The organism is Massilia sp. ZL223, from assembly GCF_018119395.1.
In the GTDB taxonomy this organism is placed as follows: Bacteria; Pseudomonadota; Gammaproteobacteria; order Burkholderiales; family Burkholderiaceae_D; genus Telluria.
The window spans coordinates 1-54,962 of the sequence record NZ_JAGPWD010000039.1 but is presented as its reverse complement, the minus strand read 5'-3'; the positions used below and the strand labels follow the sequence as shown (position 1 = coordinate 54,962).

At 66.1% G+C, this 54,962-nt stretch carries 42 protein-coding genes; 24 read left to right on the top strand and 18 right to left on the bottom strand.

Annotated elements, in window-relative coordinates; translation table 11 throughout:
* Nucleotides 1-146: 146 nt before the first annotated feature.
* Both KBW95_RS20325 and KBW95_RS20320 read left to right on the top strand, forming a co-directional pair.
* Complete coding sequence (locus KBW95_RS20325) at nucleotides 147-2,618, top strand: family 20 glycosylhydrolase (RefSeq protein WP_211529193.1); 2,472 nt, start codon at nucleotides 147-149, stop codon at nucleotides 2,616-2,618.
* Complete coding sequence (locus tag KBW95_RS20320; RefSeq protein WP_211524928.1) at nucleotides 2,615-3,934, top strand: MFS transporter; 1,320 nt, start codon at nucleotides 2,615-2,617, stop codon at nucleotides 3,932-3,934. The genes KBW95_RS20325 and KBW95_RS20320 overlap by 4 nt, the downstream gene beginning before the upstream one ends.
* 62 nt (nucleotides 3,935-3,996) lie before the next feature.
* On the opposite strand, the gene KBW95_RS20315 is transcribed toward KBW95_RS20320, so the two are convergent.
* From KBW95_RS20315 to KBW95_RS20295, 5 genes are all read right to left on the bottom strand, one after another.
* The gene (locus tag KBW95_RS20315) at nucleotides 3,997-4,236 is read right to left on the bottom strand and encodes a hypothetical protein (RefSeq protein WP_211529192.1); all 240 of its coding nucleotides are present in this window, start codon (nucleotides 4,234-4,236) and stop codon (nucleotides 3,997-3,999) included.
* 57 nt (nucleotides 4,237-4,293) lie between these two features.
* Nucleotides 4,294-4,617: a hypothetical protein gene (locus KBW95_RS20310; protein ID WP_211524930.1), complete on the bottom strand. Its 324-nt coding sequence runs from the start codon at nucleotides 4,615-4,617 to the stop codon at nucleotides 4,294-4,296.
* A gap of 80 nt (nucleotides 4,618-4,697) precedes the next feature.
* Entirely contained in the window at nucleotides 4,698-7,469 is a 2,772-nt protein-coding gene (locus KBW95_RS20305) for an MASE4 domain-containing protein (RefSeq protein WP_211529191.1), read from the bottom strand.
* A 192-nt stretch (nucleotides 7,470-7,661) separates the two neighbouring features.
* Nucleotides 7,662-8,576: a helix-turn-helix domain-containing protein gene (locus KBW95_RS20300; RefSeq protein WP_211529190.1), complete on the bottom strand. Its 915-nt coding sequence runs from the start codon at nucleotides 8,574-8,576 to the stop codon at nucleotides 7,662-7,664.
* Between the two features lie 168 nt (nucleotides 8,577-8,744).
* The gene (locus KBW95_RS20295; RefSeq protein ID WP_211524932.1) at nucleotides 8,745-9,233 is read right to left on the bottom strand and encodes a helix-turn-helix domain-containing protein; all 489 of its coding nucleotides are present in this window, start codon (nucleotides 9,231-9,233) and stop codon (nucleotides 8,745-8,747) included.
* A 203-nt stretch (nucleotides 9,234-9,436) separates the two neighbouring features.
* Between KBW95_RS20295 and KBW95_RS20290 the strand changes: the two genes are divergently transcribed.
* From KBW95_RS20290 to KBW95_RS20285, 3 genes are read left to right on the top strand one after another with little or no spacing between them, the layout of a single operon-like run.
* On the top strand, nucleotides 9,437-10,057 hold the full coding sequence (locus KBW95_RS20290) for a TetR/AcrR family transcriptional regulator (protein ID WP_211529189.1): 621 nt from the start codon (nucleotides 9,437-9,439) through the stop codon (nucleotides 10,055-10,057).
* Between the two features lie 36 nt (nucleotides 10,058-10,093).
* Nucleotides 10,094-10,216, top strand: a complete 123-nt coding sequence (locus KBW95_RS24765) for a hypothetical protein (RefSeq protein WP_267875487.1) — start codon at nucleotides 10,094-10,096, stop codon at nucleotides 10,214-10,216.
* Nucleotides 10,217-10,275: 59 nt separating this feature from the next.
* Nucleotides 10,276-10,992, top strand: a complete 717-nt coding sequence (locus KBW95_RS20285) for a LuxR family transcriptional regulator (protein ID WP_211524934.1) — start codon at nucleotides 10,276-10,278, stop codon at nucleotides 10,990-10,992.
* Between the two features lie 9 nt (nucleotides 10,993-11,001).
* Here the strand turns inward: KBW95_RS20285 and KBW95_RS20280 are convergent, their stop codons facing one another.
* The 10 genes from KBW95_RS20280 to KBW95_RS20235 are packed head-to-tail and all read right to left on the bottom strand — an operon-like array spanning nucleotide 11,002 to nucleotide 20,797.
* Nucleotides 11,002-11,832, bottom strand: a complete 831-nt coding sequence (locus KBW95_RS20280; RefSeq protein ID WP_211524935.1) for a metal-dependent hydrolase — start codon at nucleotides 11,830-11,832, stop codon at nucleotides 11,002-11,004.
* The gene (locus tag KBW95_RS20275) at nucleotides 11,829-12,893 is read right to left on the bottom strand and encodes an alkane 1-monooxygenase (protein ID WP_211524936.1); all 1,065 of its coding nucleotides are present in this window, start codon (nucleotides 12,891-12,893) and stop codon (nucleotides 11,829-11,831) included. The genes KBW95_RS20280 and KBW95_RS20275 overlap by 4 nt, the downstream gene beginning before the upstream one ends.
* A gap of 17 nt (nucleotides 12,894-12,910) precedes the next feature.
* Nucleotides 12,911-13,840 carry a ferritin-like domain-containing protein gene (locus KBW95_RS20270; RefSeq protein WP_211524937.1) on the bottom strand — a complete coding sequence of 310 codons (930 nt, stop codon included), beginning with the start codon at nucleotides 13,838-13,840 and terminating at the stop codon, nucleotides 12,911-12,913.
* Nucleotides 13,837-15,126: an APC family permease gene (locus KBW95_RS20265; protein ID WP_211529188.1), complete on the bottom strand. Its 1,290-nt coding sequence runs from the start codon at nucleotides 15,124-15,126 to the stop codon at nucleotides 13,837-13,839. The genes KBW95_RS20270 and KBW95_RS20265 overlap by 4 nt, the downstream gene beginning before the upstream one ends.
* A gap of 1 nt (nucleotide 15,127) precedes the next feature.
* Nucleotides 15,128-15,475: a hypothetical protein gene (locus KBW95_RS20260; RefSeq protein WP_211524939.1), complete on the bottom strand. Its 348-nt coding sequence runs from the start codon at nucleotides 15,473-15,475 to the stop codon at nucleotides 15,128-15,130.
* Nucleotides 15,476-15,486: 11 nt separating this feature from the next.
* On the bottom strand, nucleotides 15,487-16,227 hold the full coding sequence (locus KBW95_RS20255) for a hypothetical protein (RefSeq protein WP_211524940.1): 741 nt from the start codon (nucleotides 16,225-16,227) through the stop codon (nucleotides 15,487-15,489).
* A complete protein-coding gene (locus tag KBW95_RS20250) occupies nucleotides 16,224-18,902 on the bottom strand; it encodes an aminotransferase class III-fold pyridoxal phosphate-dependent enzyme (RefSeq protein ID WP_211529187.1) in 2,679 nt (892 codons plus the stop codon). Before KBW95_RS20250 ends, KBW95_RS20255 begins: the two co-directional genes overlap by 4 nt.
* Nucleotides 18,899-19,351 (bottom strand): hypothetical protein, encoded by a 453-nt coding sequence (locus KBW95_RS20245; protein WP_211524942.1) that lies wholly within the window; start codon nucleotides 19,349-19,351, stop codon nucleotides 18,899-18,901. Before KBW95_RS20245 ends, KBW95_RS20250 begins: the two co-directional genes overlap by 4 nt.
* 10 nt (nucleotides 19,352-19,361) lie before the next feature.
* A complete protein-coding gene (moeB, locus tag KBW95_RS20240; protein ID WP_211524943.1) occupies nucleotides 19,362-20,513 on the bottom strand; it encodes a molybdopterin-synthase adenylyltransferase MoeB in 1,152 nt (383 codons plus the stop codon).
* Nucleotides 20,514-20,515: 2 nt separating this feature from the next.
* Nucleotides 20,516-20,797 (bottom strand): MoaD/ThiS family protein, encoded by a 282-nt coding sequence (locus KBW95_RS20235; protein WP_211524944.1) that lies wholly within the window; start codon nucleotides 20,795-20,797, stop codon nucleotides 20,516-20,518.
* 314 nt (nucleotides 20,798-21,111) lie between these two features.
* On the opposite strand from KBW95_RS20235, the gene KBW95_RS20230 reads away from it, so the two are divergent.
* The 7 genes from KBW95_RS20230 (at nucleotide 21,112) to KBW95_RS20200 (ending at nucleotide 31,175) form a co-directional block, all read left to right on the top strand.
* Entirely contained in the window at nucleotides 21,112-22,143 is a 1,032-nt protein-coding gene (locus tag KBW95_RS20230; RefSeq protein ID WP_211524945.1) for a 2Fe-2S iron-sulfur cluster binding domain-containing protein, read from the top strand.
* A 17-nt stretch (nucleotides 22,144-22,160) separates the two neighbouring features.
* Nucleotides 22,161-23,351, top strand: a complete 1,191-nt coding sequence (locus KBW95_RS20225) for an alkane 1-monooxygenase (protein WP_211524946.1) — start codon at nucleotides 22,161-22,163, stop codon at nucleotides 23,349-23,351.
* Entirely contained in the window at nucleotides 23,333-26,497 is a 3,165-nt protein-coding gene (locus tag KBW95_RS20220) for an outer membrane lipoprotein-sorting protein (RefSeq protein ID WP_211529186.1), read from the top strand. Before KBW95_RS20225 ends, KBW95_RS20220 begins: the two co-directional genes overlap by 19 nt.
* Before the next feature lie 61 nt (nucleotides 26,498-26,558).
* On the top strand, nucleotides 26,559-27,722 hold the full coding sequence (locus KBW95_RS20215) for a hypothetical protein (RefSeq protein ID WP_211524948.1): 1,164 nt from the start codon (nucleotides 26,559-26,561) through the stop codon (nucleotides 27,720-27,722).
* Between the two features lie 9 nt (nucleotides 27,723-27,731).
* The gene (locus tag KBW95_RS20210; protein WP_211524949.1) at nucleotides 27,732-28,601 is read left to right on the top strand and encodes a hypothetical protein; all 870 of its coding nucleotides are present in this window, start codon (nucleotides 27,732-27,734) and stop codon (nucleotides 28,599-28,601) included.
* Between the two features lie 151 nt (nucleotides 28,602-28,752).
* Nucleotides 28,753-30,063, top strand: a complete 1,311-nt coding sequence (locus KBW95_RS20205; protein ID WP_211529185.1) for a GGDEF domain-containing protein — start codon at nucleotides 28,753-28,755, stop codon at nucleotides 30,061-30,063.
* Nucleotides 30,064-30,095: 32 nt separating this feature from the next.
* Nucleotides 30,096-31,175 (top strand): hypothetical protein, encoded by a 1,080-nt coding sequence (locus KBW95_RS20200; protein ID WP_211524951.1) that lies wholly within the window; start codon nucleotides 30,096-30,098, stop codon nucleotides 31,173-31,175.
* Between the two features lie 18 nt (nucleotides 31,176-31,193).
* Here KBW95_RS20200 and KBW95_RS20195 read toward each other — a convergent pair whose 3' ends face one another.
* Nucleotides 31,194-32,933: a methyl-accepting chemotaxis protein gene (locus KBW95_RS20195; protein WP_211529184.1), complete on the bottom strand. Its 1,740-nt coding sequence runs from the start codon at nucleotides 32,931-32,933 to the stop codon at nucleotides 31,194-31,196.
* A gap of 222 nt (nucleotides 32,934-33,155) precedes the next feature.
* Between KBW95_RS20195 and KBW95_RS20190 the strand changes: the two genes are divergently transcribed.
* The 5 genes from KBW95_RS20190 to KBW95_RS20170 all read left to right on the top strand — a co-directional run bounded on the left by KBW95_RS20190 (nucleotide 33,156) and on the right by KBW95_RS20170 (nucleotide 38,822).
* The gene (locus tag KBW95_RS20190) at nucleotides 33,156-34,058 is read left to right on the top strand and encodes a class I SAM-dependent methyltransferase (protein WP_211524953.1); all 903 of its coding nucleotides are present in this window, start codon (nucleotides 33,156-33,158) and stop codon (nucleotides 34,056-34,058) included.
* A 103-nt stretch (nucleotides 34,059-34,161) separates the two neighbouring features.
* Complete coding sequence (locus KBW95_RS20185) at nucleotides 34,162-34,371, top strand: DUF2945 domain-containing protein (protein WP_211524954.1); 210 nt, start codon at nucleotides 34,162-34,164, stop codon at nucleotides 34,369-34,371.
* Between the two features lie 44 nt (nucleotides 34,372-34,415).
* Entirely contained in the window at nucleotides 34,416-35,561 is a 1,146-nt protein-coding gene (locus tag KBW95_RS20180; protein ID WP_373888834.1) for a branched-chain amino acid ABC transporter substrate-binding protein, read from the top strand.
* Between the two features lie 155 nt (nucleotides 35,562-35,716).
* Nucleotides 35,717-37,801 (top strand): M13 family metallopeptidase, encoded by a 2,085-nt coding sequence (locus KBW95_RS20175; RefSeq protein WP_211529183.1) that lies wholly within the window; start codon nucleotides 35,717-35,719, stop codon nucleotides 37,799-37,801.
* 241 nt (nucleotides 37,802-38,042) lie between these two features.
* The gene (locus tag KBW95_RS20170) at nucleotides 38,043-38,822 is read left to right on the top strand and encodes a PEP-CTERM sorting domain-containing protein (RefSeq protein ID WP_211529182.1); all 780 of its coding nucleotides are present in this window, start codon (nucleotides 38,043-38,045) and stop codon (nucleotides 38,820-38,822) included.
* Nucleotides 38,823-38,891: 69 nt separating this feature from the next.
* On the opposite strand, the gene KBW95_RS20165 is transcribed toward KBW95_RS20170, so the two are convergent.
* Entirely contained in the window at nucleotides 38,892-39,341 is a 450-nt protein-coding gene (locus tag KBW95_RS20165; RefSeq protein ID WP_211529181.1) for a nuclear transport factor 2 family protein, read from the bottom strand.
* Between the two features lie 128 nt (nucleotides 39,342-39,469).
* Here KBW95_RS20165 and KBW95_RS20160 point away from each other — a divergent pair, with 128 nt between their 5' ends.
* From KBW95_RS20160 to KBW95_RS20135, 6 genes are all read left to right on the top strand, one after another.
* On the top strand, nucleotides 39,470-41,122 hold the full coding sequence (locus KBW95_RS20160) for a M28 family metallopeptidase (protein WP_307727671.1): 1,653 nt from the start codon (nucleotides 39,470-39,472) through the stop codon (nucleotides 41,120-41,122).
* A gap of 373 nt (nucleotides 41,123-41,495) precedes the next feature.
* The gene (locus KBW95_RS20155) at nucleotides 41,496-45,935 is read left to right on the top strand and encodes an EAL domain-containing protein (protein ID WP_211529179.1); all 4,440 of its coding nucleotides are present in this window, start codon (nucleotides 41,496-41,498) and stop codon (nucleotides 45,933-45,935) included.
* Nucleotides 45,936-45,973: 38 nt separating this feature from the next.
* Nucleotides 45,974-48,277 carry a diguanylate cyclase domain-containing protein gene (locus tag KBW95_RS20150; RefSeq protein ID WP_211524961.1) on the top strand — a complete coding sequence of 768 codons (2,304 nt, stop codon included), beginning with the start codon at nucleotides 45,974-45,976 and terminating at the stop codon, nucleotides 48,275-48,277.
* 313 nt (nucleotides 48,278-48,590) lie between these two features.
* Complete coding sequence (locus KBW95_RS20145; protein WP_211524962.1) at nucleotides 48,591-49,217, top strand: IS607 family transposase; 627 nt, start codon at nucleotides 48,591-48,593, stop codon at nucleotides 49,215-49,217.
* Nucleotides 49,208-50,416, top strand: coding sequence for a transposase (locus KBW95_RS20140; protein WP_229429904.1), 1,209 nt, complete (start codon nucleotides 49,208-49,210; stop codon nucleotides 50,414-50,416). Before KBW95_RS20145 ends, KBW95_RS20140 begins: the two co-directional genes overlap by 10 nt.
* Nucleotides 50,417-50,515: 99 nt before the next feature.
* Nucleotides 50,516-50,968, top strand: a complete 453-nt coding sequence (locus tag KBW95_RS20135) for a hypothetical protein (protein ID WP_211529178.1) — start codon at nucleotides 50,516-50,518, stop codon at nucleotides 50,966-50,968.
* A gap of 21 nt (nucleotides 50,969-50,989) precedes the next feature.
* Here KBW95_RS20135 and KBW95_RS20130 read toward each other — a convergent pair whose 3' ends face one another.
* Nucleotides 50,990-51,439, bottom strand: a complete 450-nt coding sequence (locus KBW95_RS20130; protein ID WP_211529177.1) for a nuclear transport factor 2 family protein — start codon at nucleotides 51,437-51,439, stop codon at nucleotides 50,990-50,992.
* Between the two features lie 136 nt (nucleotides 51,440-51,575).
* On the opposite strand from KBW95_RS20130, the gene KBW95_RS20125 reads away from it, so the two are divergent.
* Entirely contained in the window at nucleotides 51,576-54,563 is a 2,988-nt protein-coding gene (locus KBW95_RS20125; protein WP_211529176.1) for a TonB-dependent receptor, read from the top strand.
* Nucleotides 54,564-54,962 lie beyond the last annotated feature (399 nt).

Below are 54,962 nucleotides of genomic sequence, written 5' to 3'. Positions count from 1 at the left end.
CCCCCCCCCCGCCCCCGCCCCCCCCCCCCGCCGCCGGGCCCCCCCCCCCCCCCCCCCCCCCCCCCCCCCCCCGCCGGGCCCCCCCGCCCCCCCCCCCCCCCCCCGGGGGCCCCCCCCCCCCCCCCGCACCTGAATCATTGACGCCGATGCCGACTCTTCCCCCGACGCCAGGCGCGGTGCCGGTGGCTGTGTCCTGGGAATGCCTGACCAATACCGCGCGCGACGAGATCTTCCGTTCGCGCCTGGTGCTGGCCAACGTCTCCGCACAGTCCATCGCACCCGGCTGGGCGCTGTACTTCAACACCTGCCGCAAGGCGCTGGCCGCCAGCGTCAGCCCCGGCTTCGCCATCGAACACATCAACGGCGACCTGTTTCGGCTGAGCATGACCGTCGCCGAACCCTGGCTGCCGCAGCAGCGCTACCGCATCGACTACGATTCGCTGCACTGGGCGATCAGCATCACCGATGCGCCGCTGGGCTTCTACCTGGTGACTGCCGACGGCAGGGCGATCGACCTGGGCGACCCACGGATCGCGCCTTTCGTCCGCGAAGAACAGCGCCGCCGCGCCGGCTTCGACCTGCTGCCGACCGAGGACGCAGCCCGGCGCTACCTGCGCAATGCGGGCCTGCGGGAGCTGCCGGAATCCGAGACCGGGCGCATCACGCCGCAGCCGCGCTTCGTCCGCTTCGGCGGCGGCTGCTGCCGCCTGGCGCCCGGCGCGCCCATCGTGCACGGGCCGCTGCTGGCCAACGAGGCGGCCCTGCTGTCGGCGATGCTGGCCGCGCTGCCGGACGGTCCGCCGGGCGAGGCCGGCGTGGAGCTGCAGGTGGGCAGGGTGACGCTCGAGGGGGAGAGCGAGGAAGCCTACGAGCTCGAGATCACGGCGCGCAAGGTGCGCGTGTGCGGACGCAGCGCGCACGGCGTCTTCAACGGCCTGCAAAGCCTGGCGCAGCTGCTGGAAGCCGACGGCAGCCTGCCGCTCGGCACGGTACTGGACGCGCCGCGCTTTTCCTACCGCGGCATGATGCTCGACGTGGCGCGCCATTTCGCGCCCGTCGGCACGGTGCTGCGCCTGCTCGACTGCATGGCCGCCTATAAGCTCAACCGCTTTCACTTCCACCTGACCGACGACGAGGGCTGGCGCCTGGACATCGCCGCGCTGCCCGAACTGACCGATATCGGTGCGCGGCGCGGCGTGGCGGCCGATGGCGCGCCCTGCCTGCCGCCGTCCTTCGGTTCCGGGGCGTCGGTCGAGGCTTCGGCGGGCACGGGTTATTACAGCGCCCACGATTTCATCGCCATCCTGCGCTACGCCCATGCGCGCCACATCGAAGTCATCCCAGAATTCAACATGCCGGGCCATGCGCGCGCGGCGGTAGTGGCGATGCGGGCGCGCTACGAGCGCCTGCGCGCCGCCGGCGACCTGCGGGGCGCGCTGGAATACCTGCTCAGCGATCCGGACGACCGCTCCGAGTACGAGTCGGTCCAGCTGTGGCAGGACAACGTGATCTGCATCGCGCTGCCGTCGGTGGACCGCTTCATCGACACCGTCGTGGAGGAAGTCTGCTCCCTGTATCGCGAAGCGGGCGTGCCCCTGCGCGCGATCCATACCGGCGGCGACGAGGTGCCGGCCGGCGCCTGGCTCGGGTCGCTCGCCTGCTCCGCGAAGATGCACGAACAGGGCTGGACCCGGGTCGCGCAGCTGCACGGCGACTTCGTGGCGCGCTGCCGCGCCATCCTGGCGCGCCACGGCGTCGAATTCGCGGGCTGGGAAGAAACCGCGCTGGTGGAAATGGAGGGGGAGGGCATGCGTCCGAATCCCCGCTTCGCTGGCAAGGACTTCCACGCCTATGTGTGGAACAACGCCTGGGGCTCCGGCCAGGAAGACTGCGCCTACCGGCTGGCCAATGCCGGCTACCGCGTGGTGCTGGCCAACGCCGCCAACCTGTATTTCGACCTGGCCTACGCCAAGCACCCCGAGGAGCCGGGCTATTACTGGGCCGGCTTCGTCGAGACCCGCCACGCCTTTTCCTTCTGCCCGCTGGACGCGCTGGCCAGCGCCGACCTGGATCCCATGGGCCGCCCACTCGATCCGGGACTGCGCGCCGCCATGCAGCCGCTCGACGCCGCCGGGCGGGAGCGCGTCGCCGGCCTGCAGGGACAGCTGTGGGGCGAGAATGCGCGCGACGCCGCCCGCATCGACTACCTGGCCCTGCCGCGCATGATCGCGCTGGCCGAGCGGGCCTGGTCGCCCGATCCCGGCTGGCAGCGCATCGTGGACAAGGACGCGCGCACTGCCGCCATCGAAGCCGACTGGAACGAATTCGCCAACCGCCTGGCGCGGCGCGAGCTGCCGCGCCTGGACCGCGCGCCCACGCCCTACGGCTACCGCCTGCCGCCGCCCGGCGTCTGCCTGCATGACGGCGCGGCGCATGCGAATGTCGCCCTGCCGGGCCTGGCCCTGCATTACACTGTCGACGGCTCGGAGCCGCTGGCCGGCGGTCCGCGCTATGTGGCGCCGGTGCCGCTCGCGCGCGGCGCGGTGTTTCGCATCGCCAGCTTCGATACCCGCGGCCGCCGCAGCCGCATCGTCAGCCTGACCCTGGACCCGCCATGACCGTTATGCACGACCTCCCCGCGATCACCGCAGCGCCCGGCGCGCGCCGCCATCCGCTGGCCTGGGTCCCGACCCTCTACCTGGCCCAGGGCCTGCCTTTCTATGCGGTGGCCCTGGTGGCGGGCCAGATGCTCAAGAGCATGGGCGTGCCGAACGACCAGATCATGCACTGGACCGGCGCCATCGGCCTGGCCTGGGCCTTCAAGGCGCTGTGGAGCCCATTCCTGGAACTCGCGCCCAGCAAGCGCCTGGCGGTGGTGGCCTTCCAGCTGCTGGGCGGCGCGGCCCTGGGCCTGGTCGCATTGGCGCTCCAGCTGCCCGGCTGGTTCGCGCTGTGCATCGCGCTGCTGGCGGTGGTGGCGCTGGCGTCGAGCAGCCACGACATCGTCGCCGACGGCATCTACATCGCCAACCTGTCGACACGCGAGCAGGCCGCCTATGCCGGCTACCAGGGGGCCTTCTTCAATGCCGCCAAGTTCCTCTCGCTGGGCGGCCTGCTGGTCCTGGCCGGCAACCTGGAAAAGCACATGGGCACCGAATCCGCCTGGACCATCGTGTTCGCGCTGCTGGGCGGCCTGCTGGTGGCGCTCGGCCTGTACCACCTGCGCGCGCTCCCGCGCGGCGCGCAGGACAAGCCGGCCGGCGGCAAGGCCAGGGACGCCGCCGCCACCCTGGTCGACGTGATCCGCAGCTTCTTCGCCAAGCCCGGCATCTGGGTGGCGATCCTGTTCATCGTCCTGTTCCGCGCTGCCGAAGGGCAGATCCAGAGCATCGGCCCGCTGTTCCTGCGCGATGCGCGCGCGGTCGGGGGGCTGGGCTTGAGCACCGCCGAAGTGGGGTTCGCCTACGGCACCGTCGGCACCGCGGCCTTCCTGGCGGGCAGCGTGGCGGGCGGCTACTTCACCGCCTGGCTGGGACTGCGGCGCGCCATGCTGTGGCTGATCCTGGCGGTGAACCTGCCGAACGCGGTGTTCTGCTACCTGAGCGAAGTCCAGCCGGCGTCGCTCGCCGTGATCACCGGGGCGCTGGGCGTGGAGATGTTCGGCTACGGTTTCGGATTCGTCGGCGTGATCCTGTTCATCATGCAGGTGGTGGCCAGCGGCCGCTACCAGACCGCGCATTACGCCCTCGGCACCGGCTTCATGCAGCTGGGCTTCGTGCTGTTCAAGATGATCAGCGGCGATATCCAGCAGGCGCTGGGCTACCGCGATTTTTTCCTGTGGGTGCTGGCGTCGGCGCTGCCGGTGCTGGTGCTGAGCCGCTTCATGAAGCTTGAGGCCGATGCCGCCGGCGGCAGGGATGCGGGCGAAGCGTGATCAAAGAAGTCCCGGGACGGCAGGTCTCGACCCGAAGCGAAGGGGCCTGCTTTCTTTGACGATCAAGTCAATGAATCTGCGCGTTGACGATCTTGTGCTTCGCGAATCAAACGCCCGGCGATACGATCGGCGACGGCAGGCCGCATTTTTATCATCCATTTCTGGAACGACGAGGCCCTTACCCCGATCTCGTAGAGTGCACATGCCGCGCGTGGCGCAGGCAGGAGGAGTTCGAAAAAATATCTTCCTTCGTCGTCCTCCACCAGGGTGTACACGAAGTTTTGCCTGCGGATTTCTCTCATTCGGCCTCATTGTAGACATGTCGGCGGTCGGCCACATACTGCGACGTAACGAGTCCTTTACTCAAACGGGCCTTGGGAGAAAGTTACCTCACCGGCCCTGTACTCCCTGACCCAGACATCCCGTAACTCTTCTCCCCGTCCCTGCAGGCCGAATACTGCATCAGGCTGCAAGCGCGAAGCCAGATGAAAGATTTCATCGATCATTGGCGTGTATAGCTTGAACGTTGCCTCGTGGGCCGCCAGCAGCTCTTCGACATCCTTCAGGACGGCTTGATGAATGCCGCTGTCGTCGAGATGAACCCTCAGAGGTTCTTTTAACAACGCGAAATCGAGCTCGATATCATCCATGTACTGCAAATTCACCCAATTGTAATAGCTCATCAATTCTCCGCGCGGTGCCTGATCAGGCGTTTTCAGGTCTGCTTCCTGCTCATTGCTGCCGTCCAGTGTACGGAGGCCGGCTAACGCCGGAGCGGCGCCGCCGCCTGTTCCGGAGCCGGCATGCTCATCGACAGCAGCACGTCCAGCTCCGTGTGATTGACCGGCTTGGTCAGGTGGAAGTCGAATCCGGCCTCGCGTGTCAGCCGGCGGTCGCTTTCCTGGCCCCAGCCGGTGACGGCGATGATGCGCGGCGCCGGCTGCGCCGTGCGTCCCCGCAGTTCGCGCGCCACGTCGAAACCCGACATGCCCGGCATGCCCAGGTCGAGCAGGACCACCTCCGGCTCGAAATCGAACGCGAGCGCGAGCCCGGTTTGCCCGTCGTGGGCTTCGCGCACCTCGTGGCCCGCGGCCTGCAGCAGGGCCACCATGCTGTTGGCGGCATCGCGGTTGTCATCGATGACCAGGACGCGGCGTGGGTGATGCCTTGCTTCACGCCCGGCATCGCGACCGGCATCGTGGCTGGCGGGAGGCGCGTCGGCCGGCCGCTCGAGCAGCGGCAGGCATACCGTGAAGGTGCTGCCGCAGCCGGGGCCTTCGCTCGCCGCCTCGACACTGCCGCCATGCAGCTCGACGAAGCCCTTCACCAGCGACAGCCCGATCCCGAGGCCGCCCTGGCTGCGCTCGATCGCGGGGGTGACTTGCGAGAACAGGCCGAAGATATCCTTGAGGTGTTCCGGCGGGATGCCGATGCCGCTGTCGGAGACCGCGATCCTCGCCTGTCCCGGCAGCCGCTCGGCCGTCACGCTGATCACGCCGCCGCGCGGGGTGAACTTGATCGCATTGTTCAGCAGGTTGAGGAAGCACTGGACCATGCGGGTGGCGTCCGCGGACGCAAGCAGGGGAACGTCGGTCAGGTGCACCAGGACCTCATGCCCGGCGGCCTTGAGCGTGCTTTCCACTGCGTGCAGCGCATCGGACAGGCAGTCGATCAGCGACACCTCCGACTTGCGCAGGGAGACCTTGCCCTGGGTGATACGCGACACCTCCAGCAGGTCGTCGACCAGCCGCGCGAGGTGCCGCGACTGGCGGTCGATGACGGCCAGCGCCCGTTCGACGTTGGCCGGCAGGCCGGGCATGCGGGTCAGCAGGACGGCGGCATTGCGGATCGGCGCCAGCGGATTGCGCAGTTCGTGGGCGAGGGTGGCCAGGAATTCGTCCTTGCGCTGGTCCGCCAGCTTGAGCGCCTGTTCCGCCTCGGTCTGCATGGTGATGTCGGCATTGACCCCGAACCAGTGGATGATCTGCCCGTCGTTGTTGCGCAGCGCCACGGCGCGGCTCAGGAACTGCCGCCAGCGGCCATCCGTGCCCTTCAAGGGCACCACCATCTCGTAGGGCTCGCCGGTTTCGACCGAATGGCGCCACTTGGCGACGATGGTCGGCACCAGCGCCGGGTCGTTCACCTGGCGCCATCCCCAGCCCTCGGCCTCGCGCTGCGACAGCCCGGTGTACTCGTGCCAGCGCCGGTTGAACCAGTAGATCCAGCCATCCGGCCGCGCCATCCAGGCGATCTCCGGCAATTCGTCCGCCATGGTGCGGAAATGCACCTCCATCTCGGCCGCCGCCGCCTCGCCGCGCTTGCGCTCCGTGATATCGCCGATGACGCCGAACACCACCGTTGCCTTGCCGCTGTCGTCGTAGCCGGCTTTCCCGCGCGCGAACGCCCAGCGCAGGTTCCCCTGCGCGTCGCACAGGCGGAACTCGACGTCGCACTCGCGCCTGTTGCCGATACAGTCGCGCGCCTGGGCCTGCACCCGCTCGCGGTCCTCGGCGAGCACGAAGGGCATCAGCGCGTCCGGCACCAGGGCCAGTTCCCCGGGGCGCAGCCCGAGGATGTCGTGCTCCACTTCCAGGCTCCACCATGCGCGCTGGTTGACGAGGTCCCAGCTGAACACGCCCATTTTTCCCGCTGCTAAGGCCAGGCGCAGCACTTGCTGCGCTTCCTGAAGCCTGGCGGCAGTGCGGACACTGGCCTGGGCTTCGGCCAGGTCGCGGTGCATGCGCCCATGCTCGGTCAGCAGCATGATGAGCACGAAGCTCGAGGAGACCAGTCCGTATATCCTGCCGGCGTAGAAGCCGACGTCCCAGCGGCCGGCGTTGAATACGCTGACGAGCCCGATCTCGAAGAACCATGCGGACAGCACCACCACCAGCCACATGTCCAGGGTCGAGGCCGAGCGGCGGGTGAACAGGATCGCCAGGGCCAGCCCGGTGACGAACCACTGGCCGTAGCGGCCGATGTTGAATACGGACGAGTAGCGGTTGTCCTTCAGCATCTCTGGCAGCCAGTCGCCCCCCACCGTCGCCAGCAATCCCAGCACGGCGGTGCAAGCGAGCGTCGCCAGCACCGCCTTGGCCGTCGCCGCCCCCGGCCTGTCTGCGGTCCGGTCGGCTTGCTTGAGGAAGGAATAGGCGATCACCGCAACGGGAAAGCCGAGGTGCCAGAAGACGTGCAGGTAGCCGGTGGTCTGCGGGCCGGCGCCGAGCAGCCCGGCAGGCGCGAATACGCCCGGGAAGGACAGCAAGTGCACCGTGGCCATGACGGCCGAGTACAGGTAGCCGCAGGCCAGGATGAGGATGCAGTGCTTGCGGACGAGGCGGAAATAGCCGAGCAGCAGGGTCGTCGTGATCAGGTCGTTGATCACGAGAACCGGCTGGTGCAGGGGGATGAACCAGGGAAGGGCAGCCAGCGGCGTGCTCGCGAACGGGATAAGCGTGATAAACATCCCTAGCGATACCGCGACGATGACCAGCGCCAGGCGCACCGAAGCCGGACCGGCCTCGTATTCGAACAAGGTTCTTGCCGCCTGGCTGTCAGCGGAAGGCGTGCGATCGCGCGGAATGCCTGACAACTCCGATGTGTAGTTCATGCGCAATGGGCGTCATCCAGGTTTTCGCGGCACCCCATCGTATGTCAGGTGGAAAGGAAACGGAGCACGGTACAGGGTCGCGAACTGGGAGCGCCGCCCGGCGACATGCGCCCAAGCTCAGCGCTTCTTGACCGGCAAGGCCAGCCAGCCCTGCCACTGTCCATCGCCCGGGCGCTCCACCTTCTGGATGTGGGGCCGGGTACTGTCCAGGCGCCAGACCGCCTGGCGTTCCAGCCAGTCCTCGTACATGGTGCGAAAGCGCGGCCAGTCGTGGCGGAATTCCAGCACCGCGTAATACCCGGCCGGCAGCACGCGCATGCCGAGCTGGCGGTCTTCGATGTCGGCCTGCGCGGCGGCGTCGAAGCCGAAGTCGTAGCAGTATTCGCGCTCGCCGGTGAAGCCCGGATCCTCGTCGAACACGCCGTACCACGGGCTGCCGGGCGGCAAGCCCTGGCGTTCGCGCTCGCAGATGAAGCTGTTGCAGGCGATCGACAGCGCCGCCCCCGACTGGCCGAAGAAGCGCTGGTAGCGCAGGTTCACGGCAGGCAGCAGGCGCACGGCGATGCGCGCCGCGATGCTGCCCGGCTCGGGCGGGCAATAGGGCGCCAGGATCGCTTCCAGGTTGCTGGGCTCCGCCACGAAGAAGCTGACGTCGCTCTCGCGGCCCACTTGCGCATCCATGTAGGCGCGCCAGCCGCCGTCGCGCCAGCGCCTGGCGGACATCCCGAACTGCTGCTTGAAGGCCTTGGCGAAGGCGGCGTTGCAGGGAAAGCCGCAATCCTGGGCGATGCGTCCGACCGCGACGTCAGGCTCGTGGCGCAGCAGGTGGGCGGCGCGGCGCAGGCGCCGCTTGCGCTGGTATTCGACGGCCGAAAAGCCGGTCAGCTCGCGGAAGATGCGGTCGAAGTGGAAGCTCGAATAGCTGGCCGAGGCGGCCAGGCCGTCCAGGCTGAGCGGGTCGCCGACCGAATCGAGCATCAGGTCCATGACCTCGTACAGCCGGGAAACGCGCGTCGGCACCCGTGCGGTCATGACACCGACCCCTTCCCGGTCGGGGTCAGGGAAAGGGCGGCGGGGCGGGACTGGTCGGGATGACGGGACATCGCAGCATGGATTGACTAAACATTATCAATTATGCGGTAAAGACAATGTCCTGGCGCAATCCGTGAGGCGCCCGCGCAACAGAAAATGCAGGAAGCATCAAGCGATGCCGGGCAGCTCCGCGTCGAGCTCGCGCTGTTCCAGGCGCGCGGTCTTGATCGTGATCGGGCCGCCGCACTCGGAACACACCTGGCCGGCGCGGGTGAGCTTGCCGCAGGTGCTGTGGCGCAGCTGCAGCGGCGAGCACAGTTCCGAAGGCATCCATTCCTCGGCATAGCGCATCAGCTCGAGCGCGATCGGCAGCAGGGCCAGTCCCGGCTTGGTGAGGCGGTAGGTGTAGCGGGGAGGACGTTCCTGGTACATCACCTTGACCACGATGCCGGTGGCGATCATGCGCCCCAGCCGGTTGGACAGGATATTGGTGGCGGCGCCGGTCTTCTTCTGCAGTTCGTCGAACTTTTGCGGGCCTTGGAACAGCTCGCGCAGCAGCAGCATGATCCATTCGTCGCCGATCAAATGGGCGGCGCGGCCGATCGGGCAGGCGGATGCGGAACGGGTATCTGAACGGTTGTCTGAACGAGTATCCATAATCTTTATTTTACACACTTGCAAAATGAAAGTCTATCGCTTAACATTTAACTCACTTGCAAAACGAAACCCAGTGGCGTGTCACAAAATCGTGTCACAAATGTCTGTACAACTCCCCCACCAAAGGGGGAAAAGTTGTTAAGAAACCGCAACTGGCATGTATAAGAGTTGTCTTCCAGAAATTTTTTCGGAACAATACTGCGATGAAAACAATATCGACCAAAGCGGATGAAACCCTGGCAGAGATCGTTGTGACGGCGCTCGACATCGCCATGGCGGAAGGCATCGCCCAGGTGTCGTTCGGCAAAGTGGCAAAGCGCCTGGGCATGAGCAAGAGCGGGGTATTCTGCCGCGCCGGCTCGCTCAACAGCCTGCAGCGTGCGGTGCTGGACGAATACGACCGCCGCTTCCTGAGCGACGTGGTGGCGCCGACCCGCGCCGCGCCGCGCGGCCTGCCGGCGCTGGAAGAACATGTGCGCAAGCTGGCTTTGCGCGCGAGCGGGGCGGCGATGGGCGCGAGCTGCCTGTACATCGCCGGCGCCTTCGACGGCGCCGCGCTGGATGCGGCCCTGCACCAGCGCCTGCAGCAAGGCCTGGCGCGCTGGCGCACCCTGCTGGTCCAGCTGGTCCAGGACGCGGTCGAGCTGGGCCAGCTGCCGCCGGACACGAATGTCGAACAGCTGACCTTCGAGATTCACAGCCTGGTCGTCGGCATGGCCCACGACGCCCGTTTCCTGCGCGACGAGAGCATCGGCCAGCGCATGGTGTTGGCCTGCCGGCGCCTGCTGGCGTCCTACACGCAGGCGCCGGTCACGCTGCAATAGGCGAATCCCGTTTCCAACCACAGAAAGAGACCCATCATGCTGAGCTATTTCCTGCTTTTGTCCGTGGCCGCCGGTATCGTCACGATGGTTTACGCGGCCCGTCTTACCCACGCAATCCCGAACCGCAACGAGGATTTTGGACTCCCGATGCTCGGCTAGGACCGGCATGCCCCCTGCATTATCGTTTTTCCGAATAATCATAACTTCGCAGGACCAAAATGAACGATGTGACTGTGCTTAGCGCGATCGAACACCTGACGCAAGTCGGGACGAGACAACAACTGGCGGAATGGGCCGACGCCCACCTGATCGACAACAGCGGCGCGAGCAGCGTCCTGATCGGCTACGGGCGCATGCAGCCGGAATTCTCGATGACGCCGTATTTCGTGTCGTCCTCGTTTCCGGGCGCCCTGATCAAGACTTTCGATATCCAGGACCGCTACCTCACCATGCCGCTGCTGCAGGAATCGCGGGCCGCGCGTTCGCCGGTGATGCAGGACCTGTGCCCGGATGGCGGCGGCGAAGCCCTGTGGCAGGCGATGTTCCGCCAGAAGGGTTTCTCGCGGGTGGCGGTGGCGGCCAACACCGAGATGCGCGACGGTTCCACCACCTACCTGTGCATGACCGATCCCAAGGCCGAAGCCCAGGAAGGCGAAGCCCTGCGCCGCAACCTGTCGATCATGACGCCGATCCTGCACAGCGTGCTGTCGCGCCTGGCCTTCGAGGAAAGCCAGAGGGACAAGGACGATCCGGCCGCCGTGCTGACCCCGCGCGAGCGCGAGATCCTCGACTGGATCCGGATGGGCAAGACCAATTCCGAGATTTCCTGCATCCTGGGCGTCGCGGTCTCGACCATCAAGAACCACGTGCAGCGCATCCTCATCAAGCTCCAGGTCAACAACCGGACCCAGGCCATCGCAAAGTGTCTGCACTGAGTTCATGACTTACTCGACGCGTGCCTGCCAGGCGCGGATCAGGGGCAGGGAATCCACGTCCCAGGGACGGTAGCGTGGATTGAAGTAGTGCAGGAAATCGAGGGCGGTACGCGTGAGCACGCCGCGCCGCCCGAACAGATACGCGGCGAAACCGAAGTGGGCGCGCGGCTTGAACAGCAGGCCATCCTTCCAGTACAGGTAAGTCATGCGCAGGGCGATCCCCGGCAGCATGACCGCCGCAAGCAGCAGTCCCATCCCCGCCACCTGGGCCAGATAGCGCCCGCCAAGATAGCGGAACACGTCGTAGCAGACGGCCTTGTGCGCCAGCTCCTCGACGGCGTGCCATTCCCACAGCTTGAACATGGCCGGATCGCAGTTCTCGAACCAGGCGTCCGGCTCCTCCAGCCCGTATTGCGAGAAGGCGGCGGTCCAGTGCTCGACCGCCACGAACAGCGCCAGGAACAGGCTGCGCGGCAGGCGCCGCGCGAAGAAGGTGAACAGGCCGCGTTCCCAGGCTTCGATCTTCGCCAGGCCCGGATAGTCGCGGTGCAGGCGCTCGACATTGAAGTGCGAGTGCGCGGTGCCGTGGGCCGCTTCCTGGTCGCAGAACTGGCGCACCTCGCGCGCCAGCTTGGGATCGTGGATCTGGGCCACCAGCGGCATCAGGCTGCGGATCGCGCAGAACTCGATGTTGGGCAGGAGGCTCGACATCGTGTTCCAGAAATGGCTGCGCGGGGCCGAGCCGCCGTTCCAGGCCGCCGGATCGCAGTGGCTGAAATCGAAGCGCGGGACCGGGAAGGCCAGTTCCACCGGGGTGCTGCTGTGGTGTGCCTGCATCATGCCGCCTCCCTGTGCGCGCCGCCGGTGCGGTAGGCGTCCAGGCGCGGATGGATCACGCGCCGCCACAGGAAGGGCACCAGGGTCAGCAGGAACAGCAGCGGGTAGGACAGCGGCAGGCGCGGGCTGTGCGGCGTGCAGCGCAGTTCCCCGTAGGGCTTGTTCGGATTGATGTGGTGGTCGGAATGCTTCTGCACCGAGATCAGGACCAGGTTGCTGAAGGGGAGGTCGCAGTCCCAGGCATGGCGCTCGGATACCGGCTCCATGCGGCCCGCCGCGTCGACGCGGCGCTCCAGGCCGTAGTGGCCGATGTAGTTCATCATCTCCAGCACCAGGATGCCGATCGCCGACTGCAGCAGGAAGAACACCAGCGCCCCGGGGCCGAACAGCAGGGCGATGGCGGCGGCCCAGCCCACGCTCATGCCGTAGCCGAGCAGGTTCTCGAGCACGATCTTGCGCCGGAACAGGGAGGCCTTCGCCACCTTGCCGCCCTTCGGTCCCCACCAGCCGAACAGGTTGACCGCCACCGCGCCCGGCAGGAAGGCGTACAGCGACTGCCCGTACTTGGCCGAGGTCGGATCGCGGTGGGTGGCCACCAGCAGGTGGTGGCTGTGCACGTGGGCCAGCTTGGCGCCGGAATAGATACTGGTCGAGAACAGCATGGTGCCGATCACGCGCTCGAAGCGGCTGCCGTGGTGGATCAGCTCATGCGCCGGGTTCTGGGCGTACAGGGCCGACAGGATGCCGGCGATGAACAGCACCGTACCCGCTTCCCACCAGGCCAGCTCGTGGGTGCCCACATACCAGGCGAAGAAGAAGATGTTGAAGACCTGGAGCGGGAGGCTGAGCAGGACGATCAGGGTCTCGCTCACCGGGCGCTCGGGCGACGGGTCCGGACGGGGGCGGCGCCGGCGCGCCGCCACGTAGTCCGCCAGCGGCACCACGGCGAAGATGAAGGCGATCGCCGCCCAGGCGAAGGCTAGACCACCGTGCTCGCGCGACCACAGGAACCAGGTCGCGTAGAGCACCAGCGCCGGCAGGAAAAAGACGATGTAAGGCGACATGGTTCGTGCTTCCGTCCTTACAGGCCGATGCGCTGCATCCTGGTCGCGTGCTCCTGCTGGATCTGCTCCATCAGGATATAGGCCTGGTCCTTCTCGGACACGTCGCGCATCTTGCGGCCCTGGAAGATCTCGATATCGCCCACTTCGTCCATGTACTGGTCGGTCACCAGCTGGTACAGGTGGATGTAGTGCGAGATCGAGGACTCGAACACCGCCGTCATCAGCTTGTGGAACTCGTCGGCCAGCTTGATCATGCGGTTGCGCGAGGTGTCGCCCAGGCGGGTGTAGCGGCTGATGATGGCTTCGCCGAAGCGCACGTGGTGCACCTCGTCGGCGAAGGCGCCGCGGATCAGCTGGGTCAGGCTCGGGTCGAACACCGACCAGTAGGCCGACTCGTAGCGGTAGATCGGGTAGGCCATGCCTTCCAGGACGATGTTGTGGGCCATCATGGCGGCCGCGAAGTCGCCCTTGTCCACCTGTTCGCAGATCAGGTCGTAGAAGGTGCGCAGCTCTTTCGTCGTCATGTCTTCCATCAGCTGGTCGCGCTGTTCCGGCGAGACGCCGAACTGGGCCAGGCGCTGGCAGAACACTTCGTAGTGGCGCGACTCGTCCACCACCTGGGTGGCCAGGAAAATCTGCGAGGCTTCGTCCGGCGCATGCTGCATCAGCTTGGCGATGCCGGTGTAGGACACGCGCTCCGCGGTCAGGAAGGTGGCGATGTCGAGCTTGTAGATCTGGTTGACCAGGCGGTCCTCGTGCACCGCGCGGTGGGTCAGGCCTACGCCCGGGCTGATGCCGTAGCTGGTGTCCTTCAGGGTGCGCCATGCCGCGCGGCCCAGCCAGTGCTGGACGTCGAAGCGGGAGGCATCCCAATCGTCGGCACAGAACTTCTGCTGGGGTTCGATGGCGGTGGCGGCGGCCAGCGCCGGAGCGGTCATGTCGTTCATTGTGGTTTTCCTTGGGTTTTTACCGAAGTGATGCGGAACAGGTAGGCGCTGATAGCGCCGATGGCCAGGCATTCGCCCAGCAGGATGAAACGTGCGTTGGCGGCTTGCGGGTCGGCCATGACGCCGACGGCGGTCACCGCCAGGAAGGCCATCACGGCCCACACGGCGAAGGCCGGCACCGGCTGGCGGATGCCGCGGCCATCCGGCAGCTTGCGCATGCGGGTCCAGGCCAGCAGCACGCAGACGTAGACGGCGGCCAAGTGGAAGCTGAACAGCATGCTGAGCGATTCGGCCAGGGCCGGCAGCGACATCAGGGGCGCCATCAGGAGCACGCCGCAGGACACGAACAGCATGGCGTTGCGCGGCGCCAGGCGCTCGCCGCTCAGGCGGGCGAACCAGGCCGGCAGCTCGCGCTCGCGCGCCAGGCTGTAGAGGATGCGGGCGGCGCCCGACAGGCCGACGTTGAAGGAGCTGAGCACCGCCAGCAGGCCGACGATGGTGGCCAGCCACAGCGCGATCCGGGAATCCAGGGCGCGCGCCAGCTCCAGGTGCGGCAGGGCCAGGCTGCCCAGCGCACCCGGTGCGAAGCGGCCTTGCAGGGCCGCGCCGAACAGGCCGTAGAGCAGGGCGATCAGGGCTACCGCGCTCACCAGGGCCAGCGGCAGGGTGCGGCGGAAGGATTCGTGGCGCGCCACGTACAGGATCGCCCACTCGACGCCGATGAACAGGAACAGGGCGCGCGGTACCGCATCCATCAATTGCGCCGGCGTGGTCACTGGCGCGGAGACAGGGCCCGGCAGGGCCAGCGCCGCCAGGGCGACCATGGTGGCCGCCACCGCGGCCGTCATCGCCACCTGCAGCTGCAGCGAGAGCTCGAAGCCGCGCAGGTTGACGAACAGGACGGAGGACAGCAGCACGGCCAGCACGCCCGCCGCCAGCAACGGCGGCAGCACCTGCACCAGCATCAGGTGGCACAGGTACACCTCCAGGCCGCCGATCAGCAGCACCATGGCCACGTAGAACAGGGTGGCGGCCAGCGAGAAGCGGTTGCCGAAGGCGGCCTTGGTGAAGGCGCGGATGCCGATCGCGCCGGGAAAGCGCGAGGACAGCTCGGCGAAGCACAGCACCACCACGCCCATGCACAGGCCGGCGATGCCGAGCGCCGCGAACAGGCTGGCGCCGCCGGCGTACGGAAAGAGCGAGATCAGCACCGTGTTGCAGCTGATCGTGATCGCCATCCCGGCCGCGACCGCGACCAGCATGACGGCTTCGCGCAGGCTGCTCACTTCAGATGCCCCACAGGATCAGGGCGATGGCGTCCAGCTTGACCTGGTCGCCCATCGGGCCGTAGATCTCGATCAGGCCGTCGTTGTTGGCGCGGATGCCGTTGATGCGGCCTTCGAACACGGCGCGGATGGTGTCGGCCTCGCCGACGATGCGCATCGGGCAGTCGTCGTTGGCGGCCGGGTTGCTCCGCTCGACTGCTTGAATAATGCCTTCCTTGACGCGCAGGCGCCAGGAAGTGGCGGTGTCGCGCTCTTCCAGGGCGACGTCGGTGTTCCAGCCCTTGACGATGCGCTGGATCTGGGCGTTGCCGTTCACCTGGTTCTTGAAGTTGTCGAGTACGTCGAGCATCGTGGTTCCTGTCATTGGGTGGCTTGGCGGCGTTCCAGCTGCCAGATCGCCGATTCGTCTTCGTTCCAGTCGCTGGCGCCGCGGTAGTGGCGGCGCGCATGCAGCAGGCGTTCGTCGTGGGCTTCCAGGCCCGCCGTCGGCGGGTTCTTGCTGCGCGGGGCGTCGTGGACCCGGCCGCCGGTGCGGCACAGCACGTCGAACAGCACGGCCGGCGGGGTGATCGTGAACCAGCGCATCTCGTTCCAGTGGTGGTGGCCCATGTGCTGGCGCCGGATGTAGCGCATCACAGGGCCCGGCTCGTAGGGCGAGTGCACGATCAGGTGCCACCATTCGAACAGCAGATAGCCCAGCATCAGGCCGGTGGACAGCGCCGCGGTTTGCCAGACGTCGCCCGTCACCGCATGGAACACGGCCACGTTCAGCACCAGCGCCGGCAGGGTGTACCAGGTCGGGGTGAACAGCAGGTCCAGGCGGCGCGGCTTGTCGTGGTGGCCCAGGTGCAGGCGGTACAGCAGGCGGTACAGGAAGCGGCTCTGCGGAATCTTCCCGTGGAATACCCAGACGTGGCTGAAGTATTCCTCGGGCAGGTAGACCGCCCAGCCGATGGCGCCGTACAGCAGCGCCTCCCAGGCTTCCAGGTGCAGGAAGGAGGCGATGCCGCAGCCGACCGCTAGCACGCCGTAGAACAGCACGCTGTGGTCGGAGAAGTAGGCGCGCCGCAGCGCGCCCAGGTAGATGGCTTGTGCGCTCATGGGTTCAGATTGGCGATGCTTTTTTCGGCAAAACCGGCGGTCTGCAGGTCCAGTTCACCTTCCACCGTGGCGATGCAGTCCGAGAAGCCATGCGACAGCGCCAGCTTGTAGATCCGCAGCGACTGGTCGTAGGGGATCCGGTTGCCCAGGCTGTAGGACTGCTTGGCCCCGCTCATCGCCAGCGCCACCGTCTCGGACAGGCAGGCCAGGTTCAGGGTCGGGTCGAAGCCGAGGATGTTGGCGCGGCCGAACTTGTAGGGCTCGACGAAGCGCACCACGCCGCCTTCGAACACCAGCACGTCCGGACGCTCCTCGCGCACATTCGCCTTCAGGTCCGGCGGACGGGCCGCGTCGCACACGACGGCCGCGTCGCGCAGCCAGGCCGGCTCGATGAAGCTGCGGCCGACGCTGGTGGCGGACAGCACGCCGTGGGCGTTGCGGATCACCTGTTCGATGTCGACCGACACCTCGATCGGCGCCGGCGAAGGCAGGTTCTCTTCGACGATGCGGCGCACCGCGCGGTAGTCGGGCGTCCCGTCGCGCAGCACGATCTGGTTGACCCGCGCCACCACGTTCAGCGGTTCCACGAGGTGGCTGCGCAGGTACTGGGCCAGGCCGATGCCGGAACCGCGCTGCATCTGCATCAGCGCCTGGGCATAGATCTCGCCGGCGATCTCGCCGAGCTGGTCGATCGCCTGGGCGTTGGCCGAGTTGCCGACCAGGATCAGGGACGCGTAATAGGTCGACAGGTGGATCGCCGCCAGCCGGCCCACCGAGCCGGAGGCGCCGATCACCGCCACGCGGGAATCGAAACGGCTCTGGCCGGTCGCCACCAGGGCCTTGTGCAGGCTCTCGGCGCTGGCGATCGCGGTGAAGCTGTTGCCGGTCGTGATGGGGATGCCGGCATCGGCGATGTCCATGCCGCCGCGCGAGATGATCGAGGTGAAGGCGCCCAGGCCGACGATGTCGGCGCCGACCGACTTGGCCGCCTCGACATACTGCTCCAGCAGGCGCATGCGATGGGCCTTGGGCAGGCGCATCATGCGTTCCGGCGGCAGCGGGCAGGCGATCAGCCAGCCTTCGACATAGCCGCCCAGTTTCGATTCGATGCGCGGCGCGTGGAACACCGGGGCCGGCTCGTAGCGGCGCGAGAACCAGCTCGCCATCCAGTCCTCGAACTCCTTCTTGTGCGGTCCGTCCAGGTCGATGATCGAGCGCGGCATGATGTTCAGCAGGTCTTCGCTCGAGGTCGGGTGGATCAGGAAGGCGAAGCTGCCCAGGCGTTCCGGCATCTTGCCCGCTTCCTGGCCGCCGTTCGGCACCAGGGCGATGTCGGCCGTGGCCTTGCCCGAATAGCTCAGCTCTTCCGGCTGGCGGCCGACCAGGTAGGACAGCAGGCTGGAAAATTGCTTGCAGCGGATCAGGTGGGCGCACTCGTCCAGGGCCGAGAGCAGGCGGTCGATGTGCTCGCGCTCGATGATCAGGGGCGGCTCGATGCGCAGCAGGTCCGGGCGGTTGAACAGCGGCGCCACCACGATCTTCGAGACGTTCACCAGGTAGCCGCAGATCAGCGGCACGATATAGCCCTGCACGCTGGCGTGGGCCAGGAAGTAGCTCTCGTGGCCGTTGAAGGGCTTGATGCGCAGGCTGTGCATCAGGCCCTTGCCCTGGTGCTGGCTGAACACATCCGGGTATTTTTCGACCAGGACGTCCAGGCCGGCGTCGAGGTGGGCGGCCATCGCGTCGACGTGGCGCAGCAGGGCGCCGTCGCCGTCGCGCAGCTGGGCCAGGGTGGACAGGGCCACGCGGCAGCCGACCTGGTTGTTCGCGAAAGTCGAGCTGTGGTAGTAGCCGAAGGCTTCGCTCCAGGCGGCCTTGGTACAGAGGACCGCGCCGATCGGCACCAGGCCGCCGCTCAGGGCCTTGGACAGGCACACGATGTCGGGGCGCACGCCGGGCACGCGTTTGACCGAGAAGTATTCGCCCAGGCGGCCCATGCCGGTCTGGATCTCATCCACGATCAGCATCGCCCCGTGCTGCCTGCACAGGGCGGCCACGCGCTGGATGTAGGCGTCGGAAAGCGGCTGCATGCCGCCTTCGCCCAGCACGGTCTCGAGGATGAAGCCGGCGATCTCGTGTCCGGCGAAGGCGAATTCGAGGGCGTCGATGTCTTCCGGCTCGACCTTGATGCTCTGGGCGGTGCTGACCAGGAAGGGCTCGCTGTAGACCGGGTTGCCGGTCACGGCCAGCGCGCCCGCGGTCTTGCCGTGGAAGCCCAGGTGCAGGCTGACGATTTTCTCGCGCCCCGTCGTGGAACGCGCCATCTTGAGCGCCGCTTCGACCGCCTCGGCGCCGCTGTTGGTGAACACGGCGTGGGCGAAGTTGAATTCCGGCTCGAGCTGGATCAGCTCGCGCGCCAGCTGCTTGGCGGCCGGCGTGTAGAAGGGCTGGACCATCGAGGGCTCGCCGCGGCCGGCGCACAGCGCGTCCCACGACTGGGCCGGATTGTGGCCGAAGGGCACGGCGCCGTATTGGGCCAGGAAGTCCAGGTACTGGTTGCCGTCCTCGTCGAACAGGTAGACGCCGTCGCCGCGGACCATGGTCTTGTCGAACTGGATGTGCCTGAGCAGGAAGTCCCGGTCCGGATTCAGGTGACTGGTTGCGCTTGGTTTCATGGGTTGAACTGCTTTCCGAGATAGGTGAGGACGATGGCGACGGTGCCGGCGCCGGCGCTGAAGAACATCGAGACGCGGTAGGCGAAGAAGATCGCCGCCTTTTCCGAGTCGAGCGCGAAGAAGGCGCGCGGCCACAGCACCAGGCTGCCGTACAGGTGGCAGGCCAGCATCAGGACCAGGCAGCCGGTCTTGGCCAGGGCCAGCGGCGAGGTCGGCGCGATGGGACCCAGCAGCGACAGCGCGATGCCGGAGCCGAAGGTCAGGAAGATCAGCAGGTAGAGCAGGGGCGCGGCGCGCGTGCCCTGGGCCTGCATCAGCTCTCCATAGCGCACCGCTCCTTGCGCCTTGTACATCGGGAACAACAGGGTCAGGTTGAAGTACATCGCCCCGATCCACGACAGCATCGCAATGACGTGGACCAGGACCAGCAGGTCATAAACTGTGATCATCGCCACCCCGTCAGACCGCGCAGACGTAGCTCATCGGCTCGATGCGGATGTCGTCCTTGTGGTGCGTGCACAGGCAGCCATCCGCCTTGTCGACGCCGAGCAGCGAGAATTCGTTGTGCAGGGCGTCGATGCGCAGCATCTTGCCCGCCAGGTTCTCGCCGATGCCGAGCAGCAGCTTGATGGTTTCGACCGCCTGGAGCAGGCCCACCACGCCCGGCAGCACGCCCAGCACGCCGGCTTCGGCGCAGGACGGCGCCATCTCGGGCGGCGGCAGTTCCGGATACAGGCAGCGGTAGCAGGGCTGGTCCTCGCCCGCGGCGAAGGTGGTCACATAGCCTTCGAAGCGGTAGATCGCGCCGTGCACGTTGGGGATGCCCAGCTTGACGCAGGCGTCGTTGACGATGTAGCGGGTCTTGAAGTTGTCTGAGCCGTCGACCACCAGGTCGTAGCCGGCCAGCAGCTCGAGCGCATTGGTCTCGTCCAGCAGCACCGGGTACTTGATCACCTTGACCTGGGAATTCAGGCGCCGGATCGAGGCTTCGGCCGAGTCGACCTTCAGCTTGCCCAGCTGGTCTTCGCCGTGGATCACCTGGCGCTGCAGGTTGCTGCTCTCGACCACGTCCGGGTCGACGATGCCGATGGTGCCGATGCCGGCCGCCGCCAGGTAGAGGGCGGTGGGCGAGCCCAGGCCGCCGGCGCCCAGCAGCAGCACGCGGCTGTTCATCAGGCGCAGCTGGCCCTGTTCGCCCACTTCGGGAATCAGGAGGTGGCGCGAATAACGCTCGCGCGCCTGCGGGCTCAGTTGCTGCGGCACGCGCACCGGCAGGCCGGCTTCCTTCCAGCCCTTGAAGCCGCCGCGTACGCTGTAGACCTTGGTGTAGCCCAGGTTCTGCAAGCTCTCGGCCGCGAACAGCGAGCGCAGGCCGCCGGCGCACAGCACGGCGACCGGCTGCTCCAGGTCCTGGGCCAGGTGGTGCACGTTCAGCTCCAGCTGGCCGCGCGCCAGGTGCAGGGCCTGTTCGGGCATGCCGCCCTTGATTTCCTCGCCGTCGCGCACGTCCAGCAGCAGGGCGCCTTCGCTGGTGACCATGCGCAGCGCCTGTTCCGGCGAGATTTCGGTCATGGTCTGGCGCAGCCAGGCCGCGCGTTGTTCGTAGCTCATGCTCAGCCTCCCGCGAAGGCGGTGACGATGTCGAGCTTTCCGCCCTGGACCAGCGGGGTCTGCAGGCCGCCGGTCTTGGCGATGTGCTTGCCGTCGACATAGACGTTGATGTACTTCTTCGGCGCGCTGCGGTCGGCTTCCAGCAGGCGCTGCGACATCGATGGCTCGATCTCGTCCAGCTTGAGCAGGGCGTCGAGCACGGTATCGGCGTGGCATTGGATCGAGGTGGCCCCCTTGGCGAATTTGCGCAGCGGGATCGGCAGGTGTACGTAGACAGTGCTCACATGGACTCCATTCGTTTTGAAGTGTCGAGCCCCGGGGGAGGGGCCGTATTTGGCTTTTTTCTAGGAATGGATTATTTCCAAGTCGTCAGGCCTTGGATATAAGCCGGTCAGCCCATCCCATGCACCCAGTCTGAGAGGACTAGTCCCCTCAGACTATTTCGCTGTTTCCCTGTCGCAGCTAGTCTTCTGGCTGGTCCGGCCCGCCGAAAACGGGGCTGGAGACGCTAAGAACGGGAGAATCGATGTTAGGTTTGTTTCGTAAGAAGCCCAGGGAAGTCGCCAGGTTCGCGGTGAGGTTTCAACCTGGCAACACTGTGCTGGAGCTCAAGCAAGGCGACAACCTGCTCGAAGCCTCCTTGCAGCAGGGCGTCGCGGCGCCCTACAACTGCCGCGTCGGCGCCTGCAAGACCTGCCAGATCCGGGTCGTGGAAGGGCAGCCGAAATCCCTGATCGAACGCGAATATGTGTTCTCGCAAGAAGAGATCGCCGCCGGCGCCTACCTGGCTTGCCAGACCTCGGTGCAGTCCGACATGGTGGTGGCCTGGCATGCGGGCGCGATCGAGGAGACCGCGATCCAGAACGCACGCCTGGTCGAAGTGCGCCGCCTGACGGCGCGCATCCACCGGGTGCAGCTGCGCCTGGACGCGCCGCTGTCCTGGCGCGCCGGCCAGTTCGCGCGCCTGGTGCCGGCCGGGATGCCGGTCGACCCGCGCTGCTACTCGATGGTCGCCTCGGGCGAGAACGAGCAGCTGATCTCCTTCGACATCACCCATTACCCCGACGGCGCGGTTTCGTCCTGGATGACCGATACGGCCAACCTCGGCAGGGAAGTGCTGGTCGAGGCGCCGTTCGGCGAATTCGGGCTCCAGCCCGGCGCCGCCAAGGAACAGCCGGCGCCGCTGCTGTGCATCGCCGGCGGCAGCGGCCTGGGCGCCATCGGCGGCATCATCGCCGGCCATGCGCGCAGCATGGACCGCTCGACTCCCGCCGCCCCGGTGCTGCTGGTGGTCGGGGCGCGCGACCGCGGCGAGATGTACGGCCTGGACGAGCTGCGCCGCGTCGCCGACAGCGCCAACGTGCCGCTCCAGATCGACGTCGTGCTCGACCGCGAACCGGGCGACAGCGGCTGGCAGGGGCGGCGCGGCTACGTGGCCGAGCACCTGCCGCAGATCCTGCGCCAGGCGGCCGAAGGCGATCCGCGCTTCTCCCAGCCGGACGAAGCCTGGCGCGTGCTGCTGTGCGGACCGACCCCGCTGGTGGACACCGCGATCGACGCCCTCAAGGGGGTCGGCCTGCGCGCCGGCCAGATGGCTTTCGACAAATACGAACAGCAGCGCGCCGCCTGAGCGCGGCGCCATCGACCATGTATAAATACTTCAAGCATTCCTACCTCACCTGCTGGATCGTTCCGGCGGCGGCGCTCACGGTCTTCCTGGCGCCGCAGTGGGCCTTCTTCATCCCGGTGGTGATCACCCTGCTCAATGCCGTGGGCGACATCCTGACCCCGCCCGACCGCAGCGTTCCGGAGTACTCGCAGCACTGGATCCTCGACGCGATGGTCTACCTGTACGTGCCCTTCGTCTCGCTCTACCTGTTCAGCGTGATGTGGATCGCCGCGCCCGGCGACCTGCTCGGCCTCTCGGCCTTCGTCGGCCAGCACTTCCCTGTGGATCTGCTGGCGATCAAGGAAGCGGCCGGCCTGCGCGGCCTGCTGGCCAGCACCTTCGCGGTCGGCTACGTGCTGTCCTCGAACCACCTGTACGCCCACGAGCTGGTGCACCGCACCACCGACAAGGTGGCGATGTTCACCGGCCGCTGGCTGCTGGCGATGGTGGGCGACGCCCAGTTCTCGATCTCGCACGTCTACGCCCACCACCGCAACGTCGGCACGGTGTTCGACGCCGCCACCGCGCGCCGCGGCGAGTCGGTCTACAGCTTCTTCCTGCGCTCCACGATCGGCCAGTACGGCGAATCCTGGGGCATCGAAGGCCAGCGCCTGCGCAACCGCGGCAAGGGAATGTTCTCCCTCCACAACCGCGTGCTCACCGGCCTGGCAATGACGGCCGTCCTGTACGGACTGTGGTATTGGGCCGCCGGCCTCGCCGGCGTGGCGGTCTACACCTTCATCATCGTGCTGGCCAAGTTCCTGTTCGAGACCGTCAACTACATCGAGCACTACGGCGTGGTGCGCGTCCCCGGCACCCGGGTCGAACCGCGCCACAGCTGGGACTGCGATACCCGCATGTCCTCCAACGCCTTGCTCAACCTGTCGCGCCACGCCGACCACCACGCCAACGCCCACAAGAAGTACTGGGAGCTGGAGGCTGTCGACACGCCCCTGCAGCTCACTTACGGCTACATCAGCACGATCGTCGTCGCCCTGGTGCCCTTCTGGTGGCATCGCTTCGCGGCGCCGCAGCTGGCCCGCTGGGACCGGTTTTCCGCCACTCCGGAGGAAAAACTCCTGGCGGAAGAAGCCAGCCGGGCCAGCGCCCACCCCGTGTTCATGAGCGCAACCACGAAAGGAAACAGCCAATGTTCGCAAAATATATAGAGAAGGTCGTCCGCTGGCGCTTCCTGGTCATCCTGCTGACCGTGCTCGCCACGGTCTTCATGGTGTCCCAGATGCGCCACCTGAAGGTCATCGTCGATCCCAACCAGATGCTGCCGCAAAAGCATCCGTATGTGATCGGTACCAACTTCGCCGAGAAGGTGTTCGGTTCCAACTATGTGCTGGTGGTGGGCGTCTCGCCCAAGCACGGCGACATCTACCAGCCGGCGGTGCTGGAGCGCGTGCGCGCGATCTCGGAAGGATTGACCCGCCTGCCCAACGTCAAGCCCGAGACCCTGATGAGCGTCGCGGCCAAGCGCGCCAAGGGCATCACCGGGGCGGAGGACGGCCTGGAAGTCAAACCCATGCTGCATGGAGAAGAGATCAATGCGGAATCGATCGCCCATCTCAAGGCCGCGATCGAGCGCAACCCGCTGTACACCGGCGTGGTCGTCTCGGAAAAGCGCGACATGGCGGCCATTTCCATCGCGGTGGAAAAGGGCCCGAAGGGCTTTACCCCAACCCTGGAAGCGGCCTACAAGCTGACCGCCGCGAATACCGATGAACACGTGCAGGTGTCGGTCAGCGGCACGCCGATGTTCGTCTACTACGTCGAAAAATACACCGCGCGCATGGCGCTGCTGTTCCCGATCGCCTTCCTGATCGTCGGCCTGCTGCACCTGGAAGCCTTCCGCACCTGGCAGGGCTTCTTCCTGCCGCTGGTCACGGCCCTGCTGTCGGTGCTGTGGGCGCTGGGCCTGATGGGCATCTCCAAGGTCCCGATGGACGCCTTCAACGCGGTGACGCCGATCCTGATTCTGGCGGTGGTGGCGGGGCACGCGGTGCAGCTGCTGAAACGGTATTACGAGGAATTCGAGATCGCCATCAAGCGCGGCCTGGCCCCCGGCCTGGCCAACCGCGAAGCCGTGATCCGCTCGATGAGCAAGGTCGGCCCGGTGATGCTGGCCGCCGGCTTCGTCGCCGTGGTCGGCTTCCTGTCGCTGATGTCCTTCGAGATCACCACGATCCGCAACTTCGGCATCTTCACCGGCCTGGGCATCCTGTCGGGCCTGGTCATCGAGATGACCTTCATCCCGGCCGTACGCTCGTGGCTGAAGGCGCCCAAGCTGCGCGCGAAGAAGCAGCGCTTCGACGTCCTGACCCCGGTCATCAACCTGGTCAAGCGCGGCGCCGGTCCCCGCGCGGTCGCCAGGACCTGGATCGCCTTCGCCCTGATCGTCGCCGTGTCCGCCTTCGGCATCACCCGCCTGAAAGTCGAGAACTCGAACAAGAGCTTCTTCTCGGCCAGCCTGCCGTTCCAGCAGGACGACCACCTCATCAACGAGCGCATGGCCGGCACCAATACGCTGTACGTGATCTTCGAAGGCAGCGAGCACGACGTGATCAAGGATCCGAAGGTCCTGCACCTGATCGAAGACACCCAGCGCTTCCTGGAAACCCAGCCGGGCATCGGCAAGACCATCTCGGTGGTCGACCTGGTCAAGCGCATGAACCAGGCCATGAACGCCGACGCGCCCGACCAGCTGGCGATCCCGAACAGCCGCGACCTGGTCTCGCAGTTCCTGCTGCTGTACTCGATGTCGGGCGAACCGGCCGACTTCGACCGCTACGTGGACTACAACTACCAGAACGCCAACATCACCGCCTTCGTCAAGTACGACAACAGCGGCGAGATCCAGAAGGTGATCGCGAATACCAAGGCCTTCCTCAAGGACCATGGCGACCCGCGCATCCAGATCCACTTCGGCGGCAGCGTGCCGCAGTCGACCGCGCTGTCGGAATCGCTGGTGAACGGCAAGCTGCAGAACGTGCTGCAGATCGGCCTGGTGATCTTCGCGGTCTCGGCCCTGGTGTTCCGCTCGCTGCTGGGCGCGCTGCTGGTGGTGACCCCGCTGGCCGTCACCGCCGTGGTCAACTTCGGCGTGATGGGCCTGACCGGCATCCCGCTGAACACCCCGAACGCGATCACCGCCCCGATGGCGATCGGCATCGGCGCCGACTACGCGATCTACCTGCTGTACCGCATCCGCGAAGAGCTGGGCCACCACGCCACCCTGGAAGCGGCAATCGACAGCGCACTGGAGTCGGCCGGCCGCGCCATCCTCTACGTGGGCACGGCGATCGCCGGCGGCTACTCGGTACTGATGCTGTCCAAGGGCTTCAACATCCACATCTGGTCGGGCATCCTGATCGTGCTGTCGATGGTGGCCTCGGTGGTCACGACCCTGCTGCTGCTGCCGTCCATGATCCACGTGCTCAAGCCCGGCTTCCTGCGCAAGCAGGCCGCCAGGCATGCGCCGATGGCCGTCCCGGCAGGCAAGGCCGGCACCGCGCTGATGCTGGCCGCCAGCGTCGGCCTGGGCGCCTCGATGCTGCCGCAGGATGCACAAGCCTCCAGCATGCAAGCGAACGAGATCATGGAGAAGAACTTCGTGGCCAACCGTTTCGACGATTCGACCTCGAACGCGACTTTCCAGCTGATTAACAAGAACGGCGACCGCCGCGTGCGCGAGACCTTCGGCGCCACCAAGATGCAGGACAACGCCCTGGACACCAAGCGGGTGACCCGCTTCCTGTCGCCCTCGGATATCAAGAACACGGTGACCCTGCTGGTCGAGAAGAGCGGCGGCGACGACGACATGTGGATCTACCTGCCGGCGATGAAGAAGACCCGCCGCCTGAGCTCGTCCAACAAGAACGAGAGCTTCGTCGGCACCGACCTGTCCTACGGCGACGTGATCGGCCACAAGGTGGGCGACTGGACCCACAAGGTCGTGAAAACCGAGACCGTCGACGGCAAGCAGTGCACCGTGGTCGAGTCGCTGCCGAAGGATGCGAAAGTGGCCGCGCAATCGGGCTACTCGCGCCGCCTGAGCTGGGTCGACAGCCAGTCCTACCTGGCCGTCAAGACCGAGTTCTACGACGAAGCCAGGCAGCTGCTCAAGGTCTCGACCCTGGCCAACATCGTCAACGTCGACCCTGCGCGCCAGCGCTGGCAGCCGATGCACATGGAAGTGCAGAACGTGCAGACGGGCCACAAGACCGTGATCGACTGGAAGGACTTCAAGGCCAACCAGGGTGTCAAGACCGAGTATTTCACGCCACGCTATCTTGAAAAAGAACTGTAATCAGCTTCGGGCCGCCCTCGCGGCCCTTTTCAGCATTCCTGCGCTGGCTGCCGCGCAAGACGTGCAATTCAATGCCTCCCTGACCGTGGGCGCCTGGAGCGGCAACCGCGTGCTGGACGAGCGCAGCGGCGTGCTGGCGCGCGCCGTCGCGGCCAGCGCCGGCGCCGACCTGGCCGACAGCATCCGCCTGAAGGTCGACGCCACCATCTACCAGTTCCCCCAGCAGCGTGGCGATGACACCCGCACCGCCCTGCGCGAGGCCTACCTGCAGTGGGACGGGGAAGCTACCACGGTGCGCCTGGGACCGCAGATCGTGGCCTGGGGCAGGGCCGACCGCGTCAACCCGACCGACAACCTGACGGCGCGCGACTACACCTCGCCGTTCACGGTCGACGAAACCCAGCGCATCGGCGCGCCCGCGCTGAGCGTGACCCGCGAGCTGGGCGAGGCAGGGCGCCTGAGCGTGCTGGCCAAGCGCTTCCGGCCCAGCAAGGGACCGAGCGACAACAATGAACTGGCCCTGCCGGCGCGTCCGCACGATGACGAAACCGAATACGCGCTCAAGTTCGACCACACGGGCGAGTCGCTCGACTGGTCGGTGTCTTACTTCGACGGCCTGGAAAAACTGCGTTCCTTGCAGCTGATTCGCGGGCCGGCCAACCGCATCCTGGGCGCAAGCCGCGGCTACGCCCCGCTGCGCGCCTTCGGCATCGACGGCGCCGCCACGGTGGGCGCCTGGGGCCTGCGCGGCGAGCTGGCGCGCCTGCGCTACCGCGACACCCGCTACGGCGCCACGGACGGCCGCCTGTCGCACTGGTACGGCATCGTCGGCGCCGAGACCAACCTGCCCGGCGCCGCCACGGCCAGCGTCCAGTATTTCTTCCGCCATTTCGGCGAGGCGCCCGTGATCGGCAATATCACGCCGGCGGAAGAAGCGCTGCGGCGCCGCCTGCGCATCGCCAACAACCAGTTTCACACATACCAGGACGGTTTCACGGTGCGCTATGGGCAGCGCCTGTGGAACGACCGCGTCGACTACGAGCTGGTCGGCATGGTGAACCTGCGCGAGCACGACTACGCCATCCGTCCACGGGTGAGCCTGCGCTATTCCGACCACATCAAGTTCTTGGCTGGAGCGGACGTGTTCAAAGGGAAGGAAGAGAGTTTCTTCGGCAGCATCAAGAAAAACACCGTGGCGTTCGCGGAAGTCGTTTTCATCTACTAAGGACATTCCATGCAAGTTCCAGCCAATATCCTGTCGCTCAAGAAGCGTGTCGTGGCCGAGATCGGCGACGATCTGGCCCGCCACGCCCCGGAAGACTCCTGCCTGCTGCTGGACAGCACCGGGCCGAGCTTCACCCGCCAGTACATCGTGCTCAACGCCATCGGCATGGAGCGCCTGGCGCGCTTCGGCGAGATCCATGCCTTCTCGGGCTCGGTGTATGCGCTGTTCGGTTTCCTGGCCTTCGCCACCGGCCGCAACAAGGTGAGCATCGAATCGCTGTGCCACGAGGAAGCCGAGACGGTGTTCCGCAACCAGCACCACGTGGGCCGCTTCTCCGGCCTGCGCTCGATCGGCAAGCTGATGACCGGGCGGCCGGCCTTCGGTACGGTCGATCCGCTGATCGCTTCGCTGGAATACATGTTCGGCGACTTCGTCGACCAGCCTTTCTCCAGCTTCGGCAGCAATATCCACGTCTACCTGGCCGCATCCAAGAACGCGCCGCTGCTGGTGCTGTCGAATAACGAGCGCTGCTCGCCCGAGCTGGAAGCCCTGCGCGCGCTGCCGGTCAAGCAGATCATCGCGATGGCGGCCAACGTGCCCATCGTCTACGGCGGCAGCCGCGCCGGCACGCCTTACTTCGACCCGGTCTACACCAGCCACTACGTGCCGACCCTCAAGCGCATCACCGCCACCGGGCGCCACACCCTGATCTCGACGCCCTGGCGCTCGGGCGAGAAGGACAACCGCCGCTACCTGAACTGCTACCCGAGCGGCAATGCGCGCTGGCTGATGCTGAAGGACTTCGCGCGCCTGGTCAGCGGCCAGCGCAATGTCTCCTGGAGCCGCGACATCTATACCGCGTTCAAGGTCGCCGCCTGAATCCTGCTGAGTAATTCCATGCGGCAATATCGCACCGGCTTGCCGCCATGCCGCATGGGTTTTGCTTGCCATCAGCTGGTTTGATCGGCATCCTTGTGTCTGAGCGCGCGGCAGCGAAGGCCGCCGGCACGACGATGAAAGCTGATGAGACATGACGAGCGAGGCGCCGCTTTACCGGAATCACGTACTGCTGTTGTCGCAGAACTTCACGATCAAGGATAACCAGGACGAGCTGCAGCTGCACGCCCACAAATACGATTTCGACTTCCGGTTTTTCTGCGAAGTCAAAGATTTCGTCAAGGCCGTGGAGGCCGACACCGGCAACAGCCTGTTCGTGATCGACCTCGATGCGCTGCACAACATGCAGTCCGACATGGAGGACAAGCGCAAGACCCTGATGCTGGGCGAACTGCTGCAGCGCTTGCCCGCCAATCACTCCTACGTCTACCTGCAAAGCGCGCGCCAGGGCAGCCGCTTCCTGCTGCAGCAGCGCCTGGTCGACAGCAACTGCCTGGCCTATGCCGAGAAGCCGATCCCGAACGACGTGCTGGTCGACAAGCTGTTCAACCTCTTCATCCAGAAAAAGCGGGGCGACCTGATTCGCCTGATGGTGCTCGGCGAGGTCCCGGGCCTGGACGAGGACGCGCTGCTGCGCCGCCGCCTGGAACTGCTGCGCCATACGGACGCCCAGACCCTGCACCTGCGGGTGAAGGACGTCCAGCCCGAGATGGTCCTGATCACCGAAGCGGAGTTCGAGCGCAACGAAGCCATCGTCCGCATCCTCAAGAAGAACGTCGAAGCCGATCCGGTGCGCGAGATCATGCTGCTGCAGCAGCGCCTCGACGCCAACCTGACCAGGCGCGCGCTGGCCGGCGGCTTCGACGCCATCATGCAGGCGACCGAACCGGTGCTGCTGGCCGGGCAGCTGATCAACCGCGCCGACAAGATCCGCGTCAACAAGGACCTGATCGGCAAGGACCGCGCCACCGGGCTGCTGAACAAGGTCGGCCTGCAGAAGAAGGCCCAGGAACTGGTGCGCCAGGCGGCGCGCGAGGAAGTGCCCTTGAGCCTGGGCGTGGTCGACATCGACAAGTTCAAGACCATCAACGACACCTGGGGCCACCATTTCGGCGACATCGTGATCAAGCGCCTGTCGCTGGCGCTGGCCCAGCACGTGGAAGAGGGCGACCTGCTGAGCCGCTTCGGCGGCGAGGAATTCGTGGTGGTGTTCTGGAACACCACCCTGGAGGAAGGGCAGCGCCGCCTGGACGCGATGCGGAGCTCCTTCTGCGCCACCGCTTTCGAGGTCGCGCCCGGCGACGTGCGCCATTTCTCGTTCAGCGGCGGCATGGCCGCCTTCCCCGAGTACAAGAGCGAAAACGAGCTGTTCCTGCGCGCCGATGCGATGCTCTATGAAGCCAAGGAGAACGGGCGCAACCAGGTGTGCATCCGTCCGGTCTAAGCCGGCATCATCTTTTTCTTTCGGAGCCAAGCATGTCGTCATCCAGGCATTCCTCTCGCCGTCCCGCCCTGCCAGGCGGCAAGTCCGCATCCCAGGCGCGCAGGCAGTTCGCCCCGCTCGCCGAGAAACTACAGGCGGCGCGCAGCGTGGCGGCGGCCTGGGAAAACGCACACGATGAAGCCGAGCGCCTCGCCAGGGCCGAGCTCGCTCCCCTGAGTGCAAGCGTCGACCGGCGCCTGAAAGAACTGCTGCTGTTGCTGGACCGCGAACATGGATCGGAGGCGCTCGACGAAGAGGAACGCGTCACGCTGTCCGGTTTCATCTTCGACGGGGCGATCGAGCTGCTGGACGAAGGGGACGATCCCGAGCTGGAAGCATTGTGCGACCGCCACGCCGGCGAACCGCCGTACGACGACGAGGACGACGAGGATGAGGACGAGGACGAGGACGACCGCGCCGGCCGGGAATTGCGGGCGATGCTGAGCGAGGCGCTGGGCGAGGAGATTGACGAAAACATCGACCTGGCTACCCCGGAAGGACGGAGCACGATCCTGGAGCTGCTGGAAGAGGACGAGCAAATGGAACGTGCGCGCGCAGAGCGGCGCCTGGCTGCCATCGAACAGGCAAACGATGTCTGGGCCTCGGACAGCAAGCGAATTGAGGAAATCGTGCAGGCGCTCTCCGCTCGCCTCGGCGTGGCGCTGGAGGCAGCCCCGGCGCAGGACCTGCTGCAGCGCGCCCGTAGCGCCCAGGAGGCTGGCGACCTGGCCGGCCTGCTGGAGGTGCAGTTCGAGGCCGAGCAGCTGGGCCTGGCGGAGCGCCTGAGCGAAAAGCAGCTGGCCGAGTGCGTCAAGTTGCTGAAAGAAGAACTCAAGTTCCTGGAGCGCGAGACCGCCGCCATGGAAAGCGAGGCGGCGCGCATTCTTGGCCCGGGCGGGGACCCCGCCCAGCGCCTGCTTCCCGGCATGCTGCTGATCGAGCTGGGGGCCGATATCGAGGAGCTGAAGGAACAGGACGCCCAACTGCAGCGCGACCTGGCCACGCTGCACAATCCGGCGAAACTGAAAGCCTGGATCCGGGCGCTCGACGACTTCGGCGACGATCCGGACTGAGAGCCAGGACCTGGTTCGTCAAGCCGCCCGTGCCGTCAGCGCCCGAACAGGAAGCTGGCGTGGCGCGACCGGCGCCGCCGCGTGCCCATGTTCCAGCTGGAACACGCTGGCCACCTCGGCCAGGTGGCGCGCCTGTTCCGACATCGCCTGCGAGGCGGCGGCCGCTTCTTCCACCAGGGCCGCGTTCTGCTGGGTGCCCTGGTCCATGCCGGTGATGGCGAGGTTGATCTGGTCGATGCCGGCGCTCTGCTCGCGGCTGGCGGCCAGGATCTCGCTCATGATGGCGGTGACGCGCTTGACGCTGTCGACCACCTCGGTCATGGTCATCCCCGCTTCGCTCACCAGCTTGCTGCCGACGTCGACCTGTCCGACCGAGTCGCCGATCAGTTCCTTGATTTCCTTGGCGGCGGCGGCCGAGCGCTGCGCCAGGTTGCGCACTTCCGAGGCCACCACGGCAAAGCCGCGCCCTTGTTCGCCGGCGCGCGCCGCTTCCACCGCCGCATTCAGCGCCAGGATATTGGTCTGGAAGGCGATGCTGTCGATCACGCCGATGATGTCGACGATCTTGCGCGAGGAGGCGTCGATCGCGCCCATGGTGTCGACCACCCGCGCCACCACCGCACCGCCCTTGGCCGCGATGTTCGAGGCGTTGAGGGCGAGCTCGTTGGCTTCGCGTGCGTTGTCGGCGTTCTGGCGCACCGTGGCGGTCAGCTCTTCCATCGAGGAGGCGGTTTCTTCCAGCGAGCCGGCCTGCTGCTCGGTGCGTTCCGACAGGTCCTGGTTGCCGGCCGCGATCTGGCCCGAGACGCTGGCGATGGTCTGGGTGCCGTGGCGCAGCTCGCCGATCACGCGCGCCAGGTTGTCGCGCATGGTGCGCATCGCGTGCAGCAGGCTGCTGTCGTCGCCCGCGCGCAGGTCGATCGCCACCGCCAGGTTGCCGGCGGCGATCTCGGAGGCCAGGTGCTGGGTCTCGGCCGGTTCCGCGCCCAGCTGGAGGCTCAGGCGGCGGTAGACCGCGAACAGCCCGCCCGCCACCAGCAGCACCGAGGCCAGCAGCAGCAGGACGGCGACCAGGAAGGCCTGGCGGCTCGCTTCCTCGGCCTTGGCCACGGCTTGCCCGGTGCGCTCGTCCAGCAGGCCGAGGAAGGCGTCGACCGGCTTCATGATCTGGGCCTTGAAGCGGTGGTAGTCGTCGCTGTGCAGCAGCTTGCGCGCCATTTCCATGTCCGGGCCGTCTTTTTCCACGAAGCGGCCGCTGCCGTCGTCGAACAGGCCCTTGACCGCGTTCATGGCCACCACTTCGGTCTTGACCAGGGCGTTGGAGTTGTTCTCGGCTTCCTTGAGCTTGGCGAACTCCTGCTCCGAGAAACCGGCCCGTTTCATCAGCTCGGACAGGGCGATGGTCTCGCCGCCCGGGCGCGGCATGCTTTCGCCGGCCGCCACGAAGTCCCAGTAGATGCGCTCGTAGTTCTGCGGGCGCGGCTTCTTGCCGCTGCGAATGTCCAGGATCTCGAGGTATTGCTGCTCGTACTTGGCGTCGCCCGTGACCACGTAGGTGCGCGCCAGGCGGGTGAGGTCGTCCGAGCTCTGGCGCAGCTCGTCGGCCAGGATAGTGGACTGGTAGCGCGCCTCGTTGGCGAGCGACACCTGCGCCTGGGTCTGGCGGACGCGGTAGAGGGCGCCGCCGAACAGGAGTGCGAGAACGACCCAGCCCAGCAGGGCGAGGGTGAAGGTTTTTTTCATTGTCCAGGTTGTCATTTTTCTCTTTGTGGTCGAAGCTGGTTCAAGGCGCTTTTTGCGGCGGGCAGACTACCATGAGTTAGTTCCTATTGGAAACTAATAGAAGGAATAGCTTTCAGGCATTAGACAATGGCGCGGCCGCACAGGATGTCGGCTGGCGCAAGGACCCGCGAACTGTACCCGGCGCGGGTGGTCACACTTTGGCCGGCGTCCCGTCCGGTCCACATCGAGGAGGTCTTCATGAGTCAACCCACGCAGCCGTCCCAGCCGGCAGGCCAGCCCGCCCCATCCACCGCCCAGCCTGCCGCCCAGCCGGCGACAGCCACCCCCGATTTCGACGCCATCAAGCGCCGCCAGCAGGCCACCTGGGCCAGCGGCGATTTCGCCGTGATCGGCGTGACCCTGCAGATCGTCGGCGAGAACCTGGCCGAGTCCGCGGACATCCGTGCCGGCGAGCGGGTGATCGACATCGCCGCCGGCAACGGCAACGCCACCCTGGCCGCGGCCCGCCGCTTCGCCCAGGTGGTATCCACCGACTATGTGCCGGCGCTCCTGGAGAAGGGACGGCTGCGCGCCGCCGCAGAGGGCCTGGCGGTCGAGTTCCGCGAAGCCGACGCCGAGGCCTTGCCCTTTGCCGACGGCAGCTTCGACGCGGCCCTGTCCACCTTCGGCGTCATGTTCGCCCCCAACCATGCGCGCACGGCCGGCGAGATGCTGCGCGTGGTGCGCGAGGGCGGCCGCATCGCCTTCGCCAACTGGACGCCGGAAGGCTTCCTCGGCCAGCTGTTCAAGACCATCGGCAAGTACGTGCCGCCGCCGGCGGGCCTGCAGTCGCCGCTGCTGTGGGGCAAGGAAGACCATGTGCGGAGCTTGTTCGGGGTGCATGCCGGCGACGCCCGATTCGAGCGCCGGATCTTCAACTTCCGCTACGAATCGCCGGCGCACATGCTGCAGGTGTTCCGCGACTTCTACGGTCCCACCCATATGGCCTTCCGCAACCTGGACCAGCAAGGGCAGCGCGCCCTGGAGCAGGATGTCCTGGCCTTGTTTGAAGGCGCCAACACGGCCGGGCCGGGCGCGCTGGTCATTCCGGCCGAGTACCTGGAAGTCGTGGTCAACAAGGGCGCTGCGTCCCTGCACTGAAGGCGGATGCGGCGACAGCGCCGCCGGATCCGTGGTCCAATACGCCGTGGTCCCCCGGGAGCACGGCGGGACATCCTGTTTTCCGAACACGCGAAGGAAGATCATGACGGACACATTCAAGGCCGGCGACAAGGTGGAGTGGAAGTCGGCGCAAGGCGTGGTGCGCGGCACGGTCAAGAAAAAGCTGACCTCGCCCACCGACATCAAGGGGCACCACGTCGCCGCATCGAGCGAGCATCCGGAATACCTGGTCGTCAGCGACAAGACCGGCGCCGAAGCGGCGCACAAGGCCGAGGCCCTGAAAAAGCGCTGATAGTCTGTCCCGGCAGTACAATCGCAGGCATCTCATCCAGGAAGATGTCCATGCGTTCAACTGCCTTGCTGCTGTCGTCGTTTCTTCTTTCCGTCCCCCTCGCACAGGCCCAGTCCGAGATCCGGATCGGCAGCGCCTCGCCCCTGTCCGGACCCGGCGCCCACCTGGGCAAGGACATCGAGAACGGCGCCCGCATGGCGGTCGACGACCTGAATGCGAAAGGCGTCACGATCGGCGGCAAGAAGCTCAAGTGGGTGCTGCAGGCCGAGGACGACGGCAGCGACCCGAAGACCGGCACCGCGGTGGCGCAGAAGCTGGTCGACGCGGGCGTGGTGGCCGTGGTGGGCCACCTGAATTCCGGCACCACCGTGCCCGCCTCGAAGCTGTATGCGAGCGCCGGCATTCCCCAGATCTCGCCGGCCGCCACCACGCCGCTCTACACCCAGCAGGGATATCGAACCGCCTTCCGCGTGGTCGCCAACGACAAGCTGATCGGCCGCGCCCTGGCGCGCCAGGCGGTCGACAGGCTCAAGGCGAAGAAGATCGCCGTCATCGACGACCGCACCGCCTTCGGCCAGGGACTGGCCGACGAATTCGTGCGGGCCGTGAAGGCGGGCGGCGCCGCCGCCATCGTCAGCCGCCAGTTCACCCACGACAAGGCAAGCGATTTCAGCGCCATCCTGACCCAGATCCGCGCGCGCCAGCCGGACGTGATCTTCTACGGCGGCATGGATGCGGTGGCGGGACCCATGCTCAAGCAGATGAAGGCGCTCGGCATCCAGGCCAGGCTGGTGGCGGGCGACGGCGTCTGTTCCGAGAAGCTGCCGCAGCTGGCCGGCGACGCGCTGGGCGAGGACAAGGTGTGGTGCGCGGTGGCCGGCGGCGTCGAGCAGGCCGGCGAAGCCGCCTTCGCCGCCTTCGGCGAACGCTACCGGCAGCGCTACGGCTACCCGCTGCAGACCTATGCGCCCTATGCCTACGATGCGGTCATGGTGTTCGCCGCCGCCATGCAGCAGGCACAGTCCAGCGCGCCGGCCCGCTTCCTGCCGGCGCTGGCGAAGATCGAGCATGCGGGCATCACCGGCCCCATCGCCTTCGACGCCAGGGGCGATTTGCGCGACGCGGCACTTACCCTGTACACCTACCGCCAGGGCAGGAAGACCAAGCTGCAGGTGCTGCGCGCCCAATAAAGCAGCGGCCGGCGCATTTTTCATACGGCCTGTATTGACGGGCCTTGTTGCGCTTTTCCGTCACCCTCTCCATGCATATCCAAATGCGCTTGGCAGCGCCACGCCCGTGGATTAGGATCGCTCGGTTCACAACAACAACCATATTGGAGAGAGACATGAAGCGTCGTTTGTGCAGCAGTCTGATTGCGGGCTTGTTTACGGTCGCCGCCCACGCCGGTGCGCATGATGGCGCGCATGATGCCGCCCCTGCGCCCATGCCTGCGCCCGCGGCAAGCGCCGGCGCGGTATCGGGCATCGACGTCGCGTCGATGGACCGCGGCGTGCGCGCGCAGGACGATTTCTTCCGCTACACCCAGGGCGGCTGGCTGAAGAACGTGGACATCCCGTCCGACCGTTCCAGCTGGGGCGCTTTCAACATCGCCCAGGACAAGGTGGAGCAGCAGCTGCGCACGATCGTCGAGCAGGCCGCCGCCGCCAGGGACGCGGCGCGCGGCTCCGACGCCCAGAAGATGGGCGATTTCTACACCAGCTACCTGGACGAGAAGCGCCGCAACGAGCTGGGCCTGGCGCCCCTGAAGGCGGAGCTGGCGCGGGTCGCGGCCCTGCAGGACAAGCGCGCGCTGGCCGCGCTGATGGCGCGCTTTTCGCGCATCGGCGCCGGCAGCCCGCTCGACATGGCGGTCCACCAGGACAACAAGGACTCCACCCGCTACATCGTCGACATCGTGCAGTCCGGCCTCGGCATGCCCGACCGCGACTACTATCTCTCCACCACCGACGCGCGTCTGAAGGACATCCGCGCCAAGTACCAGCAGCATGTCGAGAAGATGCTGGCGCTGGCCGGCCATGCCGACGCCGCGGCCAAGGCGGCGCAGATCGTGGCGCTGGAAACCGAGCTGGCGCGGGTGCAGTGGAGCGCGGTCGAGAACCGCGACCCGGTCAAGGCCTACAACAAATACAGCCTGGCGCAGATGCCGGGCCTGACTCCGGGCTTCGACTGGAACGCCTGGCTGGAAGGCGTGGGCGCCAAGGGCAAGATCGACTCCCTGATCGTCAGCCAGCCGAGCTACCTGTCCGCGCTCGACAAGCTGATCGCGGCCACCGCGCTGCCCGTGTGGAAGTCCTACTTCGAATTCCGCCTGCTGAGCGCCTACGCTCCCTACCTGTCGCAGCCCTTCGTGGACGAGAGCTTCGCCTTCCGCGGCGCCGTGCTCTCGGGCGCCAAGGTCAACCGCCCGCTGGAAAAGCGCGCGATCGCCGAGATCAACCGCAACCTGAGCGAAGTGGTGGGCAAGGCCTACGTAACCCAGCACTTCCCGGCCGAGCGCAAGCAGCAGGTCGAGGAGATGGCCAGGAACTTCATTGCCGCCTTCGGCGAAGGCATCGAGATGCTCGACTGGATGACCCCGGAGACCAAGAAGCAGGCCCAGTTGAAGCTGTCCAAGATCAGCGTCAAGATCGGCTACCCGGACAAGTGGCGCGATTATTCCGGCCTGGACATCGTGCGCGGCGACCTGGTCGGCAACGTGATGCGTGCGCGCGAGTTCGGCCATGCCTACGAGGTGAACCGCCTGGGCAAACCGGTCGACCGCAGCGCCTGGGCCATGTCGCCGCAGACCGTCAACGCCTACTACAACCCGGAGCTGAACGAAGTCGTGTTCCCGGCGGCGCGCCTGCAGTATCCGCTGTACGACGCCAGCGCCGAACCGGCGGTGAACTACGGCGCGGTCGGCATTTCGATCGGCCACGAGATCAGCCACGCCTTCGACGACCAGGGCGCACAGTTCGACGGCGACGGCAACCTGCGCAACTGGTGGACCAGGCAGGATGCGGAGCAGTTCGCGGCGCGCGGCAAGGTGCTGGTGGCGCAGTACGGCGCCTACAGCCCGCTGCCGGGCTACCACCTGAACGGCGAACTGACCCTGGGCGAGAACATCGCCGACAACGCCGGCGCGATCATGGCCAGCCGCGCCTACAAGATCTACCTGAAGGGCAAGCCGGGCCCGGTGATCGACGGCTTCACGGCCGAGCAGCGCCTGTTCATGGGCCTGGCCCAGGCGCGCCGCGGCAAGGCGCGCGACGCCAGCCTGATCGCCCAGATCAAGGCCGACCCGCATTCGCCGGCCGAGTTCCGCGTCAACGGCAGCCTGCGCAACCATCCGGGTTTCTATGAGGCCTTCGACGTGAAGCCGGGCGACAAGATGTACCTGGCGCCCCAGGACCGCGTGATCTTCTGGTAAGCCATGTTTGCTGCCGGCAGTTTTCGTGCTTCTCGTTCAACGAAATATTGTCGGCAGCAAATTGAATTGACTGGCGGTTACATTTCCGGTGTCGAATAATTTAACAAAGGCAAGCAGAGAGTTTGACTAAAAAATAATTTCTTGTTTGATATCAATCAGATAAGTTGCTGGCACATTTCATGCTCAGGTGACTTTCCGTAACACCTCAAAACTTAATGTCACTATCTGATGGGAGATCAACATGAAATTCTGCAAAGTTCTGCCGGCTCTGCTGTTCGTCGCAGCTGCTGGTTCGGCCCAGGCTGCACCGCTGATCAACGGCGGTTTTGAAGACGGCAATACGAATGGCTGGACCACCGGCGGCGGCTACCGTGGCGACGTCTTGAATCCCCTGGTGCCGACGGACTTTCTTCCTGGCGGCTCCCAATACGAGGGCCCGTCGCCCCGTTCCTCGATCATCACCGCCGGCACCGTCGATCCGCTCATCGGCGCGGCTCTGGGCACGACCGTCTACTCGGGTAACTATTCCTACCGAGCTGAAGACACGTTCACCGGCGGCTACGGCTCGGTGATCAGCCAGAAGGTGCTGAACTACACCGACACCGACATCTTCTTCGCCTGGAAAGCCGTGATCGAGGGCGCCCATGACCCGAGGGAATCGGCACTGATGGTCATCGAGCTGCGTGACGACACCACCGGCCAGCTGCTCATCAGCCGCGTGTACGACGGCGGCGGCGGCGTGGACGGCCGCTTCAGCTCCTCCGGCAGCTACTTCTACACTCCCCAATGGCAGATCGAGCAGCTGTCCATCGACGCTTCGCTGTCGGGCCACGACTTCACCATCTCGCTGCTGGCGGCCGACTGCGCCCCGACCGGCCACCTGGGCTACGCCTACATCGACGGCTTCGGCGCAGAAAACCCGCCGCCGGGCGACGTGCCGGAACCGGCCAGCGCTGCCCTGCTGATGCTGGGCGCCGGCACCCTGGCGGCAGTGCGCCGCCGCAAGCAGGCGAAGGCTTAAGCCTTACCCGACGCAGCCGACACACGAACGCCAACCCTACGGGGTTGGCGTTTTTGTTGGGCACAAGGCTCAGCTCAGCGCCGGATTGCCGGCGGTCCTGGCGCCGGCGCTGGCCGGATAGCACTGGAAGGCTTCCACCGCAACATTGGTGTCCAGGAACTCGCGGAAGGCTGCGATGCGCCCGTCCCGGATCGTGAAGATGTGCACCCAGTCGCTCTCGAAATCCATGCCCGTATCTTTCGCGGTCCAGGCGCCATGCCCCAGCACCACCACCTTGTCGCCCTGGGCGATGAATTCCTTCGGGGCGTATTCGCGCACCGCCTGCATCTCGCCGAGCGTGCGGAAGAATTCGGCCACCTGGTCGCAGCCGTGGCGCTTGCCGGTGAAGGGCAGGCCCGGCACGTCCGGCAACTCCCATTCGACCTGGTCTTCCATGCAGGCCAGCACCTGGTCGAGTTCGCCACGCCCATAGGCCGCGTAGGCTTGCTGGATCATCTGGACATTCTGCTGCTCGTTCATGAGAACCTCCTGTGGGTGAATTTCCAGTATGTGCCAGGAAGCGCAGCCGTCAAGGAGAACCCGTCACGGCGGGTGCGACCTATGTTACTGTGGCCGCCTTGCTATTTCTTATTGCAATGGAGACCGCATTGAAGAACGCTACCCTTGTACTGATGGGGCTGGCTGCAGCCCAGGCCGCCTACGCCGCCGATGGCCCCAGCTTCGATCCCAAGCGCCTGGCCCAGGACGTGAAGGTCCTGTCCTCGGACGCATTCGAAGGCCGCGGCCCGAATACGGCGGGCGAGAACAAGACCGTCGACTACCTGGTACAGCAATTCAAGGCCGCCGGCCTGAAGCCGGGCGGCGACCTGGCGGGCGGCAAGCGCGCCTGGACCCAGGACGTGCCGCTCGGCCGCTTCGAGATCAAGGGACCGGTCAAGCTGACCCTGACCGAAGGCGGGACCAGCCGCACGCTGGCGCAAGGCCCCGACATGGCGGTGCGCGCCTCGATGAGCGGCCTGAAGCAGGTCTCCTTCAAGAACGCGCCGCTGGTCTTCGTCGGCTACGGCGTCACCGCGCCGGAGCGCAAGTGGGATGACTTCAAGGGCGTGGACCTGAAGGGCAAGCTGGCGGTGGTCCTGATCAACGATCCGGACTTCGAGACCGGGCAAGGCGAATTCGGCGGCAAGGCCATGACCTATTACGGCCGCTGGACCTACAAGTATGAAGAGATGGCGCGCCGCGGCGCGCTCGGCACCATCATCGTGCACGAGAGCGCGCCCGCTTCCTACGGCTGGCCGACGGTGCAGAACTCGAACACCAACGTGATGTACGACGTGGTGCGCAAGGAGCCGCGCAAGTCGCATGCGCCGATGGAAGCCTGGATCCAGCGCGACCTGGCGGCCGGCATCTTCAAGGCGGCGGGCCTGGATTTCGACGCGGCCAAGAAGCAGGCCCAGTCCCGCGATTTCAAGCCGGTCGAGCTGAAGGGCGTGAGCCTGTCGGCCGACTACGCGGTGGACACCCAGGTCATCAAATCGAAGAACGTGGTGGCGATCCGCGAAGGCAGCAAGCAGCCGAAGCAGGTCGTGATGTACAGCGGCCACTGGGACCACCTTGGGGTCGGCCAGCCCGACGCCAAGGGCGACAAGATCTACAACGGCGCGATCGACAACGCGACCGGGATCGCCGCCATGCTGGAGCTGGCGCGCGCCTACGGCAAGCAGCCCGCGCCCCAGCGCAGCGTCGTGTTCCTGGCGGTGACGGCGGAAGAGAAGGGCTTGCTGGGCTCCGAATACTACGCCTCGAATCCGCTGTATCCGCTGGCCTCGACGGTAGCCCTGATCAACATGGATGCGCTCGGCCCGCGCGGTCCCGCACGCGACTTCAACATCTCGGGCAGCGCGAAGCTGGAGCTGCTCGACCGCCTGGTGGCCAAGGCCAGGCAGTGGGACATGCGCCTGTCGCCGGATCCCAAGCCGGAGGCGGGCTACTTCTTCCGCTCCGACCACTTCCCCTTCGCCAAGCGCGGCGTGCCGGCGATCTCCTTCGGTTCCGGCAACGACTGGGCCGATGGCGGCGTCGCGGCCGGCAAGGCGGCGGAAGAGGCCTATACAGAGAAGAACTACCACCAGCCTTCGGACGAATTCGATCCGGCCTGGACCTTCACCGGCATGGCGCGCGACCTCGAGGTGCTGTACGCGCTGGGTTCCGAGCTGGCCAATTCGACGGCCTGGCCGAACTGGGCTGCCGACTCGGAATTCCGCGCGGCGCGCGACAAGTCCGCTGCAGAGCGTAAATAGTAAATAGCCAGACAACTCAGGCTGGAGCACGAAACGCCACCGTTTTCGGTGGCGTTGTTATTTTCTGTCATGACACCCCACGTTTAAAACGACCGTTCGTACCTGCCCGACGCTGTGCTGCGGCGCTCAAGCAACACTCATTCAAGATTTCGTGATTTCCCTGAAGAATCAAAAGTATCCACGTGGTAATATTTTCCGAATTGTGAAGCGACCTTGTCACGTATGACACGCTTGCGCAGTCCCGGTGGCCTTCCAGCATCTCCCACCGGTAGTCTCCACCTTCCGTGAACCCGAAGGAAACACTTCCAAGCAGCGAAGACCCGTTGACCGGGCCCGGCTGTTGGCGCTGGATGATTTTCACTGGGAGCCGGACTTGTCAGAAGCCGCAGAAAACGATGGTAGGGAGCATACGGGGCCGCGTGCGTCCGGCACTGGTGGCCAGGCGAGAACGCGCGTAACGCATGCCCTGGCCGGCCTGCGGGCAAGGCAGCCGGCCATCCTGCTGGCCTGCCTGCTGCCGGCGCTGTGGCTGGTGGCCGCGGCCTTCCTGCAGCATGTGCGCGAGCAGGCGCTCGTCGATGCAGGCACCGACACCGGCAACCTGGCCCGGGTCATGGCCGAAGAGACCCAGTCCTCGGTGCGGGCGGTCGAACGGACCCTGGTCGACCTGCGCGAGCGGTGGCTGGAGGATCCCGCGAATTTCGCCGGCAAGCTGCGCCTGCGCCAGTCGCAACTCGACGAGACGACCACCGTCTGGATCAGCATCCTCGACGCCGACGGCAGGCTGGTGTTCACCAACCGCGGCGTCGAGGCGGGGAAGGTCGACCTGAGCGACCGGGACTATTTCACCGCGCTGCGCGACGCCACGCGCGACCGCCTGACCATCAGCGAGCCCCTGACCGGGCGTGTTTCCGGGCGCCGCGGCATCGTGTTCGCACGACCCGTAATCAAGAACGGACGCTTCGCCGGCGTCATCGCGCTGTCGGTGGCGCCCGATTACTTCCTGCGCTTTTCGCACAAGATCGTACTGGGGAACGACTCGGTGATCTTGCTCGCGCATGCGGGCGGACAGGTGCTGGCGCGCTCGCCGGCGCTGCCCGATGGCGAAAGCCGCAGCATGGACAAGGCGCCGTTCATCAAACCGGCTGCTCCCTTGTCGGGCGTGTTCCGCATGGCTTCTCCCATCGATGGCCTCGAACGCCAGTATGCGTGGCATAGCTTGCCCCAGTATGGCCTGACGCTCGCGATCGGCCGCTCGCTCGAGGCGGTGCTGGCGCCGTACTACCGCGTGCGCCAGGCGGCCGCGTGGAGCACCGGCATCCTGACCCTGGTGCTGGTGTGGACCGCCTGGGTGATGCTCAGGGGCCTGCGCGAGCGCGACGCGGCGCGCCAGGCGGCGGAGCAGGCGGCGCGCGAAGCGCAGGCGGCCGAGAGCCTGTTCCGCAGCGACCAGCGCTTCGGCAGCCTGGCCGATGCGATGCCCCAGATCGTCTGGACGGCGGAGCCCGACGGCGTCGTCGATTACGCCAACGACCTGTCGCGCACCTATTCCGGCCAGGCCGACCTGTTCGGACCCGGCCAGGGCTGGACCCGGATCCTGCACCCGGACGACATCGCGCCCACCCTGGCCGCCTGGCGCGCCGCGGTGGACAGCGGCGAGGTGTTCGAGACCGAATACCGCATCTTCAGGGCCGCCGACAGCAGCTACCGCTGGCACCGGGTGCGCGCCATGCCGATCCGCGACGACGGCGGCGCTATCGTCAAATGGTATGGCAGCGCCACCGACCACCACGACAGCAAGCTGGCGAACGACCGCATCGCCCGCCTGGCCGCCAGCCTGGGCACGATTCTCGAATCCATCACCGACGCCTATTATTCGCTCGACGCCGAGTGGCGCTTCACCTACGTGAACAAGGAAGCCGAGCGCCTGCTGAACCGCACGCGCGAGTCGCTGCTCGGGAAAAGCCTGTGGGACGAGTATCCGGAGCTGGTCGGCAGCATGATCGAGCAGGAATACCGGCGCGCGGCCGGCGAGGGCAACACGGTCGCCTTCGAGTTTTTTTATGCGCCCAGCGCCTGGTGGTTCGCGGTGCGGGTGTCGCCCTCGAGCGAGGGCGTGACCGTGTATTTCGACGACATCACCGAACGCCGCAGGCTGCGCGTGTTCAAGGATGAGCAGACCAGGCTGCTGGAACAGATCGCTGCCGGCGCCATGCTGCTGGACGTGCTGGAGGCGGCGGCCCACATCATCGCCGCCTCCGACCCGCTGGCCGGCTGCGCCGTCATGCTGCTCGGCGAGAACGGGGAGCGCCTGCATCATGCGGTGGCCTCCGGCCTGCCGGAGGGGCTGGGACAGGCGCTCGACGGTACGCCGGTCGGCGAACAGGCCTTGCCCTGCGGCCGCGCCGCGCTGGCGCGCCGCCCCGTGATCGCCGCCGACATGCGGGGCGAGCCGGCATGGCAGGACGGCGGGCCGGCCGCGCTGGCGCCGGCGGTGCGGGCCTGCTGGTCCTATCCCATCCTGTCCAGCAGCGGCGAGGTGTTCGGCACCATCGACGTGTACACCCAGGCGGCGCGCCCGCCGGTGCCGGTCGAACTCGAGATCCTCGGTTCCTGCGCCCATACGATCAGCATCGCCATCGGACGCGAGCGCGCCGAGCACCAGGCGCGCCAGAGCGAGGAAAGGCTGCGGCTGAAGCGCCGCGCGCTCGAAGCGAGCGCCAATCCGATCGTGATCCGCAGCGCCCAGGCGCCCGACTATCCGGTCGAATACGTCAACCCGGCATTCGAGCGCGTGACCGGCTATCCGGCGGCCGAGGCGATCGGAAAATCGCTCGTGTTCCTGCTGGGCGACGACCGCGAGCAGGAGGCCATCGCCGAGCTGGATGCGGCCCTGGCGCAGCAGCGCGAAGGCCATGCCGCGGTCCGCACCTACCGGCCCGACGGCAGCCTGGTATGGATGGAATGCTACTGCTCGCCGGTGCGCGACGCCGGCGGCAAGGTGACCCACTTCCTGAACGTCATGTACGACATCAGCGCCGCCAGGCAATACCAGGCGGAACTGGAGTACCAGGCTCACTACGATGCGGTGACCGGCCTGGCCAAGCGCTCGCTGCTGGCCGCCCGCGCCGGCGCCGCCATCGCCAGGGCGGTGCAGCAGGGCAGCCGCGGCTGGCTCGCCTGCGTCAACCTGGACCGCTTCAAGCTCGTCAACGAAACCCTCGGCCACCAGGCCGGCGACATGGTGCTGCAGCGGATCGGGCAGCGCGTGCAGGGCCTGCTCGCCGCCGGCGACACGGCGGCGCGCGTCGGCGGCGACGAGCTCATGCTGCTGTTCGCCGACGGCATGGACGAGGAAACGGTGCTGGCCAGGGTCGAGCGCATCCAGGAAGCGATCGCGGCGCCGCTGCCGGTCAACGGGCAGGACTATTTCCTGAGCTCGAGCGTGGGCCTGGCCGCCTATCCGGACGACGGCGAGGACGCCGAGACTCTGATGAAGAACGCCCGTGTCGCGATGCGGCGGGCGAAGGAAGCGCGCAGCAATCACCCGCAATTCTTTACCGCCGCCATGAACGCGGACGCCGGCGACCGCCTGCGCCTCGAGCGCGACCTGCGCCATGCCCTGGAGCGCGGCGAGCTGCTGCTGCATTTCCAGCCCCAGGTCGATGCGCGCACCTGTCGCATCGTGGGCATGGAAGCCCTGCTGCGCTGGCGCCACCCGGAACTGGGCATGGTGGCCCCCGACCGCTTCATCCGCATCGCCGAGGAGACCGGCCTGATCGTGCCGATCGGCGCCTGGGTCATGCGCACCGCCTGCGCCCACGCCAAGCAGTGGCAGTGGCTGGTGCCGGGGCAGCTGCGGGTGGCGGTCAACCTGGCGGCCAGCCAGCTCTATCACGACGACCTGGTCGGCCTGGTGGGTCGGACCCTGGCCGACACCGGCCTGGACGCCGATTGCCTGGACATCGAACTGACCGAGAGCCAGGTCATGGCCGACGTCGACCACGCGCTGGACGTCATGCAGCGCCTGAAGGCGATGGGCGTCAAGCTGTCGCTGGACGATTTCGGCACCGGCTATTCCAGCCTTTCCTATCTCAAGCGCTTCCCGATCGACGTCCTCAAGATCGACAAGTCCTTCGTGCGCAACCTGACCACCGACGCCGACGACGCCGTGATCGCGCGCTCGATCATCACGCTGGGCCAGAGCCTGCAGCTGCAGGTGATCGCCGAAGGCGTCGAGACCGAGGAGCAGTTCGCCTATCTGCGCCGGCACCGCTGCGACCAGATCCAGGGCTATTACTTCAGCCGCCCGCTGGCGGCCGAGGACTTCGAGCGCCTGCTGGCCGGGCAGCAGGCGATGCCGCAGGTGGCGGAGGAAGCCTGCGGCCAGCCGACCCTGCTCATCGTCGACGACGAAGAGAACGTGGCGGCCTCCCTGCACCGGCTGCTGCGGCGCGACGGCTACCGCATCCTGCGCGCCAAGTCGGGTGCGGAAGGGCTGGCGCTGCTGGCGATGAACCAGGTGCAGGTGGTGCTGTCGGACGAGCGCATGCCCGGCATGAGCGGCACCGAATTCCTGGCGCGGGTCAAGGCGATCTACCCGGACACCATCCGCATCATGCTGTCGGGTTACACCGCGGTCGACGCCATCATCGCGGCCACCAACAGCGGCTCCGTGTTCCGCTTCCATGCCAAGCCCTGGGACGACGAGGCCATGCGCGCCAGCATCGCGGAAGCCTTCCGCTATCACTGGCTCATCAACGGCAACGGCCTGGCGCACGCCGCCAGCCCGCCGGCCAAGCAAGTACTGTGAACACCATGTCTTCACATTTCACCCTTCTTCGACAATCCTTGCGCCAGCTTCGCCAGGTGAAGCTGCCGGCCATCGTCTTCGCGGCGGGTTTCGCCGCCTCGGCCTGGGGCTATTTCGCCGGCGCGCGCCACAGCGAGGCGGAGCAGATCGCGCAGCTGCAGGAGACGGCCGAGAATTACGCCTTCCTGTTGCGTAACCGCCTGGAGCTGTACGAGGGCGCGGACCGCGCCCTGGGCGCCTTCTTCAGCGCGTCGAGCAGCATCGATGCCGAGGAATTCGACAATTACATCGGCGCCAGCCGGGTGTTCGAGCGGCTGGAGGGCGCCAGTTCCTTCGGCTACCTGCCCAAGGTGCCGGCTGCGGATGCCGGACGCTTCGAGGCGGAAGCGGCGCGGACCTTCCCCGGCTACCGCATCTCGGACCAGCGGGCCGGCGCCGACGCCTGGTATCCGCTGTACTACGCCGTGCACGGCACCGATCCGACCCGGGCGGGGCGCCTGCGCGGCGCCGATTTCTCCTCGGTTCCCGAACGCTGGGCCGCGATGCAGGAAGCCGCCCGCCGCGACGAGCCGGTGGCGACCGCCGTGCACCCCGCGCTGCGCCATGCGGCCCACCGTCCCGTGGTCCTGATCTTTTCGCCTGTGCGCAGCATGCGAACGCCCTCCGCCGCGGATGGGCAGGCGCGCGGCGGGCTGAAAGGCTTCGTCTTCTCCGCCATGTATGTCGACCGCCTGTTCCTCGGCTTCGATCATGGACGGCTGGCGAGCCTGTTCGACGTCGAGGTCTTCGACGGCAGCCTGGCGCGCGAGCACCTGCTGTTCGACAGCGACGGCGTCTCCCATGCGCTGAAGGCCGACGCCGCCCAGCTGCTCGCCCACCGCGCCGAGATCCCGGTGGCCAACCGTACCTGGCTGCTGCACTTCTACGCCAAGAAGGCCTCGCTCGCGTCGAAGGCCGCCTGGGCCGGCACCACGGTGCTGGCGATCGGCCTGCTGCTGACCCTGGTCGCCAGCTACGGCGTGGCGGCCTGGCCGCGCTACGTGTCGCGCCAGCGCGCGATGCGCGAGTTCAACGAGCGTTTCGCCGGCTTCTTCGAGCACCATCCCTTCGCCGTGTATGCGATCGACCTCGAGCAGCACTTCATCCATGCCAACCAGCAGATGGCCAGGGAGCTGGGCGTCGGCCGCGAGGCCCTGATCGGCGCGCCCTTCGAAGCCTTCGTGGCGGAGGAAGACCGCGGCGCGCTGGCCAACCACTTCAAGGACGTCCTGGCTGGGAAAACGGTCGCCTATACCACCAGGCTGATGCGCGCGGACGGGCGCTGCCCGGATGTGTCGATCGTACTGGTGCCGATGAGCGCCGGCAGCGAAGTGACCCATGTACTGGGCTTCGCCGAGAACGTCACCGACCGCAAACAAGCCGAGCAGGCGCTGCACGAATCCCAGCAAATGCTCCAGCTAATCATCGACAACATCCCGCAGAGCGTATTCTGGAAAAACCTCGACAGTGTCTTCCAGGGCGGTAACCGCTCGCTGCTGGTCGAGATGGGGCTGGACGGCATCGACCAGCTGGTCGGCAGGAAGGACGGCGATTTCGCGGCCTGGAAGGACATGGCGGAGCACTACCGGCAGGTGGACCTCGAGGTGATGCGCTCGGGCGTGGGGCGCATGCGCATGCAGGCCACCGATCTGCGCAAGGACGGCACCGAGTGCTGGATCGAGACCAGCAAGATCCCGCTCAGGGACGAGGCGGGCAAGGTGGTGGGCGTGCTGGCCGTGACCGAGGACATCACGGCGCGCAAGTACATGGAGCAGGAATTGTTCCGGCGTGCGAACTACGACACCCTGACTGGCCTGCCGAACCGCGGCTATTTCAACAACCAGCTGGAGGAAGCCGTCAAGCGCGCCCAGCGCCGCGGCGGCCTGGCGCTGATGTACTTCGACATCGACCGCTTCAAGCACATCAACGACACCTACGGCCACGACGTGGGCGACCAGGTGATCCGCATGTTCGCCCAGCGCGTGCGCCAGGTGCTGCGCGAGTCCGACTTCATCGCGCGCCTGGGCGGCGACGAGTTCGTGCTGATCGCGGAAGGGCTGCACCAGCCGGGCGATACGGCGGTGATCGGGCAGAAGATGGTCGACGCGATGGTGCCGCCCTTCAGCGTGGGCGGGACGACCTTACAGGTCAGCACCAGTATCGGTATCGCCTACTTCGAGGCGGCGATGACGCCGGAGACGCTGGTGAAGGCGGCGGACCAGGCCATGTACGACGCCAAGCGGGCGGGGAGGAATTGCTTCCGGCAGGCGGGGACGGCGGAGCAGCCGGCGGAGAAGGACTAGGTTCACGCGATGCGATCGAGCCCGGCCTGACAGCAGCTTCGCGATGAGTTGCGGTTTGGAAAATTTGCGCTCTCACACCAGCGCAGACAGGGCGAAGCATGGAATGGATGAGAGCCTTCGCCATGGGCACCAATGACGGCGCATCGTCTTCCATTAGGGCCGCCAGGGCGCGGCGCCAGCTGTTCCGGACACAGGACCGCCACCGCGAAGGTGGCGTTTTCGTTTGCATCCCTGGTGCAGAGACCGGACAGCCCCGACCGGGGTTCAAACAGTTAGCTCAGAACTTATTCGGATTTGTGCGGTCATATGTATTATGACCAAGCTAATCACAATTGGTGCCGCCGCGAAAGCGATTGGTGTCTCTACCAGTACGCTACGGCGCTGGGAAAGGAGCGGGAAGCTTATTCCCGCGAGGACCGAGGGCGGACAACGGCGCTATGACCTGGCCACGCTGCGCCCTGGACTGCACCATGGCATCCAGGCCGAACGGAGAACGGCCGCCTATGCGCGTGTCTCCAGCCACGACCAGAAGGCCGACCTTGAACGGCAAAGGCAGGTGCTGGAATTGTACTGCGCAAGCCAGGGCTGGACCTTCGACGTGATCGAGGATCTGGGCTCCGGCATGAACTACCGCAAGAAGGGTTTGAGACAACTGCTGGAGCGGATCCTGGCGGGCGAAATTGGCCGTCTCGTGCTCACGCACAAGGACCGGCTGCTGCGTTTTGGCGCCGAACTGGTGTTTGCTGTCTGCGAAGCCAGGGAGGTCGAGGTCGTGATCATCAATCAAGGTGCGGAGACGAGCTTCGAGGAAGACCTGGCCAGCGACGTACTGGAGATCGTTACCGTGTTCTCGGCAAGGCTGTACGGCAGCAGGTCGCGCAAGAACCAGAAGCTGCTGGAAGGCGTGCGCAGCGCCGTGAAGGAGGCGCAATGCTCGTAGCGCACCGCATCCGGCTCGATCCCAACAATGTCCAGGCGACGTACCTTTCCCGGGCGGCTGGCGTGGCGCGCTTCGCCTACAACTGGGCGTTAGACGAGTGGGGCAAACAGTACGCAGCCTGCAAGGCCGATCCATCGCTGCCCAAGCCGTCCGAAGGTGCGTTGCGGCGCCAGCTCAACGCCATTAAGCGCGAACAATTTCCCTGGATGCTGGAAGTCACCAAGAACGCGCCCCAGATGGCGATCATGCAGCTGGGCCGCGCCTTCGACAATTTTTTCAACAAACGTGCCCGCTATCCGAACTTCCGTCGTAAGGGGCGCGATGACCGCTTCACCTTAAGCAACGACCAGTTCCGGGTCGAGGACAAGCGGATCCGCATCCCGAAGCTGGGCTGGATCCGCATGTGCGAAACTTTGCGTTTTACCGGCCGGATCGTATCGGCTGCGATCTCACGCGTCGCCGATCACTGGTACGCCAGCATCACCGTCGACACTCATGAGCTGTCCCTGCCGCCAGCCGAGAACCAAGGTGCGGTAGGGATCGACCTCGGGGTTTCGGCGCTGGCGACCCTGTGGACCGGCGAGAAGTTCGAAGGTCCGAAGGCACTGCGTACCCTGCTGCCGCGCCTGCGCCGTCTGTCGCGCAGCCTGTCGCGCAAGGTGAAAGGTTCGCGCAACCGGGCGAAGGCGAAGCTGGAACTGGCCCGCCTGCACGCACGGATCGGCAACATTCGCCGAGACAGCCTGCACCAGCTGAGTACTAGCATTACGCGCCGTTTTCACACGATCGGTATCGAGGACTTGAACGTCAAGGGCATGCTGGCCAACGGACACCTGGCGCGGGCGATCTCGGATATGGGGTTCTACGAGTTGCGCCGACAGCTGGAATACAAGGCCGCATGGCGCGGCGGTCAGGTTGTGCTGGCGGACCGCTGGTACCCGAGCAGCAAGCTGTGCTCCAGCTGCGGCTACCGGCTGGAAGCGCTAAGCCTGGCGATCCGCCACTGGACCTGCCCGGGCTGTGGAACGGCGCACGAGCGAGACGTCAATGCGGCCATCAATCTGAAGCATATCGCGGTAAGTTCTACCGTGACTGCCTGTGGAGGGGAAGGCGCTGGCCCTGCGCGCGAGCGCGGGACGAAACTGGCCCCGGTGAAGCAGGAATCCAGCGGCAAAGTAACTACGGATAGCTTTGCGTAAGTCTGGAGGAACGGTGCTGTTAGAATCTGCGCTAGCCATCCGATGTCCATTTACAGGAGTACGCAAATCCTCGGCTTATTCGTCAGAGCGGTGATCCGTATGCCAAAGCTAACGCTCGCAATCGCACTGTTAGCCCTGGCAGCGCTGGCCAGCACCATGACCTACACCGGTTTCCTTGTCGTCGGGGTGCTGGCGGAGTATCTCGGCACGAATCGGGTGATCGCGGGGCTGCTGCTGGGCGCGCTTTTCGCAAGATTTCCATGGATACGCAAAGGCAAGCTGAGCGTTGTCGGCCTGTTACCCAAACCTGTCCGGCGGCCGCTCATCATCGGTTTGCTCGCACTTTGCCTGCTGCACTTTCTGTTGAAGGGCGACTACGTGCCGGCAGGGTTCATGGGTTTCACGACGGCTTTTCTTCTCAGCTACCCGCGCTTGAGGCGAGCTGTGTTCGATCGCATGGTCTCGTCTGTTTTCCAATTCGCTGGGCAAAGCCGTGCCACCGGCACCGACGACAGGGTGATCGACGGGGAATTCCGGGAAAAGAAAGATTGAGGCTGGATAGCTGAAGCCAGTTCAATGTGGGGCGGTCGCCGTCGCCGGGCGCGGCGCAGCGGGAATGGCTTCGCATTGGAAGGCCTTGAGCGCGGCGCTGGTGTTCATGAAATCGCGATACGCCGCGATGTTGCCGTCCTTGATCGTGAATACGTCCACCCAGTCGCTCTCGAAATCCTGGCCGGTGTCCTTCACCGTCCACGCCCCATGGCCAAGCACGACGACCTTGTTCCCCTGGGCGATGAATTCGTTCACGGTGAATTCCCGCACAGTTAACAATTGTTGCTGAATACGGAAAACTTCACGGACCGGTTCGCAGCCCCGGCGCTTGCCGGTGAAAGGCACGCCGGGCGTCTCCGGCAGTTCCCATTCGACCTGGTCGTCCACGCACGCGAGGAGCTGCTGTATGTCGCCGCGCTTGTAGGCGTCGTAGGCTTGCTTGATCAGTTCGATATTCCGCTGCTCGTTCATGGCCGTCTCCTGTGGAGTCAAGCTGGGATTTCCAGTATGTGCGACGTCATCGGCTCGTCAAGGTGAAATACCTCGCCCAGAAGAGGGTTTGCGCACTGCGGTATTCATGGCAGACTCGGATGGCGCGATGCCACGGATGGATCCTGTTTCCCTGCAAAAGGAGGCGATGGATATGCGTACCGGAAAATGCCGCGAGCCTGCGCTCGGTTCCGCACTCTCATGCATCGTTCTTGCGATCGCGGCGAAGGATGCGCTGGCGCAGGTGCAAACGTCCGGCCGCGACGAAGCCCTCGCCGGCGACACCGAGGTCGTGCACCAGGTGGTGGTGACGGCGCAACGCCAGTCGCAGTTTCTCCAGGATGTGCCGATGGCGGTCACCGCGCTGACCGCAAGCGACCTGGCGGCGCGCCAGATCAACAATGCCCTCGACCTGCAATTCAGTGTTCCGAATGTAAATTTCACAAAGGCACAGTTCGATGGCGCCACATTCACGATCCGGGGCGTGGGCGACCTGTGCACCGGTATCTCCTGCGACCCGGCGACCGCCATCCATGTCAACGACATGCCCCTGCTCCAGCCACGCATTTTCGAAACCGAATTCTTCGACCTGCAGCGCGTCGAAGTGCTGCGCGGCCCCCAGGGAACGCTGTACGGCCGGAATGCGACCGCAGGGGTGGTCAACTTCGTCACAGCCCGCCCGAGTTTCGACAAGCGGCACGGCAGCATCCAGGCCGAAGCGGGTGACTACGATACGCGCCGGGTCACCGGCATGCTCAATCTTCCAATCAACGAAGCCATTGGCCTGCGGCTGGCCGGGACTTACCTGAAGCGCGATGGATACACGAAGAATTTGTTCGACAACAGCCGCATCGATGGGCGCGACCTGGCGGCACTGCGTGCCACGCTGCGTATCCGGTCCGGCGCGTCGACCACTCTCGACCTGATCGCCTCGTACTTCCGGGAGGACGACAACCGCAGCCGCTTCACCAGGCACCTGTGCGCCCGCGACGAGGTCGGCATCATGGGCTGCCGGCCCGACCGCCTGGGATTCGACACGCCTAATTTCCATGGCAATGTCGGCGGCGTGCTGGCGTCGCGCGAGTTCCTTGCCATCGCCAGCGGAGGCAATCCGATGATCGCCGGCCTGGGTCTGTCGAGCGTGTATGGCCCGGACCCGTTCTACGGCGGCCAGCCGCCGGTCGAAAACCTGCGCGAGGTGCGCGCCGACATGGCGCCGTCCTACCAGGTCGAGAATGCCCATCTGATCTTGCGGCTCGAGCAAAAAATCGGGGAGAAATATGCGCTGACCGTTACCGGAGGCTATGTGCGCGACCGCAGCGACCAGCGGGCCGACTTCAACATGACGCCAGTGAATCCGCTGACGGATAACCCTGGCCTGCGCAACTTCGCGGCGCTGGCAAGCGCGCCGGGATCCGCGTTTCCCGGAGGCGTCAATCCATTCACGCTGGCGGCCCAGGCCCTGTTTCCCAATGGCCTTGCGGGAGGACTGTGTACCTCGGAACCGAACCGCCAGCATACCGGCGTCTTCGGCGGACACGTGAATAGCTGCTCGCCACGCGGCGCCGAGTTCGAAGTTTTCCGGGACAAGTTCACCCAGCGCACGGTCGAGGCCCATCTGGACAGCAAGCTCGATGGGCCATGGAATTTCCTGCTCGGCGCCGTCTACCTCGATTACGTGCGCGACAATGATTATCTCGTGAACCTGTTTGCCCTGGACTACGCCGGGGGAGTGCTGGGGGCGCTCACCAGCCTCGGCCGGCGCGCGGCGGGCGACCTGTCCTTCCCGAATGTGTTCATCGCCCCGTCGTACTACGATGCGGAGCTTGCCGAGCTGACGCTGGACAGCCACGGTGTGTTCGGCGAGGCCTATTACGACGTCAGCAAGACCCTGAAACTGACCGCCGGCCTGCGTTATTCCAGTGACGAAAAGCGGCAGCGCCAGCGCGCCTTGCTGCTCTCGGTGCCGGTGCCCTTCGGCACAGGCGATGCGTTCCAGTCGCCCTATGCCGGGAGCTTCGATGCCGACGCCACGCAGCCTGGCGCCCAGCCGTTTGCCGACCAGCGCACCAGGTCCAATGCGCTGACCGGCCGGCTGGTGGCCGATTATCGTCCGCGCCCGGGAAGCCTGTATTTCGCATCCTATGCGCGCGGCTACAAGGCGGGCGGCATGAACCCGGCGGCCCAGGTGGAGTTCGAGGCGGCGACGGAGTTCAGGAAGGAAGTGCTGGACGCCGTCGAACTGGGCGCCAAGAACACGCTGTTGGGAGGGAAGCTCAACCTCGGCGCGAGTGTCTTCGCCATGCGCTACAAGGACTTGCAGATCAGCCGCCTGCTGGCGCGGACGGTCGTGAACGATAATGCGGACGCGGATATCCATGGGGCGGAGCTGGAATCGGTTTTGGTTCCGGCACGCGGCTTCAGGCTGAACCTCTCGGCCAGCTTCCTCAAGACCCGGCTGAAGGACTTGCCGCTGATCGATCCGCGCGACCCGTCCGCCGGACGTTCGGATGTCGTCGTCATCAAGGACATCGGCAGCGGGTCGAACTGCGCCGTCATTCCGGCGGCCGGAGGAAGCGGCGCCGGCGCCAATGCCCTGGTGAGCAGGGTGAACGCAGCGCTGGGCCTGAGAGAGCCGGTCGCCCTGCCTGGCACCAGCACGACCGGCGCCTTCAGCATGTGCGATGCACTCAGGGCAGCAGGGGGCGCCCAGTATACGGTGAGCAACGGGGTCGAAGTGAACATCGCGGGGAATGAACTGCCGCTGTCGCCACGTTTCAAATTGTCGGCCGGCGCCGAATACAGCTTCCGTCTGGCCAATGGCATGAGTCTGGTGCCGAGGATCGATGCGCATTACACGGGGAAAACGTTTTCCACCGCATTCAACAAGCCGCTCGACCGCATCAAAGGCTACGCCACCGTCAACGCCCAGCTGGAGCTGTCCGGGCGCGGGAAAAGCTGGTTCGTGCGCGCCTATGCGCAGAACCTGAACGGCAGCGATGCCGCCACCGGGCGCTGGTCCTCCACCCAGGCGGCCGGCTCTTACACCAATGTCTTCCTGCTGGAGCCTCGTCGCTTCGGCCTGGTTCTGGGCTTGCAGTTGTAGCAGGCGAGGGTCGGGAAGAACCTATTCTTCTTAAACGGCAACGCCAGCCAACCGCCAGCAGCGCTCGCTCGTCACGAGCAGCGCTACGCGTATTGTGAGCTTTGGAAACGACAACGCAACCTGCATGGGTTGGCGTCTTGGGAGGGAGGAACTGCATGTTCTTGGTGGCCCGGGGCGGAATCGAACCACCGACACAAGGATTTTCAATCTTAGCGTCGCGCCTGCTGCCACACCATCGGTTTGCCGGACCAAGGTTTTGCTACTGGTCGGCAATTTACACTGGATGCTGGTCCGCACGCACGGGAAACGCGCCTGAAAGCCTGGATCGACCACCAGCGAACTGGCGTGCCGCGCGAGCGAACCAGGCGTGTTCAGCGCCCTATGCGCAGGTCGCGGTGC

What these genes read in the sequence shown, in the direction of transcription:
- KBW95_RS20195 (WP_211529184.1), bottom strand. Translation starts at nt 32,933, where the DNA reads ATGACAACCTGGACAATGAAAAAAACCTTCACCCTCGCCCTGCTGGGC.
- KBW95_RS20145 (WP_211524962.1), top strand. Translation starts at nt 48,591, where the DNA reads ATGACCAAGCTAATCACAATTGGTGCCGCCGCGAAAGCGATTGGTGTC.
- KBW95_RS20255 (WP_211524940.1), bottom strand. Translation starts at nt 16,227, where the DNA reads ATGAGCGCACAAGCCATCTACCTGGGCGCGCTGCGGCGCGCCTACTTC.
- moeB (WP_211524943.1), bottom strand. Translation starts at nt 20,513, where the DNA reads ATGAGCTACGAACAACGCGCGGCCTGGCTGCGCCAGACCATGACCGAA.
- KBW95_RS20270 (WP_211524937.1), bottom strand. Translation starts at nt 13,840, where the DNA reads ATGAACGACATGACCGCTCCGGCGCTGGCCGCCGCCACCGCCATCGAA.
- KBW95_RS20175 (WP_211529183.1), top strand. Translation starts at nt 35,717, where the DNA reads ATGAAGCGTCGTTTGTGCAGCAGTCTGATTGCGGGCTTGTTTACGGTC.
- KBW95_RS20225 (WP_211524946.1), top strand. Translation starts at nt 22,161, where the DNA reads ATGTATAAATACTTCAAGCATTCCTACCTCACCTGCTGGATCGTTCCG.
- KBW95_RS20280 (WP_211524935.1), bottom strand. Translation starts at nt 11,832, where the DNA reads ATGATGCAGGCACACCACAGCAGCACCCCGGTGGAACTGGCCTTCCCG.
- KBW95_RS20315 (WP_211529192.1), bottom strand. Translation starts at nt 4,236, where the DNA reads ATGAGAGAAATCCGCAGGCAAAACTTCGTGTACACCCTGGTGGAGGAC.
- KBW95_RS20245 (WP_211524942.1), bottom strand. Translation starts at nt 19,351, where the DNA reads ATGATCACAGTTTATGACCTGCTGGTCCTGGTCCACGTCATTGCGATG.
- KBW95_RS20130 (WP_211529177.1), bottom strand. Translation starts at nt 51,439, where the DNA reads ATGAACGAGCAGCGGAATATCGAACTGATCAAGCAAGCCTACGACGCC.
- KBW95_RS20260 (WP_211524939.1), bottom strand. Translation starts at nt 15,475, where the DNA reads ATGCTCGACGTACTCGACAACTTCAAGAACCAGGTGAACGGCAACGCC.
- KBW95_RS20275 (WP_211524936.1), bottom strand. Translation starts at nt 12,893, where the DNA reads ATGTCGCCTTACATCGTCTTTTTCCTGCCGGCGCTGGTGCTCTACGCG.
- KBW95_RS20185 (WP_211524954.1), top strand. Translation starts at nt 34,162, where the DNA reads ATGACGGACACATTCAAGGCCGGCGACAAGGTGGAGTGGAAGTCGGCG.
- KBW95_RS20290 (WP_211529189.1), top strand. Translation starts at nt 9,437, where the DNA reads ATGAAAACAATATCGACCAAAGCGGATGAAACCCTGGCAGAGATCGTT.
- KBW95_RS20190 (WP_211524953.1), top strand. Translation starts at nt 33,156, where the DNA reads ATGAGTCAACCCACGCAGCCGTCCCAGCCGGCAGGCCAGCCCGCCCCA.
- KBW95_RS20285 (WP_211524934.1), top strand. Translation starts at nt 10,276, where the DNA reads ATGAACGATGTGACTGTGCTTAGCGCGATCGAACACCTGACGCAAGTC.
- KBW95_RS20320 (WP_211524928.1), top strand. Translation starts at nt 2,615, where the DNA reads ATGACCGTTATGCACGACCTCCCCGCGATCACCGCAGCGCCCGGCGCG.
- KBW95_RS20125 (WP_211529176.1), top strand. Translation starts at nt 51,576, where the DNA reads ATGGATCCTGTTTCCCTGCAAAAGGAGGCGATGGATATGCGTACCGGA.
- KBW95_RS20210 (WP_211524949.1), top strand. Translation starts at nt 27,732, where the DNA reads ATGCAAGTTCCAGCCAATATCCTGTCGCTCAAGAAGCGTGTCGTGGCC.
- KBW95_RS20165 (WP_211529181.1), bottom strand. Translation starts at nt 39,341, where the DNA reads ATGAACGAGCAGCAGAATGTCCAGATGATCCAGCAAGCCTACGCGGCC.
- KBW95_RS20300 (WP_211529190.1), bottom strand. Translation starts at nt 8,576, where the DNA reads ATGACCGCACGGGTGCCGACGCGCGTTTCCCGGCTGTACGAGGTCATG.
- KBW95_RS20310 (WP_211524930.1), bottom strand. Translation starts at nt 4,617, where the DNA reads ATGAGCTATTACAATTGGGTGAATTTGCAGTACATGGATGATATCGAG.
- KBW95_RS20295 (WP_211524932.1), bottom strand. Translation starts at nt 9,233, where the DNA reads ATGGATACTCGTTCAGACAACCGTTCAGATACCCGTTCCGCATCCGCC.
- KBW95_RS20140 (WP_229429904.1), top strand. Translation starts at nt 49,208, where the DNA reads ATGCTCGTAGCGCACCGCATCCGGCTCGATCCCAACAATGTCCAGGCG.
- KBW95_RS20180 (WP_373888834.1), top strand. Translation starts at nt 34,416, where the DNA reads ATGTCCATGCGTTCAACTGCCTTGCTGCTGTCGTCGTTTCTTCTTTCC.
- KBW95_RS20135 (WP_211529178.1), top strand. Translation starts at nt 50,516, where the DNA reads ATGCCAAAGCTAACGCTCGCAATCGCACTGTTAGCCCTGGCAGCGCTG.
- KBW95_RS20200 (WP_211524951.1), top strand. Translation starts at nt 30,096, where the DNA reads ATGTCGTCATCCAGGCATTCCTCTCGCCGTCCCGCCCTGCCAGGCGGC.
- KBW95_RS20205 (WP_211529185.1), top strand. Translation starts at nt 28,753, where the DNA reads ATGACGAGCGAGGCGCCGCTTTACCGGAATCACGTACTGCTGTTGTCG.
- KBW95_RS20170 (WP_211529182.1), top strand. Translation starts at nt 38,043, where the DNA reads ATGAAATTCTGCAAAGTTCTGCCGGCTCTGCTGTTCGTCGCAGCTGCT.
- KBW95_RS20250 (WP_211529187.1), bottom strand. Translation starts at nt 18,902, where the DNA reads ATGAAACCAAGCGCAACCAGTCACCTGAATCCGGACCGGGACTTCCTG.
- KBW95_RS24765 (WP_267875487.1), top strand. Translation starts at nt 10,094, where the DNA reads ATGCTGAGCTATTTCCTGCTTTTGTCCGTGGCCGCCGGTATCGTCACG.
- KBW95_RS20325 (WP_211529193.1), top strand. Translation starts at nt 147, where the DNA reads ATGCCGACTCTTCCCCCGACGCCAGGCGCGGTGCCGGTGGCTGTGTCC.
- KBW95_RS20220 (WP_211529186.1), top strand. Translation starts at nt 23,333, where the DNA reads ATGTTCGCAAAATATATAGAGAAGGTCGTCCGCTGGCGCTTCCTGGTC.